At 70.2% G+C, this 52903-nt stretch carries 57 protein-coding genes, 1 other RNA gene, 3 pseudogenes and 1 riboswitch (1 of these 62 cut by a window edge); of the genes and pseudogenes, 28 read left to right on the plus strand and 33 right to left on the minus strand.

Annotated features, from left to right (window positions below; translation table 11 throughout):
* Positions 1-275: 275 nt before the first annotated feature.
* Positions 276-887: an aminoacyl-tRNA hydrolase gene (gene pth, locus DDF62_RS21540; protein WP_116491009.1), complete on the minus strand. Its 612-nt coding sequence runs from the start codon at positions 885-887 to the stop codon at positions 276-278.
* Between the two features lie 9 nt (positions 888-896).
* Between pth and DDF62_RS26775 the strand changes: the two are divergent.
* Positions 897-1002 (plus strand): annotated as a pseudogene (locus DDF62_RS26775) (hypothetical protein); the annotation flags it as partial.
* Positions 1003-1079: 77 nt separating this feature from the next.
* On the opposite strand, the gene DDF62_RS21545 reads toward DDF62_RS26775, so the two are convergent.
* The 6 genes from DDF62_RS21545 to lgt all read right to left on the minus strand — a co-directional run bounded on the left by DDF62_RS21545 (position 1080) and on the right by lgt (position 7322).
* On the minus strand, positions 1080-1679 hold the full coding sequence (locus DDF62_RS21545; RefSeq protein ID WP_116491010.1) for a 50S ribosomal protein L25/general stress protein Ctc: 600 nt from the start codon (positions 1677-1679) through the stop codon (positions 1080-1082).
* 159 nt (positions 1680-1838) lie between these two features.
* A complete protein-coding gene (locus DDF62_RS21550; protein WP_116491011.1) occupies positions 1839-2951 on the minus strand; it encodes a hypothetical protein in 1113 nt (370 codons plus the stop codon).
* Positions 2952-3282: 331 nt separating this feature from the next.
* Positions 3283-4221, minus strand: coding sequence for a ribose-phosphate pyrophosphokinase (locus tag DDF62_RS21555; protein ID WP_101713954.1), 939 nt, complete (start codon positions 4219-4221; stop codon positions 3283-3285).
* A 268-nt stretch (positions 4222-4489) separates the two neighbouring features.
* Entirely contained in the window at positions 4490-5275 is a 786-nt protein-coding gene (pgeF, locus tag DDF62_RS21560; protein ID WP_116491012.1) for a peptidoglycan editing factor PgeF, read from the minus strand.
* Positions 5272-6459, minus strand: coding sequence for a class I SAM-dependent methyltransferase (locus tag DDF62_RS21565; protein ID WP_244286909.1), 1188 nt, complete (start codon positions 6457-6459; stop codon positions 5272-5274). Before DDF62_RS21565 ends, pgeF begins: the two co-directional genes overlap by 4 nt.
* Positions 6456-7322 carry a prolipoprotein diacylglyceryl transferase gene (gene lgt, locus DDF62_RS21570; protein WP_116491013.1) on the minus strand — a complete coding sequence of 289 codons (867 nt, stop codon included), beginning with the start codon at positions 7320-7322 and terminating at the stop codon, positions 6456-6458. Before lgt ends, DDF62_RS21565 begins: the two co-directional genes overlap by 4 nt.
* Before the next feature lie 116 nt (positions 7323-7438).
* Here lgt and DDF62_RS21575 point away from each other — a divergent pair, with 116 nt between their 5' ends.
* The 4 genes and pseudogenes from DDF62_RS21575 (at position 7439) to proC (ending at position 9454) form a co-directional block, all read left to right on the plus strand.
* Positions 7439-7741 (plus strand): accessory factor UbiK family protein, encoded by a 303-nt coding sequence (locus DDF62_RS21575; RefSeq protein ID WP_116491014.1) that lies wholly within the window; start codon positions 7439-7441, stop codon positions 7739-7741.
* Between the two features lie 130 nt (positions 7742-7871).
* On the plus strand, positions 7872-8375 hold the full coding sequence (locus tag DDF62_RS21580) for a type III secretion system chaperone family protein (RefSeq protein WP_101718564.1): 504 nt from the start codon (positions 7872-7874) through the stop codon (positions 8373-8375).
* Positions 8376-8378: 3 nt separating this feature from the next.
* Positions 8379-8552: pseudogene (locus DDF62_RS26780) on the plus strand (TPM domain-containing protein); the annotation flags it as partial.
* Positions 8553-8671: 119 nt separating this feature from the next.
* Positions 8672-9454, plus strand: a complete 783-nt coding sequence (gene proC, locus DDF62_RS21590) for a pyrroline-5-carboxylate reductase (protein ID WP_116491015.1) — start codon at positions 8672-8674, stop codon at positions 9452-9454.
* A gap of 146 nt (positions 9455-9600) precedes the next feature.
* Here proC and DDF62_RS21595 read toward each other — a convergent pair whose 3' ends face one another.
* Positions 9601-10596: an alpha/beta hydrolase gene (locus tag DDF62_RS21595; RefSeq protein WP_116491016.1), complete on the minus strand. Its 996-nt coding sequence runs from the start codon at positions 10594-10596 to the stop codon at positions 9601-9603.
* A 97-nt stretch (positions 10597-10693) separates the two neighbouring features.
* Here DDF62_RS21595 and DDF62_RS21600 point away from each other — a divergent pair, with 97 nt between their 5' ends.
* The 4 genes from DDF62_RS21600 (at position 10694) to DDF62_RS21615 (ending at position 14153) form a co-directional block, all read left to right on the plus strand.
* On the plus strand, positions 10694-10999 hold the full coding sequence (locus DDF62_RS21600) for a hypothetical protein (protein ID WP_116491017.1): 306 nt from the start codon (positions 10694-10696) through the stop codon (positions 10997-10999).
* A gap of 230 nt (positions 11000-11229) precedes the next feature.
* Entirely contained in the window at positions 11230-11871 is a 642-nt protein-coding gene (locus tag DDF62_RS21605; protein ID WP_101713963.1) for a TetR/AcrR family transcriptional regulator, read from the plus strand.
* Positions 11872-12001: 130 nt separating this feature from the next.
* A complete protein-coding gene (locus DDF62_RS21610; protein ID WP_116491018.1) occupies positions 12002-13033 on the plus strand; it encodes an alpha/beta hydrolase in 1032 nt (343 codons plus the stop codon).
* Positions 13034-13175: 142 nt separating this feature from the next.
* Positions 13176-14153: an NADPH:quinone oxidoreductase family protein gene (locus DDF62_RS21615; RefSeq protein WP_116491019.1), complete on the plus strand. Its 978-nt coding sequence runs from the start codon at positions 13176-13178 to the stop codon at positions 14151-14153.
* A gap of 45 nt (positions 14154-14198) precedes the next feature.
* On the opposite strand, the gene recR is transcribed toward DDF62_RS21615, so the two are convergent.
* From recR to ffs, 5 genes are all read right to left on the minus strand, one after another.
* Entirely contained in the window at positions 14199-14801 is a 603-nt protein-coding gene (gene recR, locus DDF62_RS21620; protein WP_116491020.1) for a recombination mediator RecR, read from the minus strand.
* The gene (locus DDF62_RS21625) at positions 14801-15145 is read right to left on the minus strand and encodes a CPCC family cysteine-rich protein (protein ID WP_341871582.1); all 345 of its coding nucleotides are present in this window, start codon (positions 15143-15145) and stop codon (positions 14801-14803) included. Before DDF62_RS21625 ends, recR begins: the two co-directional genes overlap by 1 nt.
* Positions 15142-15471: a YbaB/EbfC family nucleoid-associated protein gene (locus tag DDF62_RS21630; protein ID WP_116491022.1), complete on the minus strand. Its 330-nt coding sequence runs from the start codon at positions 15469-15471 to the stop codon at positions 15142-15144. The genes DDF62_RS21625 and DDF62_RS21630 overlap by 4 nt, the downstream gene beginning before the upstream one ends.
* Before the next feature lie 158 nt (positions 15472-15629).
* The gene (locus DDF62_RS21635) at positions 15630-17477 is read right to left on the minus strand and encodes a DNA polymerase III subunit gamma/tau (RefSeq protein WP_116491023.1); all 1848 of its coding nucleotides are present in this window, start codon (positions 17475-17477) and stop codon (positions 15630-15632) included.
* Positions 17478-17559: 82 nt separating this feature from the next.
* Positions 17560-17658: signal recognition particle sRNA small type (ffs, locus tag DDF62_RS21640), an RNA gene on the minus strand.
* A gap of 145 nt (positions 17659-17803) precedes the next feature.
* On the opposite strand from ffs, the gene nudC reads away from it, so the two are divergent.
* Complete coding sequence (gene nudC, locus DDF62_RS21645) at positions 17804-18748, plus strand: NAD(+) diphosphatase (RefSeq protein WP_116491024.1); 945 nt, start codon at positions 17804-17806, stop codon at positions 18746-18748.
* 55 nt (positions 18749-18803) lie between these two features.
* On the opposite strand, the gene DDF62_RS21650 is transcribed toward nudC, so the two are convergent.
* Positions 18804-19220 carry an MAPEG family protein gene (locus tag DDF62_RS21650; RefSeq protein ID WP_116491025.1) on the minus strand — a complete coding sequence of 139 codons (417 nt, stop codon included), beginning with the start codon at positions 19218-19220 and terminating at the stop codon, positions 18804-18806.
* A gap of 138 nt (positions 19221-19358) precedes the next feature.
* Between DDF62_RS21650 and DDF62_RS21655 the strand changes: the two genes are divergently transcribed.
* Positions 19359-19739, plus strand: coding sequence for a hypothetical protein (locus tag DDF62_RS21655; RefSeq protein ID WP_116491026.1), 381 nt, complete (start codon positions 19359-19361; stop codon positions 19737-19739).
* A 7-nt stretch (positions 19740-19746) separates the two neighbouring features.
* On the opposite strand, the gene rnhA is transcribed toward DDF62_RS21655, so the two are convergent.
* The 3 genes from rnhA to ispH form a co-directional block, all read right to left on the minus strand.
* Positions 19747-20193: a ribonuclease HI gene (gene rnhA / locus DDF62_RS21660; protein WP_116491027.1), complete on the minus strand. Its 447-nt coding sequence runs from the start codon at positions 20191-20193 to the stop codon at positions 19747-19749.
* Between the two features lie 14 nt (positions 20194-20207).
* Entirely contained in the window at positions 20208-21167 is a 960-nt protein-coding gene (thrB, locus tag DDF62_RS21665) for a homoserine kinase (RefSeq protein ID WP_116491028.1), read from the minus strand.
* A 253-nt stretch (positions 21168-21420) separates the two neighbouring features.
* Positions 21421-22395 carry a 4-hydroxy-3-methylbut-2-enyl diphosphate reductase gene (gene ispH / locus DDF62_RS21670; RefSeq protein WP_116491029.1) on the minus strand — a complete coding sequence of 325 codons (975 nt, stop codon included), beginning with the start codon at positions 22393-22395 and terminating at the stop codon, positions 21421-21423.
* Between the two features lie 174 nt (positions 22396-22569).
* On the opposite strand from ispH, the gene DDF62_RS25895 reads away from it, so the two are divergent.
* Both DDF62_RS25895 and DDF62_RS21680 read left to right on the plus strand, forming a co-directional pair.
* Positions 22570-23271, plus strand: coding sequence for a Tat pathway signal sequence domain protein (locus tag DDF62_RS25895; protein WP_116491030.1), 702 nt, complete (start codon positions 22570-22572; stop codon positions 23269-23271).
* Positions 23268-25109, plus strand: a complete 1842-nt coding sequence (locus DDF62_RS21680) for an arginine--tRNA ligase (protein WP_116491031.1) — start codon at positions 23268-23270, stop codon at positions 25107-25109. Before DDF62_RS25895 ends, DDF62_RS21680 begins: the two co-directional genes overlap by 4 nt.
* A 163-nt stretch (positions 25110-25272) precedes the next feature.
* Here the strand turns inward: DDF62_RS21680 and DDF62_RS21685 are convergent, their stop codons facing one another.
* Together DDF62_RS21685 and mutY are read right to left on the minus strand one after the other, a co-directional pair.
* Complete coding sequence (locus DDF62_RS21685) at positions 25273-26673, minus strand: glycoside hydrolase family 28 protein (RefSeq protein WP_116491032.1); 1401 nt, start codon at positions 26671-26673, stop codon at positions 25273-25275.
* A gap of 237 nt (positions 26674-26910) precedes the next feature.
* On the minus strand, positions 26911-27963 hold the full coding sequence (gene mutY / locus DDF62_RS21690; RefSeq protein WP_116491033.1) for an A/G-specific adenine glycosylase: 1053 nt from the start codon (positions 27961-27963) through the stop codon (positions 26911-26913).
* 64 nt (positions 27964-28027) lie between these two features.
* On the opposite strand from mutY, the gene DDF62_RS21695 reads away from it, so the two are divergent.
* The 4 genes from DDF62_RS21695 (at position 28028) to smc (ending at position 33384) form a co-directional block, all read left to right on the plus strand.
* Positions 28028-28573 carry a DUF721 domain-containing protein gene (locus tag DDF62_RS21695; RefSeq protein WP_116491034.1) on the plus strand — a complete coding sequence of 182 codons (546 nt, stop codon included), beginning with the start codon at positions 28028-28030 and terminating at the stop codon, positions 28571-28573.
* Between the two features lie 108 nt (positions 28574-28681).
* Positions 28682-29305: a DsbA family protein gene (locus DDF62_RS21700; protein ID WP_116491035.1), complete on the plus strand. Its 624-nt coding sequence runs from the start codon at positions 28682-28684 to the stop codon at positions 29303-29305.
* Positions 29306-29307: 2 nt separating this feature from the next.
* Complete coding sequence (locus tag DDF62_RS21705; protein ID WP_116491036.1) at positions 29308-29922, plus strand: thioredoxin domain-containing protein; 615 nt, start codon at positions 29308-29310, stop codon at positions 29920-29922.
* Positions 29923-29937: 15 nt separating this feature from the next.
* Positions 29938-33384, plus strand: coding sequence for a chromosome segregation protein SMC (gene smc, locus DDF62_RS21710; RefSeq protein WP_116491037.1), 3447 nt, complete (start codon positions 29938-29940; stop codon positions 33382-33384).
* A gap of 137 nt (positions 33385-33521) precedes the next feature.
* On the opposite strand, the gene DDF62_RS21715 is transcribed toward smc, so the two are convergent.
* Positions 33522-34319 (minus strand): TSUP family transporter, encoded by a 798-nt coding sequence (locus tag DDF62_RS21715; protein ID WP_116491038.1) that lies wholly within the window; start codon positions 34317-34319, stop codon positions 33522-33524.
* Between the two features lie 102 nt (positions 34320-34421).
* Positions 34422-34805, minus strand: a complete 384-nt coding sequence (locus DDF62_RS21720) for a DUF6481 family protein (RefSeq protein WP_116491039.1) — start codon at positions 34803-34805, stop codon at positions 34422-34424.
* Positions 34806-35119: 314 nt separating this feature from the next.
* Between DDF62_RS21720 and DDF62_RS21725 the strand changes: the two genes are divergently transcribed.
* The 5 genes from DDF62_RS21725 (at position 35120) to DDF62_RS21745 (ending at position 37698) form a co-directional block, all read left to right on the plus strand.
* Positions 35120-35491 carry an AtpZ/AtpI family protein gene (locus DDF62_RS21725; protein WP_116491040.1) on the plus strand — a complete coding sequence of 124 codons (372 nt, stop codon included), beginning with the start codon at positions 35120-35122 and terminating at the stop codon, positions 35489-35491.
* Between the two features lie 5 nt (positions 35492-35496).
* Positions 35497-36258, plus strand: coding sequence for a F0F1 ATP synthase subunit A (locus DDF62_RS21730; protein WP_116491041.1), 762 nt, complete (start codon positions 35497-35499; stop codon positions 36256-36258).
* A 48-nt stretch (positions 36259-36306) separates the two neighbouring features.
* Positions 36307-36531, plus strand: coding sequence for a F0F1 ATP synthase subunit C (locus tag DDF62_RS21735; RefSeq protein ID WP_101713756.1), 225 nt, complete (start codon positions 36307-36309; stop codon positions 36529-36531).
* 113 nt (positions 36532-36644) lie between these two features.
* Positions 36645-37178 (plus strand): F0F1 ATP synthase subunit B family protein, encoded by a 534-nt coding sequence (locus DDF62_RS21740; RefSeq protein WP_116491042.1) that lies wholly within the window; start codon positions 36645-36647, stop codon positions 37176-37178.
* Between the two features lie 13 nt (positions 37179-37191).
* Positions 37192-37698, plus strand: coding sequence for a F0F1 ATP synthase subunit B (locus tag DDF62_RS21745; protein WP_116491043.1), 507 nt, complete (start codon positions 37192-37194; stop codon positions 37696-37698).
* A 309-nt stretch (positions 37699-38007) separates the two neighbouring features.
* Here the strand turns inward: DDF62_RS21745 and DDF62_RS21750 are convergent, their stop codons facing one another.
* The 6 genes from DDF62_RS21750 to gcvT form a co-directional block, all read right to left on the minus strand.
* Positions 38008-38448: a hypothetical protein gene (locus DDF62_RS21750; protein ID WP_116491044.1), complete on the minus strand. Its 441-nt coding sequence runs from the start codon at positions 38446-38448 to the stop codon at positions 38008-38010.
* A gap of 21 nt (positions 38449-38469) precedes the next feature.
* Positions 38470-38883, minus strand: coding sequence for a hypothetical protein (locus DDF62_RS21755; RefSeq protein ID WP_101713760.1), 414 nt, complete (start codon positions 38881-38883; stop codon positions 38470-38472).
* A gap of 132 nt (positions 38884-39015) precedes the next feature.
* The gene (gene gcvPB / locus DDF62_RS21760; RefSeq protein ID WP_116491045.1) at positions 39016-40587 is read right to left on the minus strand and encodes an aminomethyl-transferring glycine dehydrogenase subunit GcvPB; all 1572 of its coding nucleotides are present in this window, start codon (positions 40585-40587) and stop codon (positions 39016-39018) included.
* The gene (gcvPA, locus tag DDF62_RS21765; RefSeq protein WP_116491046.1) at positions 40584-41927 is read right to left on the minus strand and encodes an aminomethyl-transferring glycine dehydrogenase subunit GcvPA; all 1344 of its coding nucleotides are present in this window, start codon (positions 41925-41927) and stop codon (positions 40584-40586) included. Before gcvPA ends, gcvPB begins: the two co-directional genes overlap by 4 nt.
* Positions 41928-42103: 176 nt before the next feature.
* Complete coding sequence (gene gcvH, locus DDF62_RS21770) at positions 42104-42469, minus strand: glycine cleavage system protein GcvH (RefSeq protein WP_116491047.1); 366 nt, start codon at positions 42467-42469, stop codon at positions 42104-42106.
* 73 nt (positions 42470-42542) lie between these two features.
* Entirely contained in the window at positions 42543-43655 is a 1113-nt protein-coding gene (gene gcvT, locus DDF62_RS21775) for a glycine cleavage system aminomethyltransferase GcvT (protein WP_116491048.1), read from the minus strand.
* A 166-nt stretch (positions 43656-43821) separates the two neighbouring features.
* Positions 43822-43913: riboswitch (glycine riboswitch) on the minus strand.
* 134 nt (positions 43914-44047) lie between these two features.
* Between gcvT and DDF62_RS26785 the strand changes: the two are divergent.
* Positions 44048-44137, plus strand: a pseudogene (locus DDF62_RS26785) (hypothetical protein); the annotation flags it as partial.
* Positions 44138-44162: 25 nt separating this feature from the next.
* On the opposite strand, the gene DDF62_RS21780 reads toward DDF62_RS26785, so the two are convergent.
* Positions 44163-44555 carry a hypothetical protein gene (locus DDF62_RS21780; protein WP_116491049.1) on the minus strand — a complete coding sequence of 131 codons (393 nt, stop codon included), beginning with the start codon at positions 44553-44555 and terminating at the stop codon, positions 44163-44165.
* A 10-nt stretch (positions 44556-44565) separates the two neighbouring features.
* A complete protein-coding gene (locus DDF62_RS21785; RefSeq protein ID WP_116491050.1) occupies positions 44566-45648 on the minus strand; it encodes a site-specific DNA-methyltransferase in 1083 nt (360 codons plus the stop codon).
* A 201-nt stretch (positions 45649-45849) separates the two neighbouring features.
* Between DDF62_RS21785 and DDF62_RS21790 the strand changes: the two genes are divergently transcribed.
* Entirely contained in the window at positions 45850-46437 is a 588-nt protein-coding gene (locus DDF62_RS21790; protein WP_116491051.1) for a dihydrofolate reductase family protein, read from the plus strand.
* Positions 46438-46480: 43 nt separating this feature from the next.
* Here DDF62_RS21790 and DDF62_RS21795 read toward each other — a convergent pair whose 3' ends face one another.
* Positions 46481-47554, minus strand: coding sequence for an alkene reductase (locus DDF62_RS21795; protein WP_116491052.1), 1074 nt, complete (start codon positions 47552-47554; stop codon positions 46481-46483).
* Between the two features lie 100 nt (positions 47555-47654).
* Between DDF62_RS21795 and DDF62_RS21800 the strand changes: the two genes are divergently transcribed.
* Entirely contained in the window at positions 47655-48539 is an 885-nt protein-coding gene (locus DDF62_RS21800; RefSeq protein ID WP_244286910.1) for a LysR family transcriptional regulator, read from the plus strand.
* Here DDF62_RS21800 and DDF62_RS21805 read toward each other — a convergent pair.
* Positions 48530-49231 carry a class I SAM-dependent methyltransferase gene (locus tag DDF62_RS21805; RefSeq protein ID WP_116491053.1) on the minus strand — a complete coding sequence of 234 codons (702 nt, stop codon included), beginning with the start codon at positions 49229-49231 and terminating at the stop codon, positions 48530-48532. The genes DDF62_RS21800 and DDF62_RS21805 overlap by 10 nt on opposite strands.
* A 135-nt stretch (positions 49232-49366) precedes the next feature.
* On the opposite strand from DDF62_RS21805, the gene DDF62_RS21810 reads away from it, so the two are divergent.
* Complete coding sequence (locus DDF62_RS21810; RefSeq protein ID WP_116491054.1) at positions 49367-50224, plus strand: SDR family oxidoreductase; 858 nt, start codon at positions 49367-49369, stop codon at positions 50222-50224.
* A gap of 192 nt (positions 50225-50416) precedes the next feature.
* Here the strand turns inward: DDF62_RS21810 and DDF62_RS21815 are convergent, their stop codons facing one another.
* Positions 50417-50743, minus strand: coding sequence for a TfoX/Sxy family protein (locus tag DDF62_RS21815; protein WP_116491055.1), 327 nt, complete (start codon positions 50741-50743; stop codon positions 50417-50419).
* On the opposite strand from DDF62_RS21815, the gene DDF62_RS21820 reads away from it, so the two are divergent.
* Complete coding sequence (locus tag DDF62_RS21820) at positions 50742-51221, plus strand: GNAT family N-acetyltransferase (RefSeq protein WP_116491056.1); 480 nt, start codon at positions 50742-50744, stop codon at positions 51219-51221. The two genes, DDF62_RS21815 and DDF62_RS21820, sit on opposite strands and share 2 nt — an antisense overlap.
* Positions 51222-51327: 106 nt before the next feature.
* Here the strand turns inward: DDF62_RS21820 and DDF62_RS21825 are convergent, their stop codons facing one another.
* Positions 51328-52590: an MFS transporter gene (locus tag DDF62_RS21825; protein WP_116491057.1), complete on the minus strand. Its 1263-nt coding sequence runs from the start codon at positions 52588-52590 to the stop codon at positions 51328-51330.
* A gap of 264 nt (positions 52591-52854) precedes the next feature.
* Between DDF62_RS21825 and DDF62_RS21830 the strand changes: the two genes are divergently transcribed.
* On the plus strand, positions 52855-52903 hold the 5' portion of the coding sequence (locus DDF62_RS21830) for a GNAT family N-acetyltransferase (protein WP_116491058.1). Its footprint extends 473 nt past the window's final position; only the first 49 of its 522 coding nucleotides appear in the window; its start codon is at positions 52855-52857; its stop codon lies beyond the right edge, outside the window.

The raw sequence follows: 52903 nt of genomic DNA on the forward strand, positions 1-52903 counted from the left end.
GAAGCGTCGGCTGCCGGCGATCAACACCTTCAACGAAGCGGCTCATGCGCACCTCCCGACTGCTCGTCAGGAGTCTAGCTGATCCGCCGAGTTTTCACACAGCCTCGGTCGTAAGCGGGAAGCGGCGGCCGCTCCGAAAGGGGATATCCGGCGTGCCCAAGAGCTTGGCGCGGACTGACCAATTCGCGTGGCGCCAGCTTGGGCCGACGGTGAAACCTCTCACCCTCCCGCGCCTCTGGCGCGGGCCCCGCCCTCTCTCTCGGAGAGAGGGATTTTCAGTCGCGCGGCTTCTTCGGGTCGGCCTTGGGGGAGGGGGCCAGGCGCAGCACCTCGGCCTGGTAGCGCTCGTCGTCGCCGGCGGCGGCGAAGGGCAGGGCGTCCGTCACCGCGTCCAGCAGCGGGTCCAGCCACTGGTGCTCGACCTTGTGGAAGTCGCCCAGCACGTAGTGCATGACCATGGCCTTGTCGCCGGGATGGCCCACCCCAATCCGACCTCGGCGGAAGGCGTCGCCGATCTGGCTGGTCACCGAGCGGATGCCGTTGTTGCCCGCCGCCCCGCCGCCGGCCTTCATCCGGAAGCGGCCGGGCGCCATGTCGATCTCGTCGTGGAAGACAATGACGTCGGCCGGCGACAGCTTGAAGAACTTCATGGCCTCGCCCACGGCGCGGCCAGCCTCGTTGTAGTAGGTCTTGGGCTTGAGCAGCAGCAGCTTGACCACGCCGTCCGGCGTCGTGACCTGCCCCTCACAGGCCAGGCCCTGGAAGCGCGCGCGCCAGGGCGCCGTGCCCCACTTCCGCGCGATGGCGTCCACGGCCATGAAGCCGACGTTGTGGCGGTTCTTCTCGTACTTGGGCTCGGGGTTGCCGAGGCCGGCAAGGATCAGCATGGCGCGGTCCTGAAATGGTGGAGCGAAACCCTCGTCCTTCGACAAGCTCAGGATGAGGATTTCGAGCGGGCCTTCCAGTAGTCCTCACCCTGAGCCTGTCGAAGGGCGAGGGCGGAGCCCCCAAACGAAAACGGGCGGACCCGAAGGCCCGCCCGCTTCCTAGATCAGTTCGGTCGGAAGACCGAGCCTGGATCAGCCTTCGGTCGTGGTGTCGCCGGCGTCCGACTGGGCCGAGGCCGAGGCCTTCAGGGTCGCGATCACGAAGTCGCGGTCCACGGCCGGCTTCACGCCTTCCGGCAGCTTCACTTCCGAGATGCGGATGGTGTCGCCGATGTCGTGCGAGGCCAGGTCGATGACCAGCTCTTCGGGGATCTGGTCGGCCGGGCAGGCCAGCTCGACGGTGTGACGGATCACTTCCAGCGAGCCGCCCTTCTTCAGGCCGACCGAGGTTTCGTGGTTCTTGAAGTGCACCGGCACTTCGATCTTGATCAGCTGGTGCTCGCCGACGCGGAACAGGTCGAAGTGGATCGGCTCGTCGGTGACCGGGTGGAACTGCACCGACTTGGCGATGACCGACTGCTTCTCTTCGCCGTGCTGCAGCGTGACCAGGTGGCCGAGCAGCTTGCCGGTGTAGAGGGCCTTGCGGAATTCGTTGGACTTCACCGCGACGTTCACGGGGTCCTTGTCGCCGCCGTACAGGACGCCCGGGACGAGGCCGGCGCGGCGGGTTTCACGGGCGCCGCCGGTGCCGGCGCGCTCGCGGATTTCGACGTTCAGGATGATATCGGCCATGTCAGTTCTCTCTGGAGGGCCCATGCCCTCGGAATGCGAAATCGCCGCACAAGGCCGGATTGCCCCGCTCGGTCGACGTTTTCAGGAGGGCGCCCAATACACGAAGAGGGCCGCCGGTGCAATCCGGCGGCCCTCTCGCTGTCAGCCGGGGAGGCTGGATCAGGCTTTCTTCTTCTTCACGGCCGCCGGCTTGGCGGTCGTCTTCTTCTTGGCGGTCGGCTTTTCCGGCGGCGGGGGCGGCAGGGGCTCGACCGGCATCGGCGCGCCCGAGGCCTTGATGACGCAGGCGCCGGTGTCGATCATGATGTGCTGGCCCAGGCAGAAGATGTCCTCGTAGTGCGGCTTGGAGACGGCCAGGCACTGGTAGAGGTTCAGCTTGGCCATGTTCAGGCACGAGGCGCTGCTGGGCTCGGCCATGATGGCGTCGATGGTGGCCATGTTCTCGTCGCCGGCCGCGCCGAGGGCGGCCAGGGCGGCCACGGCCATGCTGCGGATCACCAGCGGGCGGTAGGGCGGCGGGGCCGAGCGCGGGCCGGCCGGCGCGGCGCTGAGGGCCGCGTCGATGCTGGCCGCGGCCGGCGCCGGAGCCGTCGGGGCGTTGACCGTCACCAGGGTCGCCTGCTGCAACTGGACGACGTCGGCGGTGTCGGCCAGGGCCGGGACGGTCGAGGCGCTCTTGGCGTAGGCTAGGCGGGCGTCGCGGTCGGTGACGAAGCCCTTGGACCAGGCCACGCGCTGCACGTCATAGGCCGACTGCTTCACCTTCTTGCCGGCCTGGTAGACCTTGAGGCCGTCGGCGCCGAGGGTGTCGATGATGCGGGCCGCGGCGGTGTCGGAGCCCTTGAAGCCGACGGCGTAGGCCGGGTCGGCGATCAGCTGGTGGATCACCTGCTGGCGCTGGGCCGGGTCGGCGGCGAAGGCGCGCACCGAGGCCACGAAGGTCGGGTCCTGCAGGGCCAGGACCGCGCCGTACGACATGGCGCCGCTGAGGAAGTGCTTCTGCTCGTAGCCGACGCCGACCTTCAGCGAGGCCTGGATCTGCTCGCCGTTCTGGAAGTTGGCGTCGATCGCGCCGGCGCGCTGCATGTAGCCGCGGAAGGCGCTGGCGCGCTCGACCACTTTGCTCGACAGGGTGATGGGCGGCGGGGCCGGCGGAGCCTGGACGATGGGCGGCGGCGGCGCGGCGGGCGGGGTGGAGCAGCTGGCCAGGATCGAGGCCGCGGCGAGCGCTACGGCCGTGATGGCGGCGTGCGGACGCAGGTTGAAAAGCATGCTGGCGACATCCCCGTATGACTGGAGCCGGCTTAACATCGCCGACGGGCGACATTGTGACAGTCAGTCCGTTAACCAGACTTTGACAAGCGGGACTATGTCGCGATTTCCGCGAGAGCGCGGATTCCGTTGGATATTTCGCCGACGGAAAATGTGGCGCCGATGTGGCGGCGCGGTTCCGGGGGTTAACGGCGAGGCGGGGTGCGGATCTCCCCCAACCGTAAAATCCCCGCGAAAGCGGGGACCCAGGCTTTTTCTGAAACGCGTGGCGCTCGACGATAAAACACCTGGGTCCCCGCTTTCGCGGGGATTGGTCGGAACAAGAAGTCCCTTAGTCGAACAGCTTCGACACCGACTCTTCGTTGGCGATGCGGCGGATGGCCTCGCCGATCAGCGGGGCGCACGAGACGTAGCGGATCTTCGGGCAGGCCTTGGTGGTGTCGGAGGCCTCGATGGAGTCGGTGACCACCAGCTCGGTCAGCACCGAATTGGCCACGCGCTCGGCGGCCGCGCCCGACAGCACGCCGTGGGTGACGTAGGCGCTGACCGAGACGGCGCCGTGGTTGATCAGGGCCTGGGCGGCGTTGCACAGGGTGCCGGCCGAGTCGGCGATGTCGTCGAACAGGATGCAGCGGCGGCCTTGCACGTCGCCGATGATGTTCATCACTTCCGACTGGCCCGGGCCCGAGCGGCGCTTGTCGACGATGGCCAGGTCGGCGTCGTCCAGGCGCTTGGCCAGGGCGCGGGCGCGCACCACGCCGCCGACGTCCGGCGAGACGACCATCAGGTCGTCGCCCAGCGGGTAGTTCTTGATGATGTCGTCGGCCAGCAGGCGCGAGGGCAGCAGGTTGTCGGTCGGGATGTCGAAGAAGCCCTGGATCTGGCCGGCGTGCAGATCCATCGTCAGCACGCGGTCGGCGCCCGAGCGGGTGATCAGGTTGGCCACCAGCTTGGCCGAGATCGGGGTGCGGCCGCCGGTCTTGCGGTCCTGGCGGGCGTAGCCGAAGTAGGGCAGCACCGCGGTGATCCGCTTGCCCGAGGCGCGCTTGAGCGCGTCGATGCAGATCAGCAGTTCCATCAGGTTGTCGTTGGCCGGATAGCTCGTCGACTGGATGACGAACACGTCCTCGCCGCGGACGTTCTCATCGATGGTGACGAACACCTCGAGGTCGGCGAACCGGCGCACCTGGGCGCGGGTCAGCGGCATGTCGAGGTACTCCGCGATGGCCTGGGCCAGCGGACGGTTGGAGTTGCCGGACAGCAGCTTCATTTTGGATTCTCGGTGGGGGTCGCCGTTGCCGGGCCTTCTAGCAGCGATCCGCCCGGGGGCAACCCGCTTATGGCCCCAGGTTGCGCTTCGTGAACGTTTCGTGTCGTTGAGGCCGCAGGGCGGCTTTAAGATCCTCCCCCTGTGGGGGAGGTGGCCCGAAGGGCCGGAGGGGGGCGTTTTCAGCTTTCGAGGTGATGGCCGACTTTCAAGTCGCTTCCCCCTCCGTCGGCTGCGCCGACACCTCCCCCTTCAGGGGGAGGATCTCTTCCTACCCCTCCAGCATGATCGCCGACAGCAGCCGGCCGTAGTCCTTCTGGCCGCTCAGCACCGCGCGGCGGTTGGAGAAGAAGTGGTCGTCCTCGGCGCAGGTGTCACGGCCGACCCATTCGCGCTGCTCGACGCCGGCGGTGGCGATGCGGTCGAGCACGAAGGCGGGCAGGTCGAAATAGCGCTTCTCGTCGGTCTTGCCGGGCTTGAAGAACCGCTTGGAGCCGGGGCAGTCGGCCTCGAACTTGGCGAAGAACTCCAGGCCCACCTCGTACGAGTCCGGGCCGATGCAGGGGCCGACGGCGGCGACCATCCGTTCGGGGCGGCCGCCCAGCTCGACCATGGAATCGACGGCGGCCTGCACCACCCCGTCCAGCGCCCCGCGCCAGCCGGCGTGGGCGGCGGCCACGACACGGGCCTCCGGATCGACGATCAGCACCGGCGCGCAGTCGGCGTGCAGCGCGCCGCAGACCACGCCGGGCGTCTTGCTGACCACGGCGTCGCCCTGCGGCCGGGCGTCGCCCCACGAGCCGTCGGCGACGATGGCGATCGTCGAGTGGATCTGGAAGCAGGTGTTGAGGTCCTCGCGCGCCGCGCCGAACCAGCGGGCGGCGCGGGCGCGGTTCTCGATCACGTCGGCCGGCTCGTCCTGGCTGCCGCGACCGACGTTGAGGCTGTCGTACAGCCCCTGCGAGACGCCGCCGTTGCGGGTGAAGAAGGCGTGGCGCAGGCCCGGCACGGACGCCAGCAGCGAAGACTGGACGGTGGGGAGCGATGCTTTGGTCATGCCTCGTCCTCGAAGAGCGGGGGATTGAGCCCCGGCGCGCTCAGGCACGCGACCTTGAAGAGATCGCCCATCTGCGCCGCTCCGGTCAGGCGATCAAGCTGTCTTGCGACGACCTCGGCGCGATCGGGACGCGCGGCGGCCAGGGCCTGGGCCCGGGCCTCGATCCCGAGGGCGCGCAGGAAGTCGCCCTGGGTGATCACCGGCGGCGCGCTCGCCCCCGCCCGCCGGGCCGCCTCGAGCACCGACGGAAAGTCCGCCCAGACCGTCAGGTCGGCCTGGCCGGGATTGTCCAGCGGGCCTTCCTTCCGGTGGGCGCGGATCGCCTGCAGCGTGTCGCCGGGCTCGCTCGTGGCGCGGCCGTAGTCGATCAGCAGCGCCGCCCCCCCGTCGCGGGCCAGCCGATGACCGAGCTCGGATCCCAGCGCCGCCTGGGCCGGCGAGGACTCGAGGATGGCGCCGACAGCAAGATCCTCCCCCTGTGGGGGAGGTGTCGACGAAGTCGACGGAGGGGGGAGTGACCGCAGAACGTCCGCCGCGGCGGCGGCTGAAAACGCCCCCCCTCCGGCCCTGCGGGCCGCCTCCCCCAGGGGGGGAGGGCCTAGCTTGCGCAGCCCGAACGCCAGCTCGCCGTCCTCGCCCAGGCCCACCACCCGCTCGGCCCAGCCGTCTTGCGTCTTCACGAACTGGCGGGCGGGCAGGCAGTCCAAGAGCTCGTTGGCGACCAGCAGCAGCGGCGCGCCGGCGGGAACCTCTTCCAGCCGCCCAGCCCACTGCACGCTCGCGCCGGCCAGGGTCTTTTCCTGCGCCGCGCGCAGCACCGGCGAGACCTCGACCAGCCACAGGTCGGCGGCCTCCAGGAAGGCGGGCAGCAGGCGGGCGGCGCGCAGGATGTCGCTCATCAGCGTGCCGTCGCCGGGGCCCATCTCGACCAGGCGGAACGGCGCGGGGCGGCCCAGGCGGTCCCAGGTCTCCATCAGCCACAGGCCGACCAGCTCGCCGAACATCTGGCTGACGCCCGGCGCGGTGACGAAGTCGCCGTCCGAACCGAGCGCCGGACGGTTGGCGTAGTAGCCGTCGCGCGGGTCGTGCAGGCAGCGGGTGAAGTATTCCGGGACGCTGATCGGGCCGTCCTGGGCGATCTGGGCCTTCAGGCGGCCCAGCAGGGCGGGTTCTCTCAGGCTCAAGGCTGGACCGGCTCCGAGGCGGGGGCGACCGGTTGCTTCAGCGCCTTCCACACCAGCCAGCCGCCGACCAGCAGCATCGGGGTCGACAGCATCATCCCCATGGTCAGGCCCAGCGGGAAGTTGGGCATGAAGGCGTCGGGCTGGCGCACGTTCTCAAGCGCGGCGCGGAACAGGCCGTAGCAGAGCATGAACAGGCCCGCGAGCCCGCCCCGGCGCTGCAGGAAGCCGAAGCGGTGGGTGGCCAGACGCAGGATCAGGAACAGCAGCACCCCCTCCAGCGCCGCTTCGTAGAGCTGGCTGGGATGGCGGGGCAGTTCGCCGGCGACGCAGGCGCCGCCTTCCAGCTGGCGGATGCGGTCGTTGCAGAACACCACGCCCCAGGGGACGTCGGTGGTGCGGCCCCACAGCTCGCCGTTGACGAAATTGGCCAGGCGGCCGAACAGCAGGCCCAGCGGCGCGACCGGGGCCACCAGGTCGCCGAGCTTCAGCAGGTCGATGCGGTGCTTGCGGGCGAACAGGATGATGGCCAGGCACACGCCCAGGAAGCCGCCGTGGAAGCTCATGCCGCCGTGCCAGACCTGCAGGATCTCCAGCGGCCGGGTCCAGATCGTCGACGGGCTGTAGAACAGGATGTAGCCGAGGCGTCCGCCCAGGATGATGCCGAGCGTGATCCACAGCACCAGGTCGTCGATCTGCTCGGGCGTGGCGGTCGGCGCGCGGCCGCCCCACAGGCGCGGGGTCTTCACCAGGCGCACCGCGTAGCGCCAGCCCAGCAGGATGCCGGCCACATAGGCCAGGGCGTACCAGCGGATGGCGAAGGGGCCGAGCTGGACGAGGACGGGGTCGAATTCCGGAAAGATCACGCCGTTCGGCTCCGTTCGGGACAGATGGTCGCAGGGATAGCTGGTTACCCGTTCGCTTTCATCCCCCGCGCACCATATAAAGAACTGTGGGCGATTTGCGCCCGGCCGGAACGAAGATGCACAGCCAGAACCCCTTCCTCGACGAATTCGCCAAGTTCACCCAGGCCGCCATGGGCATCGCCCAGACCGCCGGCGACGAAGCCAAGACGGCGTTCCGCGCCCAGGCCGACCGCTGGGCCGCCGAGCTGGACCTGGTGCGTCGCGACGATCTCGAGGTCCTGAAGGCCCAGGTGGCCGCCCTGCAGGCCGAGGTCGCGGCCCTGAAGGCCGAAAAGGCAGCCCCTGAAAAGGCCGCCGCCAAGCCCGCCGCGAAGAAGGCGACTCCGAAGGGCGACAAACCCGCGCAAAAGGGCGAATAAATCGTTTACCGCTCGCTCCAAGCGTGAACGCTGTTGTGGCCAAACGCGCGAAGCAGCTTAGACTCTCCTTTCGTGGGCGACACCCGGCGGGTCCCACGCCCGTCATCGCCCCCGGGGGCCAAAGGTTCTGATGGACACCCAACCCGACGACGACGTCCTGCTGGCGCTGGATCCCCTCGAGGTGGTCGAGCACGTGCTGGCCGCCGAAAACCTGACCTTCGACCGGACGGAGGACGGCGATCTCGCCTTCGCCCTGACCGGCGACTGGAAGGATTACGAGCTCTGGTTCGCCTGGCGTCCGGAGGCCGACTGCCTGCAGCTGTGCCTCTCGCTCGATCTGCGGGCGTCCAAGACCAAGCGTCCGGTCGCCTACGAGCTGCTGTCGATGATCAACCAGCGCGTCTGGCTGGGCCACTTCGAGGTCTGGACCGACGACGGCGAGGTGGTGTTCCGCCACGCCCTGGCCCTGCCGTCGGGCGAGCGCCCGACCATGGCCCAGGCCGCCTCGATGATCGACGCGGCGGTGGAAGCCGCCGACCGCTTCTACCCGGCCTTCGACTTCCTGCTGCACGGCGCCAAGACCCCGGACGAGGCCATGGCCGCCTGCATGTTCGAGACGGTCGGCCAGGCTTAAGGCCAGTTCCTCCCCCGTGAAACGGGGGAGGGGGACCACCCCCGGGTCGCGCGAAGCGCGCGCCCGAGGACAGGCTCCGCGGTGGAGGGGGCGAGTTCAAGCTCGGCGCTTCGTCACTCGCCCCCTCCGTCACGGCGCTGATAGCGCCGCGCCACCTCCCCCGCTTCGCGAGGGAGGAGCAGGCGTCTCAAGCTCTCCCGACAATCGCCAAACGGTCGCCGCCTCACCAAACAGGTGACGCCGTCCCCCTGCCGCGCTAAGCGCCCTGCGACACCAGACACGCGGGAGCTTCGCCCATGACCCCCATCCTTCTGCTCGGCGCGGGCCGCATGGGCGGGGCCCTGATCGAGGGCTGGCGCAAGACCGGGGCGTTCGCCCTCTCCGACCTGATCGTCCGCGACCCGGCGGCGACGGCCGAGGCCTTCCCCGGCGCGGTGGTCAATCCATCGCTCGAGGCGCTGTCGGCCGCCAAGGTGGTGCTGCTGGCGGTCAAGCCGCAGATCTGGCGCGAGGCGGTCAAGGACGTGGTCCCGCACCTGGCCAGCGACGCCATCATCGTCTCGATCGCCGCCGGGGTGCGCGCGGCCGACATTTCCGAGGCCTTCGGCGGCCGGCGCGTGGCGCGGGTGATGCCGACGACCGCCGTGGCCATCGGCCAGGGCGCGGCCAGCCTCTATGCCGACACCGCCGAGGCGCTGGAGGCGGCCAAGGCCCTGCTGGCCCCGGTCGCCGCCACGGTCGAGCTGGCCGACGAGCAGCTGATGCACGCGGCCACCGCCGTCTCCGGCTCGGCCCCGGCCTATCTCTACGCCTTCATCGAGGCGCTTGAGGCCGCCGGCGCCGCCCAGGGCCTCTCGCCCGAGGACTCGGCGCGCCTCGCCCGCGCCACCATCGCCGGCGCCTCGGCCCTGCTGGCGGCCGGCGGCGAGGAGCCCGCGGAGCTTCGCAAGCAGGTCACCTCGCCGGGCGGCACCACGGCCGCGGCCCTGTCGGTGCTGATGGGCGAGGGCGGCTTCGGCGACCTCCTGCCGCGCGCCCTGGCGGCGGCGGTGAAGCGCTCGGAAGAACTGGGGGGGTAAGAAAGATCCTCCCCCTGAAGGGGGAGGTGGCCCGAAGGGCCGGTGGGGGAAGTGTCTGATGAGGGCAGTGCAGCCTCAAAGACAGCAGCCCCTTCCCCCTCAGTCGGCTTTGCCGACAGCTCCCCCTTCAGGGGGAGCATCTTTCTTTACGGCGCCGTCACGTCGACCAGCGCCTGGGGCTGGGTCCCCCGCGCCTTCGCCACGAACTCCACGGCCCGCACGATGTGGTCAGCGAACTCGCCGCCGAGCAGGCGGGTGTGGGTGGCGCCGGCCACGTGGTCGACATAGCCGTGCTGCGAGGCCTTGGCCGGGGCGGCCTGCATGTCCTTCCACTGGGCGCGATCGCCGACGCGGGCGCCGGCGGTGACCACGGCCACCGGCCATTCGGGCTTGAACTGCGGCTGGGCGGCGGCCTGGTCTGAGGCCTGCGCCCACAGGGTGACTTCCTGCGCCGAGGTGCGGTTGTGGCGGCCGTTGGCGAAGCCCCAGCGCTTTTCGGCCTTGGCGTCCGGCGGCAGGCCGATCTTGTCGCCCAGGCGCGTATAGACCAGCGGCTTGTAGAGCCCGGTCGAGGCGCCCAGCGCCGCCGCGCGCGAGATGAAGACGAACGACTTGATGAAGCCCTGGGCGCGGCGGATCTTGGCCGCTTCGGGCGTGGCGGCGTCGACCAGGACGAGGCCGGCGACCTGGCTCGGATTGCGGCCGGCGTATTCGCGCAGGCGCAGGCCCGCCATCGAGTGGCCGACCAGGATGTAGGGGCCTTTTTCGCCCGAGGCCGCGACCAGCTTCTCGAAGTCCGACACGATGGCCAGGCCGTCGCGCGGGGCCGGACCCTTGGGCGAATAGCCCATGCCGGCGCGGTCGTAGGCGCAGGTGCGCCAGCCGGCGGCGGCCAGGGCGTCCTGGGTCGCGCCCCAGTCGGCGGCGAAGCCGAAGGCCCCGGCCTCCAGCCAGACGGTCGGTCGGTCGGCGTGGGTGGTCTCGCCTTCGCAGACCATGCGCAGAGAGCGGCCGCCGCCGATGTCGACGAAGGTCCCGCGCGGGGCCTTGTGTCCGACAGCGGCCATCACGCCGCCCGTCGCGACGAAGGAGACGAAGAGCAGGGTGAAGGCGGCAAGGGCGCGTCCGGCGTGCTTGAGCATGGGTCTCAATGTAGGGGCGCAGGGCCGTTCGTCGAGAGCGTCCGCGACGTCCGGGCGCGGTTTCTTTTCGGCGGATCAGTCCCTAGACTCCCAAGCCATGCGTCGCGCCCTGTCCGCCCTGCTGCTGGTCGCCGCCCTGGCCTCGTCGGCCGGGGCCCAGACCCATGCGCGCCGCGCCCTGTCGGTTCCCGCGCCGGAGGCGACGACCGCCCCCAGCGCCCAGGCGGTGATCCCGCCGCCGATCCCGCTGCAGTCGCCCCGGCCCGGCGCCGATCCGGCCGCCTGCAAGGCCGTGTGCGCCAAGACCTACTACTTCTGCCGCGCCAACACCGACGACGACAGCTGCCCGTCCGAATGGGCCCGCTGCGACGCCCGCTGCAAGGCGACGTTCGTTAGGCCATAAGATCCTCCCCCTCTGGGGGAGGTGATCGCGAAGCGATCGGGAGGGGGGGGCCGTTCTCAGCTTTCGGGGCGTCGGCCGTCTCATCAGCCACACCCCCCTCCGTCGCCTTTGGCGACACCTCCCCCAGAGGGGGAGGATCTTGATGCATCTCCTCTTGCTCCGCGCCCGGAACGAGGCTCAAATCCTGACGGGGCGTCACTGACGCCGCCCAACAAAAGAGCCGCGCCTCGATGTCGAACATCGCCTATTTCCCCGCCATGCCGCCGCGCGAGGACAATCGCCCGGGCAAGCGCGAGCGCACCAAGACCGCCAACCGCCAGGCCATTCTCGACGCGGCCCGGCAGGTGTTCGGCGAGCTGGGCTATGACGGGGCCACGGTGCGCGACATCATCCGCCTGACCGGCCTCGCCTCGGGCACCTTCTACAACTACTACAAGTCCAAGGAGGAGGTGTTCGACGCCCTCGCCGACGACGGGGCGCGGCGCTTTCGGCCGTTGCTGCGCGTGGAGTTCGAGAAGGCGACCGACTTCGCCTCGTTCCTGCGCGGGGCCATGCGGGCCTATTTCGACTTCCTGGCCGCCGAGCACGAGACCTGGCGCGTCAACCGCCCGGCCGGCGAGACCCATCCGCAGGTGCGCGCCACCCCCGAGGTCACCGCCGTCTTCGCCGAGGTGCGCGAGGCCTTCGAGCGGGTGCTGGAGCGCGACCACGCTCCCCCCGTGGACCTCGACTACCTGACCGCCGCCTGCATCGCCGTGGCCCGCGAGGTCGGCGACAAGATGCTTGAGCGCCGGCCGATGGACACCCAGGGCGCCACCGCCTTCGCCGTCGGCCTGATCCTCGGCGGCCTGCCGGCGCTGCCCAGGCCGTGAGAACGAAACCTCCTCCTTCGACAGGCTCAGGATGAGGTTTCTACTGCCGCCGACCTGCCTGTAGCCCTCACCCTGAGCCTGTCGAAGGGCGAGGGCGGCCCCACGGAAACCAACCAGAAAGAGCCCCCGAATGGCCGACGTCCAGAAGCTGGTCCTCAAGACGATCCTGTCGCTGCCGACCCCGATCCTGCGGGCGCTGAGCGGCGGGGGCGTCGTCTATCGCGGCGGACGCACCCTGGACCCGCGCTTCCAGTTCTTCGCCAACGCGGCCAAGGGCCTGCCGTCGATGACCACCCTGTCGCCGCAGGAGGCGCGGGCGGGCAGCGCCAAGGGCCTGCTGGCCGTCTCCGGCCCGCCCGAGGTCGGGGTGCGCAACGAGACCCTGACGATAGACGGCCCTGGCGGCCAGATCCCGATCCGCGCTTATCGCCCGGCCGAGCAGGACAGTTCCGCGCCGCTGATCGTCTTCGCCCACTTCGGCGGCGGGGTGATCGGGGATCTGGAGACCTGCCACGCCTTCTGCGGGATCCTGGCGCGCGTCGCCCGGACGGCCGTGCTGTCGGTCGATTATCGCCTGGCGCCGGACCATCGCTTCCCGGCGGGGCTCGACGACGTGCTGGCCGCCTGGCGCTGGGGCCGCGACAACGCCGCCCGCTTCGGCGCGGCGCCGGGGCAGGCCGCGATCGGCGGCGACAGCATGGGCGGCAACTTCGCCGCCGTGCTGGCCCAGGAGGCCAAACGCGCGGGCGAGGCCCAGCCGGCCTTCCAGCTGCTGATCTACCCTGCCGTCGACGTGGCCAGCGAAACGCCGTCGATGGGCGTCTATGCCGACAGCTATCCGCTGAGCCGCCCGATCATGGAGTGGTTCATGGGCCACTACATGGGTCCCGAGGCCGATCCGGCCGACCCGCGCCTGTCGCCCGACAAGACGCAGGACCTGACGGGCCTGGCCCCGGCCATCGTGATCACCGCCGGCTTCGACCCGCTGGTCGACCAGGGCGAGGCCTACGCCAAGCGGCTGATCGCGGCCGGCGTGCCGACCACCTATCGCTGCTACGACAGCCTGGCGCATGGCTTCACGGCGTTCACGGGCGCGGTGCCGGCGGCCGACGCCGCCTGCCGCGAGATCGCCGCGCTGGTGCGGGCGGAGATCGAAAAGTGAAGCCCTTCCCCCTGGATGGGGGAAGGGTTGGGATGGGGGTGGAGCGGCCTGTCCGCTGCTCCGTCCGTTTGGCGTGGGGCGGGGCTGAGCCGCTGTGGTCACCCCCATCCCCGGCCCTTCCCCCATCAAGGGGGAAGGGGGCATGAAAGCATTGGTCGTCGAGCGCCTTGCCCCCGACTTCGCCGGCTGCGCGGTGAGGGACGTTCCGACCCCGACGCCCGGGCCCGGCGAGGTTCTGGTCCGCATCAGGGCGGCCAGCGTCAACTTCCCCGACCTGCTGATGACCCGCGGCGAGTACCAGCTGAAGCCGGACCTGCCGTTCACGCCGGGCCTCGACTTCGCCGGCGAGGCGGCGGCCCTGGGCGAGGGCGTCACGGGTCTGGAGATCGGCGCGGCGGTGGTCGGCGGCGCGCGCACCGGGGCCTTCGCGCAATATATCGCCGTGCCCGCTCGGGCGCTGAAGCCCAAGCCCGCGCGGCTGTCGTTCGCCGAGGCGGCCTCCTATGGCGCGGCCTATCTCACCGCGCGGGTGGCGCTGGCGCGGCGGGCGAACCTTCAGCCCGGCGAGTGGGTGCTGGTGCACGGCGCGGCCGGCGGGGTTGGCCTGGCGGCGGTGGATCTGGCCAAGGCCATGGGCGCGAAGGTGATCGCCGCCTCGGCGTCCGACGACAAGCTGGCGGAGGTCTCGCGGCTCTATGCGCCTGACGCTGTCGTCAACGTCACCGGCGGCTTCCGCGACCGGGTGAAGGAGATCACCGGCGGGCGCGGCGTCGACGTGGTCTATGACCCCGTGGGCGGCGAGGTGTTCGACGAGAGCCTGCGGTGCCTGGCCTTCGACGGGCGGCTGCTGGTTGTCGGCTTCGCCTCGGGGCGGATCCCGACCGTTTCTGCCAATATCCCGCTGATCAAGGGGATCTCGGTGATGGGCGTGCGGGCCGGCGAGTACGGCCGCCAGTTCCCCGACAGGGGCGCCGAAGACCAGGTCGCCGTCTGGACCATGGCCGAGGCCGGAACGGTCCGCCCGCACGTCCACGCCGAGCTTCCGCTGGAGCGCTGGCGCGAGGCGTTCGAGCTCTTGGCGCAACGGCGGGTGATCGGCAAGGCGGTGGTCATTTTTTGAAACCTCTCAGCCCCTTAAGACCCTCTCCCAGAGGGAGGGGGACTATCAGGCCGGCCGTCTCGCCCGCAGCGCCTGGGCGATCGTGCCGTCGTCGAGCCAGTCGAGGTCGCCGCCGACGGGAACGCCCCGCGCCAGCATGGTCACCGGCACATTGGTGTTGGCGAGGCGATCGGCGAGGTAGTGGGCGGTGGTCTGGCCGTCGACCGTGGCCGGCAGGGCCAGGATCACCTCGGCCACCTCGCCGCTGGAGGCCCGCGCCAGCAGTTCGCCGACCCGCAGGGTCTCGGGACCCACGCCATCCAGCGCCGACAGCAGGCCGCCCAGCACGTGGTAGCGACCCTTGAACGAGCCGCCGCGCTCCATGGCCCACACCGAGCCGACCTCCTCGACCACGCACAGCAGGCGCACGTCGCGCGAGCCGTCGCTGCACACGGCGCAGGGGTCGGTGGTGTCCAGCGAGCCGCAGGTGGAGCAGGTCTTCACCTTGGCCTGGGCGTCGGCCATGGCCGCGGCCAGAGGCGCCAGCAGCGCGTCCCGCTTCTTCAGCAGGGCCAGCGCCGCCCGCCGGCCCGAGCGCGGCCCAAGGCCCGGCAGCTTCGACAGCAGGGCGATCAGGCGCTCGATCTCGGGTCCGGCGGAGGCGGCCATCAGCGGTTTCTCATCCAGTAGGGGACCCCGTCGAACTCGGCGAGCGTACCCGTCGATACATGGTCGCCGTCCTCGAACGGCCGCCATGCGCGGTCCTTGCGGTCGGTCCAGCGGACCTTTCGGACGTTCGAGGCGAAGCGCAACTCGCTGACGCCGTGCTCAGCGTACGACCGTTGCGCCTCGACCAGCGATGGCGGGTTGGCGCCACCGCCGGAGGTCGGATCGGCGAACTGAAACGGATCGTCTTCCCAGAAGCAGATCCGGCAGATCTCGTAGTCTCCCCGTCCGGCCAGGCCCACGTAGCCGCAGCAGGCGCAGGCAATGGTCCGCCGGGCCCAGATCAGAACTTCATCCCGGGCATGCCGCCCATCAGGCCGGCCATCGGGCCGGCGGCTTCCTGCATCATCTGGGCCTGCTTGGCTTCCAGCTTCTTCTTGGCGTCGGCGTGGGCGGCGACGATCAGGTCGGAGATCACCTCGCCCTCGCCCGGCTCGATCAGGCTGTCGTCCAGCACGACCTTCTTCAGGTCGCCGCCGCCCGACAGGGTGACGGTGACCATGCCGCCGCCGGCGGTGCCTTCGATCAGGACCTCGGCGAGGCGGGATTGGGCGTCGGCCAGCTTCTGCTGCATGGCCTGGGCCTGCTTCATCAGGCCGCTGAGGTCTTTCATGGTCTGCTCCTCGAAAGGTTCTTTCCCTCCCCCTTGATGGGGGAGGGGCAGGGGTGGGGGTGGAAGCGCCGGCGGGTTCGGGCGCGGCCGGGCCGCATCCTGAAAAGCCGTGTCACCCCCATCCCCGGCCCTTCCCCCATCAAGGGGGAAGGGGGAAATCAATCCTCGGCCTCGTCCGGCTCGATCGGCGCGGGTTCGGGGGCCAGGACCTTGCGGATCTCGACGATCTCGGTGCCCGGGAAGGCCGACAGCACCGAGGCCACGAACGGGTCGGACTTGATGGCGGCCAGGGCTTCGCGCTCCTCGCGCTTCTGGCGTTCCATCAGGCTTTCGGCCCCGCCGCCGCCCTCGGCGGCGATCAGCCAGGGCTGGCCGGTCCATTCCTTCAGCGCGCGGACCAGGCGGCCGGCCAGGTTCCCCGGCGCGCCGGGGGCGGCCTCGAAGGTGATGGCGCCGGGGCGGAAGCTGATCGGGCGGACATATTGCTCGACGTCTAGCCTCAGCCCGATGTCGCGCTTTTCGGCGATCAGCTTCAGCACGTCGTCGAACGAGGCCAGCACGGGGGCGGCCGGGGCGGCGCCGACGGCGGCCATGGCGCGCGGCGCGGCCGAGACCGCTCCGCCCGGCGCCGCGCCGCCTCCGACTGCGACGCCGCCGCCCGGACCACCCGGATTGCCGCCGTCGCGCAGGACCTTCAGCGCATCCTCCGGACCCGGCAGGTCGGCGGCGTAGCACAGGCGGATGATCGCCATCTCGGCGGCGGCCATGGCGTCGGGCGCGCGGCGCACCTCGTCATGGGCCTTGAGCAGCATCTGCCACAGGCGCGCCATGGTCCCGGCGCTGGTCTGGGCGCCGACCGAGGTCAGGCGCGCGGCCTGCTCCTTGGGCATCGACAGGGCCTCCGGGCCCAGCGCCTTGGCCACCGAGGCGGCGTGGCTGTGGTCCAGGAGGTCGAGCATCACCACCACCGGGTCGGCGCCGAAGCCCCACAGCTGGCGGAAGGTGGTCAGGGCCTCGCCCGGCTTGCCGCTCATCACCTGTTCGAAGAGAGCGATGGTCTGGCTGCGGTCGGCCAGGCCCAGCATGTCGCGCACGACGGCGGCGGTGACCGTCTGGCCGCGCTCGGTCTGGACGATGGCCTGGTCGAGCAGCGAAAGGCCGTCACGGGCCGAGCCCTCGGCCGCGCGGGCGATCAGGGCCAGGGCGTCGGGATCGATCCTGGCGCCTTCGCGCTGCGAGATGCGGTCGAAGTGCCTGGCCAGCACGTCCGGCTCGATCCGGCGCAGGTCGAAGCGCTGGGTGCGCGACAGGATCGTCACCGGAACTTTTCGGATCTCGGTGGTGGCGAAGATGAACTTGGCGTGCGGCGGCGGCTCTTCCAGCGTCTTCAGCAGCGCGTTGAACGCGGCCGTCGACAGCATGTGCACTTCGTCGATGATGTAGACCTTGTAGCGCGCCTCGACCGGGGCGTAGCGCACCCCGTCCAGCAGCTCGCGCATCTCGTCGACCTTGGTGCGGCTGGCGGCGTCGAGCTCCAGCACGTCCATGTGCCGGCCCTCGATGATGGCCCGGCAGTGGCGGCCTTCGGTGGAAAGGTCGACCGACGGGCCGTGGACGGTGTCGCTCTCGTAGTTCAGGGCCCGGGCCAGCAGGCGGGCGGTGGTGGTCTTGCCGACCCCGCGAACGCCGGTGAGCATGAAGGCGTGGGCGATGCGGCCGGTCGAGAAGGCGTTGGCCAGGGTGCGGACCATGGCCTCCTGGCCGATCAGGTCCTCGAAGGTGCGCGGGCGGTACTTGCGGGCCAGCACGGTATAGGCCGCGCCGGCCTCTTCCGGTTCGGGCTCGGGCAGGGGCTTGGCCGCGATCGGGGCCGCCATGGGCGCGGGCGCCGGCGCCTCGCCGAAGATGTCGGCCGTGTTCTCGTCTCGCTCGGGCGCTTCCTCGCGATCGAACGCGGGCTCGTCCCAGGGCGGAGCGGAATCGGGCGTGAGGTCGTGGTCGGCCATGGGCGCAGTCTAGAGCGTCGGCGGTCGCGGCAAAAGGCTCGCGCGCGCTTGCTGGCGCGGATGCTGACGGATTTTCGGGGCAAGGTGGAGACCGGCGGGCGACCCGAGGGTGATCTCGTTGTGGCTGCTGCCTTCCGGCCCTGACCAGGTTGGCGAGGCCATCGTCCGTCGCCGATCTCCGAGGGGGTATATCGCGACTCATCGCGCGATATGCAAGCGCCAAGCGCTCCGCGTCATGACGACTCTTCGCCGCGACCCGTCGCTGGGCGGGCGCCGAGCGTCAAAACCCCTTACACTTTCGGCGGTCAGCCTCTACAGAATCAGCCATGCCGCTTTCCGAGATCGTCAACATCTTCGCGGGCAACCCGCTGGACCGCGCCGGCGAGCGCCGAGGCGACGCCAGCTGGATCGCCGAGAAGCTGGAGGACCCCCAGTCCCTGGCCGTGGCCGTGTGGAACGGCAAGGTCCTGATCGAGGACTCGCCTTCAGCCGATGAAGAGCCGACCGGCGTCCAGATCGCCTACCTGCGCGCCGACATGGCCAGGGAACTGGCCGGCACCGACGAGCGCCTGCTGTTCATGGGCCTGTGGAAGGACATCGCCGTCTTCGCCGTCGACCTGGAGGGCGCGGCCGATCCGTCCGAGGGCGCGCTCCAGGGGCTTGGCCGGTTCGAGGACCTGCGCGGCGCGGCCGCGACCCTGCCCGCGCCCGACGCCGGCATCCTGGCCACCGCCAAGTCGATGTTCGAATGGCGGCGCAAGCACCCGTTCTGCGCCAACTGCGGCAACAAGAGCGACATCGCCGACGGCGGCTGGAAGCGCATCTGCCCGTCCTGCCACGCCGAGCACTTCCCGCGCACCGACCCGGTGGCGATCATGCTGGCCGTGCACGGCGGCAAGTGCCTGCTGGGCCGCCAGGCGGCCTGGCCCGCCGGCATGTTCTCGGCCCTGGCCGGCTTCGTCGAGCCTGGCGAGACCATCGAGGAGGCCTGCGCCCGCGAGCTGAAGGAAGAGGCCGGCCTGGTCGCCACCAAGGTCCGCTACCACTCCAGCCAGCCCTGGCCGTTCCCCGCTTCGCTGATGATGGGCATGATCGCCGAGGTCGACAGCGACCAGGCCGCCCCCGACCAGACCGAACTGGAAGCCGTCCGCTGGTTCGACAAGGACGAGGCGAAAGCCCTGATCCGCGGCGAGATCGACGACGCCTTCGCGCCCCCGACCCTGGCCATCGCGCACCAGCTGATCAAGACCTGGTGCGAGAGCGAGGGGTGAGCAGGCCTCCCGAGCCCTCTCTCTCTCGAAGAGAGAGGGCTCAGGTTTGCGTCCCTCACCCCGCCAGCCTCACCCACTCCCGCGCCACCAGCGCCACCAGCACCAGCGTCGACAGGCCAAACGCCAGGAACCGCGCCATCACGATGTTGACGCTCGCCTGCACCAGGCTGTGCACGATCCGCAGGGCGACATAGGTCCAGGCCAGCGCCACGGCCGTCCCGTCGCCGTGGCCGGCGACGAAGATCGTCAGGGCCGCCGCGTAGAAGATCGTCGGCTGCTCCATCAGGTGGTTGTAGTTGTGGGCCGCCTGGCGGGCGGCGTCGGGCAGCACGTCCAGCGCGCCGGGAAAGCGGGCGTCCTGCGGCTTGATCCCGGCCTTGGTCATCGCCGGCAGCCGCTGGGCGTACATCCACGCCCACATCACCAGCGACCAGCTCACCAGCGCCAGCACCGGCGCGATCATCGTGTTCATCGGTCTTGCCTCCCCAGGCGATTGTCATGAAGCCAGGCTATTGGGCGAGCGCGGATATTTGAAGCCTGCCCCTGGGGACGGCGTCGTGGCGCGGCGGCGGCCGCAAGGCTAGGCTTGCAGCCCCTGATGGAGAGACCGATGTTGATCGCCTTCGCTTTCGTCGCGGCCCTGGGCGGGCAGGACGAGCCGCCGGACTTCGCCGGTTCGATCGCCTGCGTCGGCGTCGCCCAGCAGGCGGTCAAGGACATGCGGACGCTCAAGCGCGCGGCCAGGAAGGACCCCGCGGAACTGGCCCAGCTCGAAAGCATCGACGCGGTCTGGAAGCGGGTGGGTGTCGACGCCGCCCGCTCGGCCGAGGCGACGGCGGCGAGCGAAGGCAAGACGCCGGCCGAGCAGCACGTTCTTGGGGTCCAGACCCGAAGGGCCTTCGACACCGCGCCGCCCGAACTCAGGAACGCGATGGCCGAGAGCTGCATCTACAAGTTCGCCCGCGACGAGTGGGACAAGCGCAACAGGTAGGGCCTGGTCAGCGCTTCTTCAGCGTCTCTTCCATGCCGCGGCGGGCCAGTTCGTCGGCGCGTTCGTTGTGCTCGTGGCCGGCGTGACCCTTGACCCAGCGCCAGTCGACCTCGTGGCGCAGGCGCGCCGCATCCAGGCGCTGCCACAGGTCGACGTTCTTCACCGGGCTCTTGTCGGCGGTCTTCCAGCCCTTGGCCTTCCAGCCATGGATCCACTGGGTGACGCCCTTCATCACGTACTGGCTGTCGGTGTGCAGCTCGGCCTTGGTCGGGCGGTTCAGCGCCTCCAGGGCCATGATCGCGCCCATCAGCTCCATGCGGTTGTTGGTCGTCGCCAGCTCGCCGCCGCAGATCTCCTTGCGCTTTTCGCCGTACATCAGCACCGCGCCCCAGCCGCCGGGGCCGGGATTACCGCGGCAGGCGCCGTCGGTGTAGATGATCAGCTTCGGGGTCACGACCCAATCCTCACTTAAACGCGCCCGAACAGCGACAGGCCCTCGCGGTGGACGGCCAGCTTGCGCTCGTATTCCAACGGGTCCTTCGGACGCACCAGGGCGCCGGCCGGCGTGGCGTTCCAGTCGGCCAGGCGGGTCAGGAAGAAGCGCATGGCCGCGCCGCGCGCCAGCATCGGCAGGGCGTCGCGCTCGGCCGGGCTCAGGGGGCGGCGGCGCTCGTAGCCCGCGACCAGGGCCTGGGCTGCGGTGACGTTGAAGCTGCCGTCGGCCTCGAAGCACCACGCGTTCAGGGTCACGGCCACGTCGTAGGCGTAGGCGTCGTCGCAGGCGAAGTAGAAGTCGATGGTCGCCGCGAACTTGCCGTCGGTCCTGAAGAAGACGTTGTCGGGGAAGTAGTCGGCGTGGATCGTGCCCGTGGGCAGATTGCGCGGCCAGGCCAGGGCCATCTCGGCCAGGTCCTTGTCGATCGTCGCGGCCAGGCCCGGCTTCAGGTCCTCGGCGGCCTGGCGGTGCCTGGAGAACAGCGGGGCCCAGTGCGGCTGGCCAAGATCATTGGCGCGGCGGCCGGCATAGCCTTCGCCGGCCAGGTGCAGCCAGGCCAGGCCTTCGCCGGCCTCGCGGCAGTGGGCGGGGCTGGGCTTGCGCACCGACAGGCCCGGCATGAACCCGACGATGGCGGCCGGCTTGCCGCGCAGGGTCTTGAGGGTCTTGCCCGCCTTGTCGGGAACCGGCCGCGCGGACGGGTAGCCGCGATCGGCCAGCCAGCCCAGGAGGTCGAGGAAATAGGGCAGGTCCTCAGGGCGAGCGCGGCGCTCGTAGACCGTCAGGATGTAGCGGCCCGTCTCCGTCTCCAGCAGGAAGTTGGAGTTCTCCACGCCCTCGGCGATGCCCTTGAACGCCAGCGGGGCGCCCAGGTCGTACTCGGCCAGGAAGGCTTCGAGCTCTTGGTCGGTGATGTCGGTGTAGACGGCCATGGTCGCGGGATGCGGCGCCGCGCGCTGGCGGTCAAGCGGGGCGGCCCTAGAAACCCTCTCTCATCGAGAGAGGGAGGGGCCCGCGCCGAAGGCGTGGGAGGGTGAGAGGTTACAGTCTCGCACAACCAGGCGCAGAGGTTCGGCCTGCCCCATGCGGCGGAGCACGCAGGGAAAATTGGGCCAAGGGTGAAACCTCTCACCCTCCCACCGCTTCGCGGCGGGCCCCTCCCTCTCTCTCAGAGAGAGGGGATTTCTAAGCCGTCGTCAGCAGCCGGGGCAGCTTGAACGTCACCGTTTCACGCGCCTCGACCAGTTCTTCGATCTCGATGTCGAAGTGGCCGCTGATGGCGTCGATGACGCCCTGCACCAGGTCTTCAGGGGCGGAGGCGCCGGCCGTCAGGCCGATGGTCGAAACGCCGTCGAACCAGCTCCAGTCCAGGCCCGAGGCGTCGTCGATCAGGTAGGCGGCCTTGGCCCCGGCCTTCAGGCCCACTTCCTTCAGGCGCACCGAGTTGGACGAATTGCGCGAGCCGACCACCAGAATGAGGTCGGAGGCCTCGGCCAGCATCTTCACCGCGTCCTGGCGGTTGGTGGTGGCGTAGCAGATGTCTTCCTTGTGCGGCGCGGCGATGCCCGGGAAGCGCTCCTTGAGCATGGCCACGATGTCGGCGGTGTCGTCGACCGACAGGGTGGTCTGGGTCAGGAAGGCCACGTTCGAGGCGTCCTTGGGCTGCCAGGTCCGCGCGTCGTCGATGTCCTCGATCAGGGCCACCGTGCCCTCGGGCAGCTGGCCCATGGTGCCGACGACCTCGGGGTGGCCGGCGTGGCCGATCAGCACGATCTCGCGGCCGTTGTCGAAGTGCTTCTGGGCCTCGACGTGCACCTTGGAGACCAGCGGGCAGGTGGCGTCGAGATAGATCATCTGCCGCGACTTGGCCTCGGCCGGCACCGATTTCGGCACGCCGTGGGCCGAGAACACCACCGGGCGGTCGTCGGGGGCTTCGTTCAGCTCCTCGATGAAGATCGCGCCCAGGGCTTTGAGCCGATCGACCACGTGGCGGTTGTGGACGATCTCGTGGCGCACATAGACCGGCGCGCCGAACTTCTCGATGGCCCGCTCGACGATCTGGATGGCCCGGTCGACCCCGGCGCAGAAGCCGCGCGGGCTGGCCAGGAACAGGCGGAGCTTCGGGCGGACCGGGGGATGGATCGGGGCGGGCGTGGTCATGGCGCGGAACCTAAGCGTTCGCGCGTCCATGCGCCAGACGTGCCGCGCATGGCGTTTTGACGACCAAGCTGCAACGTGCGCCCGTTGCGAGGTCACGCATATGCCTTTATCAGGCTGCATGACGCCGGGTGGGGCCTTTCCCTTTCTGGCAATCCTTCTCGAACCGGACGTTTCATGCGCCGCACGCTTTCCGTCGCCTTCAGCGCCCTGATGGCCCTGTCGATCGCCGTCACCGCCACCAGCGCCTACGCCCAGGGCGGCGGTCGCGGCGGCCAGGGCGGCGGCCAGGAGGACGACGGCTCCAAGAAGAAGAAGCGCGACGAGGAGTGGAACCAGCCCAAGGCCCCGCTGGCCCAGCTGCGCAACGCCGGTCCGTGCCCCTTCGTGAAGGTGCTGTACGACGCCAGCCGCTATGTCGAGTTCAAGGGCGGCAAGGAAAGCGCCGCCTCCACCGGCTACACCGGCGAGATCCAGGGCGTGTCCTCGGGCTGCGCCTACAAGAGCGACGAGCCGATCAAGATGCAGGTCGAGGTGCTGTTCGCCCTGGGCCGCGGCCCCGAAGCGACCGAGACCCGCAAGACCTACCGCTACTGGGTGGCCGTGACCGAGCGCAACAAGTCGGTGCTGGCCAAGGAATATTTCGACCTGCCGATCACCTTCCCGGCCAGCGGCGACCGCGTCTACGCCACCGAGAAGCTGCAGACCATCACCATCCCGCGCGCCGAAGCCACGACGAGCGGCAGCAATTTCGAAGTCCTGATCGGCTTCGACGTCACCCCGGAAATGGCCGCCTTCAACCGCGACGGCAAGCGCTTCCGCGTCAACGCCGGCCAGGCCGCCCAAGCCCAGCAAGCAGGGACTCCTCCTAAGCAATGAACGATTTGAAGCGGTCCTTGAGCGAGGCGGCCGCGGCCGCTTTCCAGGCCGCCGGACTGTCTCCCGACTTCGGGCGCGTCACGGCGTCCGACCGGCCCGACCTGGCCGACTTCCAGTGCAACGGCGCCCTCGCCGCGGCCAAGAGCGCCAAGCGTAACCCCCGCGAAATCGCCGTCCAGGTGGTCGAGCAGCTGAAGGCCGACCCGCGCCTGGCCTCGGTCGAGATCGCCGGCGTCGGCTTCATCAACATGCGCGTCAGCCCCGCGGCCCTAGCCGCCCGCGCCGACGAGATCGCCGCCGACGAGCGCGCCGGCGCCAGCCTGCTGGCCGATCCGCGCCGCGTGCTGGTCGACTATGCCGGCCCCAACGTCGCCAAGCCGATGCACGTGGGCCACCTGCGCGCCTCGATCATCGGCGAGTCGATCAAGCGCCTGTACCGCTTCCGCGGCGACCAGGTGGTGGGCGACGCCCACTTCGGCGACTGGGGCTTCCAGATGGGCCTGCTCATCACCGCGGTGATGGACGAGGACGCCTTCATCTCCGCCCTGATGGACAAGCTGCCCGACGCCCCGCGCGACTTCTCCGACGCCGACGCCGCCAAGGTGCGCGCCGAGTTCGCCGGCCGGGTGACCCTGGCCGACCTCGACCGCCTGTACCCGGCCGCCGCCGCGCGCGCCAAGGAAGACGCCGAGTATCGCGACCGCGCCCGCAAGGCGACGGCCGACCTGCAGAACGGCCGCTTCGGCTACCGTCTGCTGTGGAAGCACTTCGTCGACGTCAGCCGCGTGGCCCTGGAACGCGAGTTCCACGCCCTGGGCGTCGACTTCGACCTGTGGAAGGGCGAAAGCGACGCCGACCCGCTGATCGCGCCGATGGTGCGCCAGCTGGAGGACAAGGGCCTGCTGGTCGAGGACCAGGGCGCCCGCATCGTCCGCGTGGCCCGTCCTGGCGAGACCAAGAAGAAGAAGCTGCCCGACGGCTCGGTGATCGAGGTCGAAAGCCCCGATCCGCTGCTGGTGGTCTCGTCGGAAGGCTCGGCCATGTACGGCACGACCGATCTGGCCACGATCCTGGATCGCCGCCAGTCGTTCGACCCGCACCTGATCCTCTACTGCGTCGACCAGCGCCAGGCCGACCACTTCGAGCAGGTGTTCCGCGCCGCCTACCTGGCCGGCTACGCCCAGCCGGGCGGCCTGGAGCACATCGGCTTCGGCACCATGAACGGCGCCGACGGCAAGCCGTTCAAGACCCGCGCCGGCGGCGTCCTGAAGCTGCACGACCTGATCGAGATGGCCCGCGAAAAGGCCCGCGAGCGCCTGCGCGAAGCCGGCCTGGGCGCCGAACTGTCGCCGGAAGCCTTCGAGGAGACCGCGCACAAGGTCGGCGTCGCCGCCCTGAAGTTCGCCGACCTGCAGAACTTCCGCGGCACCTCCTACGTCTTCGACCTCGACCGCTTCACCAGCTTCGAGGGCAAGACCGGTCCGTACCTGCTGTACCAGACCGTCCGCATCAAGAGCATCCTGCGCAAGGCCGCCGACCAGGGCGCCCAAGGCGGGGCCGTGATCGTGGCCGAACCGGCCGAACGCGACCTGACCCTGCTGCTGGACGCCTTCGAGGGCGCCCTGTCGGAGGCCTACGACAAGAAGGCCCCCAACTTCGTGGCCGAGCACGCCTACAAGCTGGCCCAGGGCTTCTCGAAGTTCTACGCCGCCTGCCCGATCCTGGGCGCCGACGAGCCGGCCGTGCGCGCCTCGCGCCTGACCCTGGCCCAGACGGCCCTCAAGCAGCTTGAGCTGGCGCTCGACCTGCTGGGCGTCGAGACGCCGGAACGGATGTAAGTCCCTAAGGGAGGGGCGGGCCTTGTCGGCCCGCTCTTCTTCTCCCTTCCCCCTTTGATGGGGGAAGGGCCGGGGATGGGGGTGACAGCGGTTCAAGACCTGGCGCGAGCCTGACCGCCGCACTCACCCCCACCCCTGCCCCTCCCCCATCGAGGGGGAGGGATTAGGTTAAATTGAACCCCGCCACATTCTCCGTCGTCACCGGCCCGGCCACCTTACCGACGCTCACCTTGCGCAGCCGCACGTCGCGCACCGGCAGGTCCTTCTCGCCCTTGATGCTGCACACCGAGCCGGCCTCCTCGACCCGCACGTCGGAAACCCGCAGGCCCTCGATCGTGGTGAGCCGCCGCTCGTAGGTCGGAACCAGGGTGCGCCACTGGTAGAGCACGTCGGTGTCGATCGCGAGCACGCTGCCGGCGATCTTCGTGGCGCTGACATTGCGCATGTGGATGTTGCGCACGAAGCCGCCGCGCCGCTCGTTGGTCTTGACGAACAGCAGGTTGGCGATCGGCACGGCCCAGCCGTCATCGCCTTTCCCGTCGCCGACGAAGTGACAGTTGTCGACGAAGACGTTCTCGATCCCGGCCGACAGCTCGCTGCCCACGGCCATCAATTGGTGGCCGTTGCGGATCTTGCAGTCGCGCATGACGACGTTGCGGGTGGGAACGCCCAGTCGCCAGGCGTCCTGGTCGCGGCCCGACTTCACCGACACCGCATCGTCGCCCTGGTCGAACACGCAGTCCTCGATCAGCACGTTCTGGCTCATCTCCGGATCGACGCCGTCGTTGTTGTGGCCGTGGGCGCGGATCTTCACCCGCCGGATGACCACGTCGGTGCAGAGGAACGGGTGGATCACCCAGAACGGGCTGTCCTCGATGCTGACGTCCTCGACCAGCACGTGGCGGCAGCGGTTGAACTGGATGAACTGCGGGCGAAGATTGGCCTCGCCGGCCGTCATCCGGCGCTCGCTGACCGGCTCGCCCTTGGCGGCCTGGTGATAGAGCGCCACCAGGGCGTCCATGTGCGGCTTGGGCCGCTTGTACCACTCGCGCCAGACGTCCAGCTTGGCCTTCAGCCGGCCAGGGCCGGTGATCGCCACGTTCTCGCAGTCGAAGGCGTAGACCAGCGGCGAGTAGTTCCAGCACTCCAGCCCCTCCCAGGTCGTCTGGACGGGCGGCAGGTAGTCGGCGGGCTTTTCGGAGAACAGCAGGGTGGCGCCCTTGGCCAGGTGCAGGGCGACGTTGCTCTTGAAGTGGATCTTGCCGGTCGGCCAGGTCCCCTCGGGGACCACCACCACCCCCGCGCCGGCGGCGTTGGCCGCCGTGATCGCCGCGGCGATGGCGGCGCTGGTCTTGGCCTGGTCGCCCTGGTCGGCGCCGAAGTCGGTGATGACAAAGCGCCTGGCGCGGGAGAAGTCGGGCACGCCGATCGAGGGCATGTCGAACGGCGCGGTGGGTCGCACCAGCCTGCGGGGAAAGGGCTTGGCGATGGCCAGGCCGGGAATCAGCGGGGCGAGGATCCCGGCGCCCAGCGCGGTCCGCCGGGTGGTCTGAACGATAGCCATGCCGCGTCTCCCGATGCCGGGCGTTCGCCGCCCTTGTCGGGGTGCATTGCTCGCATGATGGGATGCGAAGTCAATATTCGGGATTTGATTAGGCGGGCGCGCAAGGGGACCTCCCCCTGTGGGGGAGGCGATCGCGCAGCGATCGGTGGGGGGAGTTGTTCGAACTTGGCCAATGCGAGGGAAGCTGAAAACGACCCCCCACCGGCCTTCGGCCGCCTCCCCCAGAGGGGGAGGTTCCTAAACGAGCCGCTCCAGCCCGGCCCGCGCCGCCTTCAGGAACACGCTGGGCAGCGCCGACAGCCCCTCGTGCGGGGTCCAGACGAAGTCGCCGGCGACGTCGGCCTCGGCGACCATCACCCGCAGGGTCAGCGAGAAGTGGGTGAAGACGTGCTCCACCGCGCCCAGGTCGCGCCAGGGGGCCAGGATCGGGGCGGCGCGGGCGGCTTCGTCATCCGACCAGGGGCGGTCGCGCCAGTCCGAGGTCGGCAGGCCCAGCATGCCGCCCAGCAGGCCCTTGTCCGGACGCCGCACCAGGGCCGTCTCGCCCCGGCGGCTGACGATATAGGCCACGCCGTGGCGGCGCGGGCGGTCGGCCTTCTTGGTGCGGCGGGGAAAGGTCTCGGGCGCGCCCCTGGCCCCGGCCGCGCAGAACGGCTCGACCGGGCAGCGGTCGCACAGCGGGGCCTTGGGCTTGCAGATGGTGGCGCCCAGGTCCATCAGCGCCTGTGCCCAGTCGCCGGGGCGATCGTCGGTGACCAGGCCGGCGGCCAGGCGCTTGAGTTCCGGCTTGGCGTCGGGCAGCGGCGTCTCCACCGCGAACAGTCGCGCCATCACCCGCTCGACATTGCCGTCGACGACGTTGGCCGCCTGGTCGAAGGCGATCGCCGCCACGGCGGCGGCGGTGTAGGCGCCCACGCCCGGCAGGGCCAGAAGGCCCTCTTCGGTATTGGGGAACTCGCCGCCGTGCTGGTGGGCCACCGCGCGGGCGCAGGCCAGCAGGTTGCGGGCCCGGGCGTAGTAGCCAAGCCCCGCCCAGGCGGCCATCAGCTCGCCGTCCTGCTCGGCCGCCAGGGCCTCGACGGTGGGCCAGCGCTGGGTGAAGGCCAGGAAATAGGGCGTGGCGTGCGGCACCGTGGTCTGTTGCAGCATCACCTCCGACAGCCACACCCGGTAGGGGTCGCTGCGCAGGCCCATGGCGCCGGCGGCGGGGCCGGTTCGCCACGGCAGCACCCGCGCCTCGCGGTCGTACCAGGAAAGCAGGGCTGAGCGGATCGCGGCGACGTCGGTCATTGTCCGCCTCCTATCGCAAATCCACGCGCGCGAGGGGAGGGGGGCGTGCTAGCATTGTGAGGCAATGTATCGCCGCACGCTGCCCACGGCCGACGAGGCCCTGAAGATCCTGTCGCGCCGCCGCACCCGGCCGCCGATGCGCGTGCCGCCGCCGGCCGGCAAGAGCCTGGCCAAGTTCATCCGCGAGCTCGACAAGAAGCACGGCCAGGGTCCCGGCGCGCTGCAGGCCCGCTGGAAGGAGATCGTCGGCGAGAGCCTGGCCCGCCGCACCGAGCCCGTCCGCATCATCAAGAGCCGCACCGGCGAGGGCGGCACGCTGGAACTGCGCGTCGACGGCCCCGTCGCCTCGCTGATCCAGCACCAGGTTCCCCAGATCACCCAGCGCCTGGACCTCTTGCTGGGCAAGGGCGCGGTGACCCGGCTGCGCATCGTCCAAGGGCCCGTGCGCGTCGCCGCGGCCGCCTCGGCCCCGCCGCGTCCGCGCCGCCGGCCGCCGCTCGACGCGGCCCAGGAGCGCGACCTGGCCTCCAGCCTGTCCGACCAGCCCGAAGGCCCGCTGAAAGAGGCGCTGCTGAAGCTGGGGCGCGGCGTGCTGCGCAACGAGCGTTGACAACCTTCGCGGGTTGCCGCTGATGCGCGAAAGCCTCATCGGCGCCATTTTCACGCGGCTAAAGAATCGCGCTTAACTTCACTGTTCACGTTCGAGGAAGACCCGACCATGCGCTCGCCCCTTCGCCGGATCCTGCTCGCCGCGACCCTGGTCGCCAGCGTCGCCGGCCTGTCCGCCTGCAACAAGTCGGGCTCGACCGTCACGGCCGACGACATGAGCCTGGGCAACCCCAACGCCAAGGTCACGGTCATCGAGTACGCCTCGGCCTCCTGCGTCCACTGCGCCAAGTGGAACGAGGAAGTGTTCCCGGACTTCAAGAAGAAGTACATCGACACCGGCAAGGTGAACTACGTCTACCGCGAGTTCCTGACCGCCCCGCCGCAGGTGGCCGCCGCCTCGTTCCTGCTGGCCCGCTGCGCCGGCAAGGACAAGTATTTCTCGGTGCTGGACTCGGTCTATCGCTCGCAGGAAGAGATGTTCACCACCGGCGACTATCGCGGCGTGCTGCTGCGCATCGCCCAGTCGTCGGGCCTGAACGAGCAGCAGTTCGACGCCTGCGTCAGCGACGAGAAGGCCCTGAAGGCCCTCAACGACCGCATTGAGCGCTACTCGAAGGAAACCGACATCAAGGGCACCCCGACCTTCGTCATCAACGGCAAGAAGCTGAACGACGAAGGCGGCGAGGCTCCGATGACCCAGCTGGACGCGGCCATCGAAGCGGCGAGCAAGTAAGCATGATCCTGGACCGGCGCGCGCTGATCGTCTCGGGCCTGGCGGCCGCGACCGCCATGCCGACGCTTGCGTGCGCCGCGCCCTTGCCCGCCCAGCCGGGCGACCACGTCCTGGGTTCGCCCAAGGCCAAGGTGCAGATCGTCGAGTACGCCTCGATGAGCTGCGGCCACTGCGCCCACACGGCCATGGAGGTCATGCCGGCGATCAAGAAGCGCTACATCGACACGGGCAAGGCGCGCCTCGTGTTCCGCGAGTTCCTGACCCCGCCCTACGACCTGGCCGGCGCCGGCTTCCTGCTGGCCAACCGCGTGCCGCCGGCCCGCTATTTCGAGGCGGTCGACGCGATCTTCGCCGCCCAGAAGTCGATGTACCAGACCGGCGACTACTGGGGCGGCCTGCTGGGCGTGGCCAAGCGCTTCGGCCTGACCGAGGCCCAGCTGGAAGCGACCCTCAACGACAAGGCCGCGCTGGCCGCGCTGAACGCCCGCGTCGAGGCTTCGGCAAAGCGCGACAGGATCGAGGGCACCCCGACCTTCTTCGTCAACGGCGCCCAGCTGGTCGGCGACGTCACCGTGGACGACCTGGCCCAAGCCATCGACAAGGCCCTGAAGGGCTAGCGGGCGGGCGCGGCCGTGCAGTTCCAGCGTCTGCGCCTCTCCGGCTTCAAGTCCTTCGTCGAGCCGACGGAGTTCCGGATCGAGCCTGGCCTGACGGGCATCGTCGGGCCCAACGGCTGCGGCAAGTCCAACCTGCTGGAAGCCCTGCGCTGGGTGATGGGCGCCAACTCGGCCAAGGCCATGCGAGCCGGCGGCATGGACGACGTGATCTTCGCCGGATCGGGCAACCGCCCGCCGCGCAACCACGCCGACGTCACCCTGACCATCGACAACGCCGACCGCACCGCGCCGGCCAGCTTCAACGACGATCCGGTGCTGGAGGTCGTGCGCCGCATCGACCGCGGGGCCGGCTCGACCTACCGCATCAACGGCCGCGAGGTGCGCGCCCGCGACGTCCAGCTCCTGTTCGCCGACGCCTCGACCGGGGCCAACTCGCCGGCCCTGGTGCGCCAGGGCCAGATCAGCGAGCTGATCGGCGCCAAGCCGCAGAACCGCCGCCGCATCCTGGAAGAGGCCGCCGGGGTCTCGGGCCTGCACACCCGCCGCCACGAGGCGGAGCTGCGGCTGCGGGCCGCCGAAAGCAACCTGACCCGCCTGGAAGACGTGGCTCGCGAGCTGGAGACGGCGCTGAACCGCCTCAAGCGCGAGGCCCGCCAGGCCGAGAAATACAAGCGCCTGTCGGCCGAGATCCGCGCCGTGCAGGGGGCTGTGCTGTTCGCCCGCTGGGCCGAGGCTCGCGACACGCTGGAGCGCACCCAGTCCGAGGCCACGCAGTCGGCCCGCGAAGTCGAGGAGACGGCCCGCGCCGCCGCCGCCGGCCAGGGCGCGATCGTCACGGCCGAGGCCGCCATGCCGCCGCTGCGCGAAGAGGCGGCGATCGCCCAGGCGGTGCTGGGCCAGCTGGCCATCCAGAAGGACCGCGCCGAACGCGACGCGGCCGCCGCCGCCGCCGAGTTCCAGCGCCTGTCGGCCGACCTGTCCCGCATCGACGACGACCGCGCCCGCGAGCAGCAGACCGCCGAGGACGCGGGCCGCAGCCTGGCCCGCATCGAGCCGGAGCTGGCCGAGGTGCGCGGCCTGATCGCCGCCGCCCCCGAGCGCGGCCCCGAGCTGGAGACCGCCGCCAAGGCCGCCGAGGCCGCGCGGGCCGAGGCCGACAGCGCCGTCGAGCGGCTGGCGGCCCAGTCCGCCGCCGAGGAAGCCCGCGCCCGCGCCGCCGCCCAGCGCCTGGCCGAGGCCGAGAGCCGCCTGGCCCGGACCGTCCGCGCCCTGGACCAGGCCAAGGCCGAGCGCGCCGCCGTCGGTCCGGCCGTCGATCCCGCCGCGGCCGAGGCCCGCCAGCGTTTCGCGAACGCGGAAGCCCAACTGGCCGCCGCCCGCGCCGCCCTGGAAGCCGCCGAGGCCGAGCGCACCACGGCCGCCCAGGCCGAGGGCGCGGCCCGGGATCTGGCCCGCAAGGCCGAGGACCAGCTGGGCCGCCTGCGCACCGAGGCCCGGGGCCTGGCCCAGCTGACCGCCCCGCGCGCCAAGAGCGGCTTCTCGCCCGCCCTCGACGCGGTGACGCCCGACAAGGGCTATGGCGCGGCCCTGGCCGCCGCCCTGGGCGACGACCTGGAAGCCGCGCTCGACGCCCGCGCGCCCTCGCACTGGGCCGGGGCCGACGCGCCCGCGACATCCTGGCCCGAGGGCGTCCAGCCGCTGGCCCCGCTGGTCAAGGCGCCCGCCGAACTGGCCGCGCGCCTGGCCATGGTCGGCCTGGTGGACCGCGCCGACGCCGCGCGCCTGGCCAGGAACCTGCCCGTGGGCGCGCGGCTGGTCTCCAAGGAAGGCGACCTGTGGCGCTGGGACGGCTTCGTCGCCAAGGCCGACGCCCCCAAGCCGGCCGCGGTCCGCTTGGAGCAGCGCACCCGCCTCTCCGAAGTCGAGGCCGAGATCGACGCGGTCGCGCCCCAGGCCGAGGCCGCCACCGCCGCCCTGAAGACCGCCGCCGACCGCCTGCGCGCCGCCGAGGACGCGTTGCGCGACAAGCGCCGGGGTCCGCCCGACGCCGAGCGCCTGCTGAACGGGGCCCGCGAGACCGTGGCCCGCTACGAGCGCGAGGCCGCTCAGCGCGAGGCCCGCGCCCAGTCGCTGGACGACACCATCGCCCGTTTCGAGGCCGAGCGGGCCGAGGCCGACGAGGCCCTGGCGGGTGTCCGCGCCGAGCAGGCGGCGGCTGAAAGCGTCGGCGACCTGGCCCCGCAGCTGGCGGCCGCCCGCCAGGCCGCCGCCGCCGCCCGCGAAGCCGCTTCGGCCGCCCGCTCGGCCCTGGATCTCGAAAACCGCGAGCGCGCCGGCCGCCAGCGCCGGCTGGAGAGCCTGGAGCGTGATCTCGGCGACTGGACCCGCCGCCGCGACGCCGCCGCCAAGCGGGCCGAGGCCCTGGAGGCCGACCGCGCCAAGGCCGCCGCCGCGCTTGAGGCCGCCCGCGCCGCGCCGGCCGAGCTGGAGGAGAAGCTGCTCGTTCTGGTCGATCAGTTCGACGCCGCCGAGCAGCGCCGGGCCAAGGCCAGCGACGCCCTGGAGGCGGCCGAGACCGCCCGCATCACCGCCGACCGCACCGCCCGCGCCGCCGACCAGGCCGCCGGCGAGGCCCGCGAGCGCCGCGCCGCCCTGGTCGCCCGCCTGGACGCCGCCCGCGAACGCTTCGCCGAGATCGCCTCGAACATCCGCGAGAGCGCCCGCATGGAGCCCGAGGCCCTGGGCCGCCACCTGGCCGGCGAGGCCGTGGCTGTCCCGAAGGACGCCGCTGGCGTCGAGGCCCACCTGTTTGCCCTCGAACGCGAGCGCGATGCGATCGGTCCGGTGAACCTGCGCGCGGAAGAAGAGGCCCAGGAATATGCCGGCCGGCTCGAGACCATGCGCATCGAACGCGCCGACCTGTCGGGCGCGGTGGCCAAGCTGCGCGACGGCATCGAGGAGCTGAACGCCGAGGGCCGCGAGCGCCTGCTGGCGGCGTTCGACGTCATCAACAACCACTTCCAGACCCTGTTCCAGGCTCTGTTCGGCGGTGGTCAGGCCGAGCTGCGGCTGATCGAAAGCGATGATCCTCTTGAAGCGGGCCTGGAGATCTTCGCCTGTCCGCCCGGCAAGCGCCTAGCCAGCATGAGCCTGATGAGCGGCGGCGAGCAGGCCCTGACCGCCAGCGCCCTGATCTTCGGCGTGTTCCTGGCCAATCCGGCCCCGATCTGCGTGCTGGACGAAGTCGACGCTCCGCTCGACGACGCCAATGTCGACCGCTACTGCAACATGCTCGACGAGATGCGCCGCCGCACCCTGACGCGCTTCATCGCCATCACCCACAACCCGGTGACCATGAGCCGCATGGACCGCCTGTTCGGCGTGACCATGTCCGAGCGCGGGGTCAGCCAGCTGGTGAGCGTGGACCTGTCGACCGCCGAGGAACTGGTGGCGGCGCAGTAGGGTGATCCTCCCCCTCTGGGGGAGGCGGCCCGAAGGGCCGGAGGGGGGACGTTTTCAGCTTGCGAGGCGTTGGCCGATTTCGCAGCCGCGCCCCTCTCCGTCGGCTTCGCCGACACCTCTCCCACAGGGAGAGGGTCTTAGCCTCCGAACAACCCCGCCGCCATCTGCCGCAGCGGATTGCTCGGATCGGCCAGCAGCTTGACGGCCATGGCGCAGGAGATCGTCACCAGCAGCGGCCGGATCAGCCGTGCGCCGAACCGCACGGCCAGCCGCGAACCGAGCTGGGCCCCGAGAAACGCTCCGACGGCCATCGCCAGGCCGATCGGCCAGATCACCGCGCCCTTGATGATGAACAGCGCCAGCGCCCCGACATTGCTGGCGGCGTTGGCCAGCTTGGTGTGGGCGGTGGCCTTCAGCACGCCGTAGCCGAGCAGGGTGACGATGGCGACCATGTAGAAGGCCCCCGCGCCAGGACCGAAGATCCCGTCATAGAAGCCGACGATCGGGGCGATGAAGCCTGCGAAGGCCGGCAGGGCCAGGCGGGATGGGCCGTCCTCGGCCTTCAGGGCCTTGGACAGGCCGAAATAGACGGCGATGACGATCAGCAGCACCGGCACGAGGCCGGCCAGGAACTTCGGCGACAGCAGGCTGGCGCACAGGGCGCCGGCGATCCCCGCCAGGCCCGCGGCCAGGCCGATCGGCCATGCGGTCTTCCAGTCGATCAGGCCGCGCTTGGCGAAGGCCCGCGTGGCCGAGACCGAACCGAAGGTGCTTTGCAGCTTGCTGGTGCCCAGCGCGGCGATCGGCGGCAGGCCCGACAGCAGCAGCGCCGGCAGGGTGATCAGGCCGCCGCCGCCGGCGATGGCGTCCAGGGTCCCGGCCACGAAGGCCACCCCGAACAGGATGACGAGCAGCTGGACGCTCAGATGTTCCATCGCAGGACCCTACAAACGCGAAAAGCCGCCCGGGAGCCGGGCGGCGGCAGGCGGCGGGTGAAGGAAGGGGAGGCGGCCATGGCGCGTCTCCCCATCGTTCGATCAGCCGATCAGGTGGGCCCACTGGTGGGCGCGCGAGGCCTTGCTGTTGCGGCCCAGGGCCTTCAGCTCTTCGCGGGCCGCGGCCTTTTCTTCCTTGCGGACGCGTTGCTCGGCGACTTCGGCGGCCTTGCGTTCCTTGCGCTCGGCGCGCTTGACGGCCGCGATCTCTTCCTGGCGGGCCAGGGCTTCGAGGCGGGCGATTTCCTTGGCTTCGGCGCGGGCGGTGCGGACGGCTTCCAGTTCGGCGGCGCGCTGCTCGTCGCGCTTGTCGAAATCGGGGTCCTGAACGGTGGCCTTCGGCTTGAACTTGGCCAGCATCGCCTTCTTGGCTTCCTGCTGGGCGGTGATGCGGTCGGCGAATCCGGTGTTCTTCAGATAGGACATGAAACTTCGTGCTGTTGGAGAGGCGCGTCTCTAAACCCCAAAACGGCTGAAAAAGCAATTGGACAGGCCCCGCTTGCCGACGGACGGAATGTCGCGCGCGAGCGACCGGCGAGGGGCGGGGCCGCCTGGGAGACCCGGATTCCGTGGTTCAGCTGACCCTGCGGAAATTCCCCCGCGAAAACAGCGCCTTGCGTAGTTTCTCCACAATCTTGACGCACCGCAGCGCGCCCTATAGGTTCCGCCGCGATCAAGCCGGCCGAAAAAGCGCCTTCTTCAGGCGCGTCTGCAGGCGCTTTCGGACCTGACCGCTTCCCATGCCCAAGGCCGACGAACCGAACGACAAGGCTTTTGACAGCCTCGACGCTCGGCTCGACGCTTTCGAGGCGCGGAAGGCGGCGGAAAAGCCCGTCAAGGCGGCGGGCGAGAAAGCTTCCCAGGACGGCTATCGCCTCCTGGCGGATTTGATCGGGGGCGTTCTGGTGGGGCTCGGCTTCGGCTGGCTGCTCGATCATTATGCCGGCACGGGGCCTTGGGGGATGGTCGGCGGTCTGCTGATCGGCACGGGTCTCGCGATATTCTCCGTCGTCCGCAAGGCGACGAAACTGAGCGCGCAGGCGTCCAAGGCCAAGGCCGAGGATGTAGACAACGGGGACGGGCCAACCGCCCCCAAGCAGAAGAGAGACTAGGGCCGATGGCCGATCCGATGCACCAGTTCCAGATCCAGAAGATCGTGGAACTGCCGACCGTGACCGTTCCGGGCCTGGGCGCTATCGACCTGTCGATCACCAACTCGGTGTTCGCGATGCTGCTGGCCGCGACGCTGATCATCGTCTTCTACGCCGCCGCCGCCCGCAAGGCCGTGGTGCCGGGCCGCCTGCAGACCGTGGGCGAGATGCTCTACGGGCTGGTCGACGGATTGGCCGAGTCGATCATCGGCCACGACGGCAAGAAGTTCCTGCCCTTCGTCTTCACCCTGTTCGCGTTCGTGCTGTTCATGAACCTGCAGGGCATGTTCCTGGTGTTCACCGCCACCTCGCAGCTGGCCGTGACCCTGACGCTGGGCATCATGGTCATCCTGACGGTTGTCGGCGTCGGCTTCGCCAAGAACGGCATCAAGTTCTTCAAGCTGTTCGCCCCGTCGGGCGTGCCGTGGCCGCTGTATTTCCTGCTGGTGCCGATCGAGATCCTGTCGTTCCTGATCCGCCCCATCACCCTGGGCCTTCGTCTGTTCGGCAACATGCTGGGCGGCCACGTGGTCCTGAAGATCTTCGCCGGCTTCGTCGTCGCCCTGGGCGGCCTCGGCGTCCTGGGCTGGGCCGGCGCGGCCCTGGCCCTCTCCTCCGTCATCGCCCTGACGGCGCTCGAGTTCATGGTGGCCTTCCTTCAGGCCTTCGTGTTCGCGGTGCTCACCTGCGTCTATCTCAACGACGTCGTGCACCTCGACAGCCACTGATCACCCTTTTCTCTTCAACCTATCTCTGAATTCTCAAGGAGCCTCACAATGGAAGCGGAAGCCGCTAAGTACATCGGCGCTGGCCTGGCCATGCTCGGCATGATCGGCGCGGGCGTCGGCCTGGGCGTCATGTTCGGCAACTATTTCCAAGGCGCGCTGCGCAACCCGACCGCGGCCGCTCAAGAGCGTCCGATGCTGTTCCTGGGCATGGCGCTGACGGAAGCCCTGGGCATCTTCGCCCTGGTCATCGCCTTCCTGATCCTCTTCTCGTAATCCCCAGAGCGCGGCGGGGCCGGTCACGGCCCAAGCCGCGCTTTGATCTTCTAGAACCGAGCCTGCCCGTCCGTATCCGGATGGCAGGCGTTAGCTGAGAGGCGCCCTCGCCCATGGCGACGGAAAATCACGGCACGGTCGAGTCGACTGAAGCCCCGGGGCACGAGAGCGGCGGTCTTCCGCAGCTCCAGTTCCAGCACTGGGGCGGTCAGATCGTCTGGCTGCTGCTCATCTTCGCCGTTCTCTACGTCGTGCTGTCGAAGGGTCTTCTGCCCCGCGTCAGCGGCGCGATCGACGAACGCGGCGCCAAGATCGCCGGCGACATCGCCGACGCCCGTCGTCTGAAGGACGAAGCCGAAGCCCAGGCCCGCGCGGCCGCGGCCGAGGTCGCCGAGGCTCGCGCCAAGGCCCAGAAGACCGCCGCGGACGCCAAGGCCAAGGCCTCGGCGGAAGCCGCCGAGCGTCAGGCCAAGGAAGAAGCCGTGCTGGCCGAGAAGCTGGCCGCGGCCGAAGCCTCGATCACCACCGCCCGCGACGAGGCCATGAGCCACGTCCGCACGGTGGCCGAGGAGACGGCCGGCGCCATCGTCGAGAAGCTGACGGGCAAGGCGGCTTCGGCCGCCGAGCTCAAAGCGGCTCTGGCCTAAGGAGTAGCCGACCATGGAACACCAATCCCTGTTCAGCTTCTCCAACCCGGAATTCTGGGTTCTGGCGGCCCTGGTGATCTTCTTCGGCCTGCTGGTCGTGCTGAAGGTCCTGCCCGGCGCCCTGTTCGGCGCGCTTGACGGCTACGCCGCCAAGATCCAGGCCGAGCTCGCCGAGGCCCAGCAGCTCCGTGAGGAGGCGCAAGCCCTGCTCGCCGAGGTCAAGGCCCAGCGCGAGGAATCCGAGCGCCAGGCTTCGGCCATGCTCGAGGCGGCCAAGGCGGACGCGATCCGCCTGGAAGCCGAGGCCAAGGAGAAGCTCGAGGAGCAGATCACGCGCCGCGCCGAAATGGCCGAGCGCAAGATCGCCCAGGCCGAGGCCCAGGCCGCCGCGGACGTCAAGGCCGCGGCCGTCGACCTCGCCGCCCAGGCCGCCGAGGCGGTCCTGCTGGCCCGCGTCGCGACCGGCTCGGACCCGCTGGCCGATACGGCCATCGGCCAGATCGGCGGCAAGCTGCAGTAGTCCTTCCAGGACGGCTGAAAGATCGAAGGCGCGGCTCGCAAGGGCCGCGCCTTTTTCTTTTGTCTTTCCGGACCCTCTCTCTTCGAGAGAGGGAGGGGCCCACGCGGAGCGTGGGAGGGTGAGAGGTAACAAACTTTCCAGAAGGGGCGCGGCCGCGCCGCTCGTGACTCGCTCGGAGAATTGCGAGGACCAGTTCCTCGTGGCTGGGGGCGCTAACCACCTCGAAGCCTGTCGGCACGTTGAGCTTACCAGCCAGCGGTGAAACCTCTCACCCTCCCACCGCCTGCGGCGGCGGGCCCCTCCCTCTCTCTAAGAGAGAGGGTTTTTCCTTCGCAGCCACCGCCGCACAGCCTTTCGCCCCCGCTTCAGCACTCGCCAGGCCGGCCGCCTCAACACCACCTTCTCAGACCGCAGAAGCTGCTGCCAGGCGACCAGCAGAATCTCCGGCTCGCGGCGCATCAGGCGGCGGATGGGGAAGATCAGCTTGGGGTGGCGGCGCTGCCAGCGGATGAAGCGGCGCTTGGCCTGGAACGAGTTGCGCAGCACCACCATCAGCCCGATCACCAGCAGCGGCAGGCCCACATGGCCGGGCAGGGGCGTCAGCACCGCGCCGGCCAGCAGGATCAGCACGCCGAGCGCGATCAGCAGGATCCGGGCCACGCGGGCGAAGGTCTCGCGCACGACAAAGGCCAGCCGGCGGCGACGGAGGCTGGAAAGGCGGCGAACGACCCTGGGGTCGCGCCGGGTCACTGGAAGAGGCTCACGGGGCCCCTAGACCGCGCGCTGGCCCCGGCGCTTGAGCGCCTTGCGCCAGCGCTTGGCCACGCGCCAGCGGCGCGGGATGACCAGCTTCTCGATCCGCAGGGCCTGCTGCCAGGCCACCAGCACCACTTCGGGCTCGCGGCGCAGCAGGCGGCGCAGCGGGAAGACCAGCTTGGGGTGAGCGTGCTGGAAGCGGACGAACTGCTTGCGGGCCTTGAACGAGTTGCGCAGCACCAGCATCAGGCCGATGACCGTCAGCGGCACGCCCATGGGGCCGGGCAGGGGCGCGATGAGAAAGCCCGCGGCGATGAACACCAGGCCAAGGGCCACCAGCAGGCCGCGAATGATCCGGCCGAGAAGCTCGCGGGCGAGTTCGTCGGCTGCGGAGAGGCGCACAGGCGGCATGGCGATGGCGAGGTTCATGGGGGGCTGAACGGGGCTTGTGGTCCGCCGGTTTCCGGAAACAGACCGGCCCCCTCGTCTCACAAGCTGCATATGGAAACGGGGCGCCCTTCCGTAAAGGCGCCCCGTTCCGCTTTCGTGCTGCTGTTGCAGCTATTCCGCGGCGAGTGGCGCGGGGGCCACAGGTTTCCACTTCAACTTCGGCTTCCGGGCCGCCAGCGTCTCGTCCAGGCGCTTGAGCGGCGCCAGGTGCGGGGCGTTCTTGAAGCGGTCCGTCTCGCCGGCCTTGGCGGCCTGGGCCAGCAGGCGCAGGGCCTCGATGAAGCGGTCCAGCTCGGCCTTCGACTCCGTCTCGGTCGGCTCGATCAGCATCGCGCCATGCACCACCAGCGGGAAGTACATGGTCATCGGGTGGAAGCCCTCGTCGATCATCGCCTTGGCGAAGTCGAGCGTGGTGACGCCCGTGTCTTCCAGCCAGGCGTCGTCGAACAGCGCCTCGTGCATGCACGGACCCTCGGGGAAGGCCGGGCTCATCAGGTCGCTCAGGCGGGCCTTGATGTAGTTGGCGTTCAGCACCGCGTCCTCGGCCACCTGGCGCAGGCCGTCGGCGCCGTGGCTGAGCATGTAGGCGTAGGCGCGCACGTACATGCCCATCTGGCCGTGGAAGGCGCTCATCCGGCCGAAGGCCTGGGCGGCGACGCCTTCGGCTTCCTCGATCAGCTTGTAGCCGTTTTCGTCATGCACCACCCAAGGGGTGGGGGCGAACGGGGCGAGAGCCTCCGAAAGCACCACCGGACCGGCGCCCGGACCGCCGCCGCCGTGGGGCGTCGAGAAGGTCTTGTGCAGGTTGATGTGCATGGCGTCGACGCCCAGGTCGCCCGGGCGCACCCGGCCGACGATGGCGTTGAAGTTGGCGCCGTCGCAGTAGAAGTACGCGCCCGCCGCGTGGGTCAGGCGGGCGATCTCCACCACGTCGCGCTCGAACAGGCCGCAGGTGTTGGGGTTGGTGACCATGATCGCGGCCACGTGGTCGCCGAGCTTGGCTTCCAGGTCGGCCAGGTCGACGCGGCCGTCGTCGGTCTGGGCGATTTCCACGACCGTGTAGCCGCAGAAGGCCGCCGTGGCCGGGTTGGTGCCGTGGGCGCTGGTCGGGGCCAGCACGGTCTTGCGGTGGCCGTTGCCGGCCGCCTCGTGGGCGGCGCGGATGGCCAGCAGGCCGCACAGCTCGCCGTGGGCGCCGGCCTTGGGCGACAGCGCGACCGCGGGCATGCCCGTCAGCGTCTTCAGCCAGTGGGCCAGGCGGTCCATCAGCTCGATCGCGCCCTGCACCGTCGACTGCGGCTGCAGCGGGTGGATATCCGACAGGCCCGGCAGGCGCGCCATCTTCTCGTTCAGGCGCGGGTTGTGCTTCATCGTGCACGAGCCCAGCGGATAGAGCGCCAGGTCGATGGCGTGGTTCTTTTGGCTCAGGCGCACGTAGTGGCGCACCGCTTCCGGCTCGCTCAGGCCCGGCAGGCCGATGGCGTCGTCGCGGGTCAGGCCGGCCAGGGCGCCGTCGGCGGGGACGGCGTCGGGCAGGTCGACGCCGGTCTTGCTCCAGCCGCCCAGTTCGAAGATCAGCGGCTCGTCCTGCAGCAGGCCGCGGCCGCCCGACAGGGAGGCGAAGCCGGCGTCGTCATTGGAGGCTTCGGGACGGGTGGGACGTCCAACATTGTTCATGCTCATTGGACGGCTCCGGCCAGCAGCTTGGCGAAGAAGGTGATGTCGGTGTCGAGCGTGGTCTCGGTCGTGGCGACCAGCAGCACGTCGTCCAGGCCCGCGCCCGGCTCCAGGCGCGAATAGGGCACGCCGGCGATGACGCCATGGGCGGCCAGGGTCTCGACGACCTCGGCGGCGTCCTTGGGCAGGCGCACGGCGAACTCGTTGAAGAAGCGCGGGGTGAGGATCTCGACGCCCGGGATGGCCGCCAGGGCCTTCGCGGTCGCCAGCGCCTTCTGGTGGTTCAGCGAGGCCAGCTGGCGCAGGCCCTGCTCGCCCAAGAGGCTCATGTGGATCGAGAAGGCCAGGGCGCACAGGCCGCTGTTGGTGCAGATGTTGCTGGTGGCCTTGTCGCGGCGGATGTGCTGCTCGCGGGTCGAAAGCGTCAGCACGAAGCCGCGCTTGCCGTCGGCGTCCACCGTCTCGCCGCAGAGGCGCCCCGGCGCTTGGCGGACGAACTTTTCGCGGCAGGCGAAGAGGCCGACATAGGGGCCGCCGAAGTTCAGGCCGTTGCCGATCGACTGGCCCTCGGCCACGGCGATGTCGGCGCCCATGGCGCCCGGCGACTTCAGGAGGCCGTACGAGACGGCTTCGGTGGTGACGACGATCAGCAGGGCGCCGGCGGCGTGGGCGGCCTCGGCGATCTTGGTGACGTCGGTGGCCGTGCCGAAGACGTTGGGGGTCTGCACGACGACGCAGGCGGTATCCTGGTCGATGGCGGCGATCACCGCGTCCTCGGCGTCGATGGCGGCCGGCAGGCGCTGGGTGGTCACGCCGGCGGCGTGGGCCAGGGTCTCGACCGCGCCGACATACTGCGGGTGGACGCCGCCCGACAGCACGGCCTTGTTCTTGCGGGTGATGCGCTGGGCCATCATCACGGCCTCGGCCGTGGCGGTCGAGCCGTCATAGAGCGACGCGTTGGCCACATCCATGCCGGTCAGGGCGGCGACCTGGCTCTGGAACTCGAACAGCACCTGCAGGGTGCCCTGGGCGATTTCCGGCTGGTAGGGCGTGTAGCTGGTCAGGAACTCCGACCGCTGGATGATGTGGTCCACCGTGGCCGGCACGTGGTGGCGATAGGCCCCGGCCCCGACGAAGAACGGCCCCTCGGCCGCCGAGCGGTTGCGGCGCGACAGGCGCAGGAGCTCGCGCTCGACCTCGATCTCGCCGGCGTGATGGGGCAGGTCCACAGGCTCGCTGCGGCGGGCGACGGCCGGCACGTCGACGAACAGCTCGTCGATCGAGCCCGCGCCGATCACGCCGAGCATGTCGGCGCGGTCTTCGGGGGTCAGGGGGAGGTAGCGCATCAATCAGGTCCTTCTCCCTTCCCCCTTGATGGGGGAAGGGGCGGGGATGGGGGTGTCTCCAGAGCGTGGCAGCCGAAAGTGTCAGCGGTTTCGGCGTCCGCCACGCTCCAAGTCTAGAGTCGGTGGGGTCACCCCCAACCCTGCCCTTCCCCCATCAAGGGGGAAGGGTTCTTCCTTTAAAGCGTCGCCAGGAACGCCTCGTAGGCGTCGCGGTCCATCAGGGCGTCGACCTCGGCCGGGTTGGAGAGCTTCAGCTTGGCGAACCAGCCGCCGGCTTCCGGCGCGGCGTTGACGGTTTCCGGCGCGTCGCCCAGCTCGGCGTTGGCTTCGACCACTTCGCCCGAGACCGGGGCGTAGACGTCCGAGGCGGCCTTGACGCTCTCGACGACGGCCAGGCCTTCGCCCTGGGCCACGGTCTTGCCGACTTCCGGCACCTCGACGAACACCACGTCGCCCAGTTGCTCGGCGGCGTAGGCGGTGATGCCGACGGTGGCGATGTCGCCTTCGACGGCGACCCATTCATGGTCCTTGGTGAAGCGCATGGTCTGGCCCTTTCTCTAAGTTTGCGACGCGACGGACGCCAAAACCGGCGTCCACTTTTGGCTGTCGCGTCGGCTAAAGTTTGCGGACGTAGCGGGTGGGAACGAACGGGGAGGCGACGACCTCTGCGGCCGCCGGCTTGCCCCGGACGATGACTTTCAGCGTCGCGCCGATCACGGCGTAGGCCGGGGGCACGAAACCAATCGCAATGGCGCCGCCGAAGCTGGGGCCGAAGCCGCCGCTGGTGACCTTGCCGATGACGTTTCCGTCAGCGTCGGCGATGTCGGCGCCTTCACGGGCCGGGGCGCCTTCCAGCACCTTCAGGTTCACGCGGACGCGGGCCAGCTCGCCGGCCAGTTCCTTGGTGATGCGCTCAGCGCCCAGGAAGTCGCCGGCCTCGCGGCGGCTCTTGCCGACGGCGAAGTTCAGGCCGGCCTCGATCGGCGAGACGGTCTCGTCCAGGTCGTGGCCGTAGAGCGGCAGGCCCGCTTCCAGGCGCAGGCTGTCGCGGGCGCCCAGGCCGATCGGCCTGACGCGCTCGTCTTCCAGCAGGGTGTTCCAGATGCGGGCGGCGGCGTCGGCCGGGACCGAGATCTCGTAGCCGTCCTCGCCGGTATAGCCCGAGCGGGAGATGATGGCGTCGACGCCGAACGCCGTCAGGGCGCGGGCGTCCATGAACACCATGGTCGCGGCTTCCGGCACGTGGGCGGCCAGGACGGCGGCGGCCTGCGGGCCTTGCAGGGCCAGCAGGGCGCGGTCTTCGAGGCGCTCGACGGTGGCTTCGCCGGCCAGTTCGCGGGCGATGATGGCGTAGTCGTTGTCCTTGCAGGCGCCGTTGACCACGACGAACAGGCCGTCGTCATCGGGACGGGCGGTCATCAGGTCGTCGATGATCCCGCCGTCGGCGTTCAGCAGCACGCCGTAGCGCTGCTTGCCGGCCTTCAGGCCCTGGTAGTCGGCCGAGACCACCTTCTCGAAGCTCTTGGCCGGGTTTTCACCGCGCAGCCGGGCCTGGCCCATGTGCGAGACGTCGAACAGGCCCGCATGCTCGCGGGTCCACAGGTGCTCTTTCAGCACGCCGTCCTTGTACTGCACGGGCATGGAATAGCCCGCGAACGGCACCATGCGGGCGCCGGCCGCCACGTGGGCGTCGAACAGCGGGGTCTTCTTGAGGTCGTCGGTGGACACGCGGCGGGCTCCGAAACGGGGTCGGCGACGGTTCCGGCTCTCGCCGGTTGGTCGCGCCCCCGCTGTCCCTTAGGCCTGAGAGATTCCGGCGCGTTCCGTCCCAGGGGGAGGGGCGCCTTGCTCCTTCGGCGAGCCGCCCTTGCGGGAGGCTTCTTTCCAGCGTTCCTAAACCCGCGCGGTCCTTTTGCCTGAGCGTTTCCGGGGCGGTTGCGCCTTCGGCCTCGGGACACGAATCCCGACGTCTCCCGCGAGGGTCAGGGGCTCAATGAGCGAGCCGGGGGAGGGAGTCAAGCGGGGCCGTCGTCAGGTTGGCGGAGGACCCGGCGACGCCCGGATTCAAGGCGCGCGGCCAACCCTCGATCGTCATCCCGGGCGGAGGCGCGAACGCGCCGCAGACCCGGGACCCAGGGGGAACCGCATTGCGCCGGCCCCTGGGTCCCGGTTCTCCGCTTCGCTGCGGCCGGGATGACGAAGTTTGGAGTGGGCAGGAGAGTTCGGAAGAGCCCCTCAGCCCTTCTTCACCGCGCCGCCCTGGCCGACGAAGCCCAGCACCAGGAACTGCAGTGTCGCGCCCATGGCCACGCCCAGCAGGGTGACGCCCAGCCAGGCGGCCGGTCCGGCCGTCGGGCCCATGCCCGAGCTCGCCGTCCACAGATAGACGCCCCAGACGAGGATCGCGCCGGCCACGGGGCCGATGAAGGCGAGGTTGGCCTTTTCGCCCAGCCGGCGGCGGCCGATGATCACCAGGACGGCGCAGCCGACGATCTGCACCAGCGGCCCCACCAGGTTCAGCGGAAACCCGGCCTTGTCGGGCAGGGCCGAGGTGCACAGCATGGTCAGCACGACGGCCAGGCAGCCGATCGTCCAGTAGCGGCGAACGCCGATGGGGCCTTCTTTCACTTGAAAGCGATCAGGCGTGCGGCATGGCCGCGCGCACCTGGGCGCGCAGCACGTCGATGGGGGCGAGACCCGCGTCGGTCTTGAAGTGCCAGTAGGTCCAGCCGTTGCAGGCCGGGGCCGACTGCACCATGGCGCCGATCTTGTGGATCGAGCCGGTCAGGTCGCCGACCGCGATCGAGCCGTCGGGGCGCACCTTGGCCGCGTGGGCGCCCTTGGCGCAGTAGAGCGTGTCGCCCGGATGCAGCAGGCCGGCCTCGACGATCGTGCCGAACGGCACGCGCGGCTCGGCGCGCTTGGAGCCCATGACCTCGAGGTCCTGCGGGGCGATCGGCGTCACCTGGGCGATGCGGGTCCTGGCGTGCTCGATATATTCGGCCTCGCGCTCGATGCCGACGAACTTGCGGCCCAGGCGCTTGGCGGCCGCGCCAGTGGTGCCAACGCCGAAGAACGGATCCAGGATCACGTCGCCCGGCTTGGTGGTCGACAGGATCACCCGGTAGAGCAGGGCCTCGGGCTTCTGGGTCGGGTGGGCCTTCTGGCCGTCGGCGCCCTTGATGCGCTCCTCGCCGGTGCACAGCGGGATGGTCCAGTCCGAGCGCATCTGCACTTCGTCATTGGCCATCTTCAGGGCGTCGTAGTTGAAGGTGTAGCGCTTGGCGTTCTGGCTCTTGGAGGCCCAGATCAGGGTCTCGTGGGCGTTGGCGAAGCGGGTGCCCTTGAAGTTGGGCATCGGGTTGGTCTTGCGCCAGATGACGTCGTTGAGGATCCAGAAGCCCAGGTCCTGCACCGCCACGCCGACGCGGAAGATGTTGTGGTAGCTGCCGATCACCCAGATCGCGCCGTCGTCCTTGAGCACGCGGCGGGCGGCCTTCAGCCACTCGCGGGTGAACTTGTCGTAGGCGGCGAAGCTCTCGAACTGGTCCCAGTGGTCGTCGACCGCGTCGACCTTGGAATTGTCCGGACGCAGCAGGTCGCCGCCAAGCTGAAGGTTGTAGGGCGGGTCGGCGAAAATCAGGTCGACCGACTTTTCGGGCAAGGCGTTCATCGCCTCGATGCAGTCGCCCTGAATGATGGTTTCCGGCCCGAACGACATGTCCGCTTCCTTGCAAAACACCCAACGGAATCATGGAGTCCCGTGGTTACCCGGGAATGAACGGTCATGGTTAGCCACTGGTTAATCGCGATTCGAAAAGTGGTTAATAGCGGTTGATGTTCCTTAAATGTTCTCTATCGTGGACTCGACCGGGACGCGAAGGGCTCGGCCATCTGGCGACGTTGGGGGACGTGAGGGGGCATGGCGCTGATCCGCGGGTTCATCGCGTCCAGCCTCGACGGCCGCGTCGCCGACGCCGGCGGCGGGGTCGAGTGGCTGGCGCCGTTCCGCAAGGTGGATCCCGGCTACGGCGCCTTCATCGATCTCGTGGGCACGGTGGTCATGGGCCGGGCCACCTATGACCAGATCCCCAGCCTGGGCATGGGCTGGCCCTATGCCGGCAAGCGCGGGTTCGTCGTCACCTCGCGGCGGGGCGATCCGGTGCAGCGCGGGGTGCGGTTCTGGCGCGAGGGGCTGCCGGCCCTGGTCGACCGCCTGCGCGACCTCGACGACGGCGACGCCTGGGTGGTGGGCGGGGCCGGGCTGCTGGCCGCCTTCGCCGAGCAGGGCGCGCTGGATCGCCTGTCGCTGCTGATCGCGCCCGTGCTGCTGGGCGAGGGCCCGCCGCTGTTTCCCGAACGCGCCGGCCCGCCCCGGGGCCTCGTCCTGCGCGGCGCGGCCTCGCTGGCCATGGGGGTGGTGCGGCTGGACTACGAGCTTCTGCCGGTCAAGGCGGGACGCGGAAGGGGCCGGGCGGCGGGCGAGGCCGGCGAGGGCGCGCAGGCTTGAGGATGGCGGGTCCCGCCCGTGTGGACGGGACCCTCGCGCCCGATCAGGCGGGAACCGTCTCGTGCAGGCTCGGATAGTCGGTGTAGCCGCGCGCGTCGCCGCCGAAGAAGGTCATGCGGTCGGCGTCGTTGAAAGGCGCGCCGGTCTTCAGGCGCTCGACGAAGTCGGGATTGGCCAGCACGGCCTGGCCGTAGGCTTCCAGGTCGGCCAGGCCCGAGGCGACGTCGGCGCCGATGTCCTCGCGGGGCCGACCCGGGCGGTTGAGGATCAGCACGCCGCGCCACAGCTTGCGGATGTCGGCCAGCAGGGCCTCGTCGCCCTGGTGCATGACGTGCACATAGGCCAGGCCCAGCTTGTCGAGTTCGGCGACCAGGTGGCGGTAGAGCGCCGGGCCTTCGGCGCCTTCGTCGATGCCCCACAGCGTCGTGCCGGGCGACAGGCGGATGGCGGTGCGGTCCGCGCCGATCTCCTCGGCGATGGCGGTCGCCACCTCGATGGCGAAGCGGGCGCGGTTCTCGATCGAGCCGCCATAGGCGTCGGTGCGGGTGTTGGCGCTGGGGGCGAAGAACTGCTGCACCAGATAGGCGTTGGCGCCGTGGATCTCGACGCCGTCGGCGCCGGCCTCGATCGCCCGGCGCGCCGCCTGGCGGAAGTCGGCCACGGTCTGGCGCACCTCGTCGGTGCTCAGGGCGCGCGGCGTGGGAATGTCCTGCGGGCCCGTGGCGGTGAACATCGGCGCGCCCGGGGCGATGGCCGAGGGCGCGACGCCCTGGCGGTGGTGGGGCGTGTTGTCGGGATGCGACATCCGTCCGGCGTGCATCAGCTGCATGAAGAGGCGCCCGCCCGCGGCGTGGACGGCCTGCGTCACCGTGCGCCAGCCGGCGACATGGGCGTCGGTGTGGATGCCCGGCGTGGTCAGGTAGCCCTGGCCGTCCTGCGACGGCTGCACGCCCTCGGTGACGATCAGGCCAAGGCCGGCGCGCTGGGCGTAGTAGCGGGCGGCCAGGTCGCCGGGCGTCCCGTCGGGCCGGGCGCGCGAGCGGGTCATCGGGGCCATGACCAGGCGGTTGGAAAGATCGATCCGGCCCAGGCGGGCGGGGGTGAAGAGGGGGTTCATCGGGTGGCTTCCTTGTGGTGCGAGGCCACAGATGGCAAAGCGTGTGGTCGGCACAAAGTCGCCGAAATGGAATTGATTGATCCATTCATGGAGCAATGAAGTGAGCCGGCTCGACGACATGGCGCTGTTCGTGGAGGTCATGAAGGCGCGCAGCTTTCGCGGCGCGGCGGCAAGCCTGGGCATGCCCAGCTCGACCCTGTCGCGCCGCATCGCGACGCTGGAGAAGTCGATCGGCCTGCGGCTGCTGAACCGCACCACACGCTCGATCGAGCCCACCGAGGCCGGGCAGGTCTATTTCGAGCGGGCCCTGCGGATCGTCGAGGAGGCGCGCATCGCCCACGAGGAGCTCGGCGAGATGGTCGCCCGGCCGGTCGGGACCCTGCGCGTCTCCCTGCCGGTGGACTTCGCCACCAACTGGCTGGCGCCGCTGCTGCCGCGCTTCGCCGCGAAATATCCCGGCCTCGACTTCGAGCTGGACCTGACGCCCCGCAATGTCGACCTGGTGGCCGAGCCCTTCGACCTGGCCGTGCGCATGGCCCAGCCGGAGGGCGCGGGCCTGATCGCCCGGGTGATCGGCCACCTGACGCCGTTCCTCTACGCCTCGCCGGGCTACCTGGCCGCCCATGGCGAGCCCGCCCATCCCGCCGAGCTTGAGGCCCATGCCTGCCTGGCCATGCCGGGACGGGGCGCCTGGCGCCTGCAGGCGGGGGGCGAGGTCGTCGACATCACCGCCCACGGCCGGTTCCGCGCCAACAGCGTGGCCCTGCTGAAGCGGTTGGCCGTGCAGGACATGGGCGTCCTGCTGATCCCCGAACGCGTGGTCGCCGACGAGGTGGCGGCCGGCCGGCTGGTGCGGATCCTTCCAGGCTGGCAGGGGCCGCCAGCCTCGATCTACGCGGTCACCGCCACGCGCCTGCTGCCGGCCAGGACCCAGCGTTTCATCGATTTCCTCAGGCAGAACCTGCGCGACGACCCTCACGCATAGGCCGCCCAGCCGCGCCAGGTGAAGGCCGCGTAGAACAGGGTCACATCGGTGAAGCCAGCCTCGCGCAGTATGGCCTCGTCCTCTGCCGGGGCGATCATGTTGACGCTGGCGGCCACCGCGTCGCGGGCGCCCCTGGCCTGGACGGGATCGAAGCCCGAGGCGATCGCGAAGGCGGCGTAGCGGTCGAGCCAGGCGTCGCGCTGGCCAGGATCCTGCGGAAAGCTGCCGTGGGCGGCGACGAAGGGCGCGCCGGGCTTCAGGCGCCTGCGGATCTCGCGCTCGGTGCGCAGACGCTCGTCGTGGCCCAGGAAGTGCAGGGTCAGGAGGCAGGTCGCCGCGTCGAAATCGCGCTCGGCCACGTCCTCGACATAGCCCTCGACCAGCTCGATCCGGTCGTTCAGCGGCCCCAGCAGGCGCTGCGCGCCGCGCAGCATCTCGCCCGCCGGGTCGACGCCGACGAAGGTCCAGCCCGGGTGTGCTTGCGCCAGAGCCTTCAGCTCCAGCCCGCCGCCGGCCCCGACCACCAGCACGCGGGCGTTTTCCGGCGCGCGCTCGGCCAGCATCACCCCGCACATCCGGTGCAGGTCGTGGAAGCCCGGCACGAAGCGCGGCGGGCCCTCGGCGTAGCGGGCCACCGCCGCCGGGTCGGAGAAGGCGGCCAGGAAGTGCTTGGATCCGTCTTCGGTGCGCATGGGCAGGGCTCCGCCGTCGTCGACGCCCGCCGGTCGGCCGTCACTCACGTAACTTTATATGTTGCGAGAATCGCGGGGCTGCAAGAGGGGGCTGTTCGGCCTTAGGGTGGCGGCAATCAACAAGGAGGGAGCGCCATGAGCCTCTCGGGCAAGACGCTGTTCATCACCGGGGCCAGCCGGGGCATCGGCCTTTCCATCGCGCTGCGGGCCGCGCGTGACGGGGCCAATGTGGTGGTCGCGGCCAAGACCGCCGATCCGCACCCCAAGCTGCCGGGCACAATCTACACCGCCGCCGACGAGATCGCCGCGGCCGGGGGGCAGGCCCTGCCGCTGGTGGTAGACGTGCGCGACGAGGCCAGCGTGCAGTCGGCCGTCGACCAGGCGGTCGAGCGGTTCGGCGGCATCGACATCCTCGTCAACAACGCCTCGGCCATCTCGCTGACCGGCACGCTGTCGACCGACATGAAGCGCTACGACCTGATGCACCAGGTCAATACGCGCGGCACGTTCCTGACGTCGAAGGCCTGCATCCCGCACCTGAAGAAGGCGGCCAATCCGCATGTGCTGATGCTGTCGCCGCCGCTGGACATGTCGCCCCGTTGGTTCGGCGGCCACGTGGCCTACACCATGGCCAAGTTCGGCATGTCGATGTGCGTGCTGGGCATGGCCAAGGAGTTCGAGGCCGACGGCATCGCGTTCAACGCCCTGTGGCCGCGCACCGGCATCGCCACGGCCGCCATCCAGTTCGCCCTGACCGGCGAGGAGGGACTCAAGCACTGCCGCACCCCCGAGATCATGGCCGACGCCGCCCACGCGATCTTCCAAAAGCCGTCGCGCGAGCTCACCGGCCAGTTCCTGATCGACGACACGTTCCTCTATGGCGAAGGCGTGCGCGAGTTCGACAAGTACCGCGTCGACCCGACCGCCACCCTGATGCCCGACTTCTTCGTGCCGGAGGACAGCGTCCCGCCCCCGGGGGTGGTGATCGGTTAGAGGGCTGCCCCAACACCCGTAAAATCCCCGCGAAAGCGGGGACCCAGGTGTTTTATCGTCGAGCGCGGGCGGTGCAGAAAAAGCCTGGTTCCCCGCTTTCGCGGGGATTGGGCGGATAGATAGTCAACGCTGTAGCCCCTCACCCTCCCACGCCTGCGGCGCGGGCCCCACCCTCTCCCTTTGGGAGAGGTTCTATTTTCGCTTCCGCCCCGCCACGGCCAGCGCCCTGTGCGCCCACTCCACCAGCAGGTCCGCATCGTCCATGGCCTCGGCCGGGGCGCTCCAGTAGGCCATGGGCTTGCCTTCGCCGAAGGGATCGAAGGCATGGCTGCCCGCCGCTTCGAACCGGGGTTTGAGTTCGGCGTCGCCTTTCAGGTAGAGGGTGTCGTCGTCGAGGATCGCGAAGAACAGGCCATTGGCGTAGATCCCGACCCCGCCGAACATCCGCTTGGGCTTCAGCGCTCCCAGGGGCGCCAGCTGCTCGAGCACGAACTCCAGGAAGTCTTCCGAAACCGCCATGCCCGTTACCGTCCGTCCCGCCGCGTCCGAAGACGCCGCCCTGATCCTGTCGTTGATCCGCGACCTGGCGGAATACGAGAAGCTGCTGCACGAGGTGGAGGCCACGCAAGCCCACATCGAGGCGGCGCTGTTCTGCGAGGCCCCCAAGGCCTTCTGCGACATCGCGCTGCTCGACGGCGAGCCGGTGGGGATCGCCCTGTGGTTCTACAACTATTCGACCTTCGTCGGCCGCCACGGGATCTATCTGGAGGACCTGTTCGTGCGGCCGGCCGCGCGCGGCGCGGGCGCGGGCAAGGCGCTGCTGGCCAATCTGGCGCGCCGCTGCGTGGCCGAGAACCTGGGCCGGCTGGAATGGGCCGTGCTCGACTGGAACGCCCCGTCGATCGCCTTCTACGACAGCCTCGGGGCTGCGGCGATGGACGAGTGGACCGTGCGGCGGATGACCGGGGATGCACTGGCGAAGCTGGCCCAGGCCTGAGCACGAAATCCTAGCCCTTCGACAGGCTCAGGGTGAGGATTTCGAATGCCGGCGCCTGCCCTGACCCTCATCCTGAGCTTGTCGAAGGACGAGGGTCACACGCCGCCTATTCCAGCCGGTCGGCCTTCCTCAGCGCCGGGAACAGCCAGGCCCACAGGCCCGTGACGCCGATGGCGCCCAGCCCGCCGAACACCACGCCCCGCACCGGACCCAGCAGCCAGGCGACCGCGCCGCTCTCGACCTCGCCCAGCTCGTTGGAGGCGCTGATGAACACGCCCGAGACGGCCGAGACGCGTCCGCGCATGGCGTCGGGGGTGACCAGCTGCACCAGGGTCTGGCGCACATAGACCGACAGCATGTCGGCCCCGCCCAGCACCGCGAGCGCCGCCACCGACAGCCAGACGAGGTTGGACAGGCCGAAGACGACGGTGGCCGCGCCGAACACCGCCACGCCCGCGAACATGATCCGGCCGGCGTGGCGGCGGATCGGGTTGCTGGCCAGGTAGATCGCCACGAGGGTCGCGCCGATGGCCGGCGAGGCGCGCAGCAGGCCAAAGCCGCTGGGGCCGATGTGCAGCACGTCGCGGGCGAAGACCGGCAGCAGGGCGGTGGCCCCGCCCAGGATCACCGCGAACAGGTCGAGCGAGATCGAGCCGAAGACGATCTTGTTGTTCCACACATAGGCCAGCCCCTCCTTGATCAGTTCGAGGCGCGAGCCGCTCTGGGCCTCGGGCGTGGTGGACTTGCGGATCGCCGACAGCAGCAGCAGGCCGACCACGTACAGCGCCGCCGCCCCGCCGAAGGCCACGCCCGCGGAGAAGTGCAGCAGGGCGCCGCCCAGGGCCGGGCCGGCGATCGAGGCGCCCTGCCAGGCCAGCGAGTTCCAGGCGATGGCGCGCGGCAGCAGCGGCCGCGGCACCAGCATCGGCCCCATGGCGCTGACGGCTGGCGACATGAAGGCCCGGCTGGCGCCGAAGCACGCCGCCATGGTGAAGATCGGCCACAGGGTGTGGAGCCCCCGCACGGCCATGAACAGCAGAACCGACACGCTGACGATGTCGACGCCCAAGGTGAGCATGGCGATGTGCTTGCGGCTGCGGCGGTCGGCCGTCTCGCCGGCGATCAGGGTCAGCAGGAACAGCGGCACGAACTGCGCCAGGCCGATCAGGCTGACCAGCAGCGCCGACTCCCGGATCGAGTGGGTCATGCGGGCGATGTCGTAGACGTACCAGCCGAGGGTCACGGCCTGGACCTGCACGCCCAGGGTGCCGACGAACCGCGCCCCCCAGAACAGCAGGTAGTCGCGCTGGCGCAGCAGGGCGCGGGTCGAGGTGTCGGGATCGGCGGGGAGGGCGGCGGCGTCTGACATTTCGGCGCGGACCCTGCTCCTTGGGACGAAGCGTCGCAATCGCGTTTGTCTCATAAGGCCGTCGATTTCGTTGACGTGGGGGTCATAGCGCCCTATGCCGCGCGCCTCTGCCATGGGGAGAGCGCCGCCGATGCGACGCCAACGACGAACCTGCGCCGCGCGGACCGCCGTCCGCGCCTAACGCCCCCCCGGGAACGGCGGCCGTCGCGGCCGCGTCACGCGCCGGGGATAAATCCCCGTTCGCACCCGGATCCTCGTCGCCTCATGACCGCTTCCTCCGCCGCCCTTCTTCCGCAAGACGCCCCCTCGATCG

It is taken from the genome of Caulobacter radicis, from assembly GCF_003094615.1.
GTDB lineage: Bacteria > Pseudomonadota > Alphaproteobacteria > Caulobacterales > Caulobacteraceae > Caulobacter > Caulobacter radicis.

Excerpts from the sequence above, each read along its gene's own strand:
- DDF62_RS21725 (WP_116491040.1), top strand. The coding sequence starts at position 35,120 with ATGCCCAAGGCCGACGAACCGAACGACAAGGCTTTTGACAGCCTCGAC.
- DDF62_RS21605 (WP_101713963.1), top strand. The coding sequence starts at position 11,230 with ATGTCGAACATCGCCTATTTCCCCGCCATGCCGCCGCGCGAGGACAAT.
- DDF62_RS21575 (WP_116491014.1), top strand. The coding sequence starts at position 7,439 with ATGCACAGCCAGAACCCCTTCCTCGACGAATTCGCCAAGTTCACCCAG.
- DDF62_RS21635 (WP_116491023.1), bottom strand. The coding sequence starts at position 17,477 with ATGGCCGACCACGACCTCACGCCCGATTCCGCTCCGCCCTGGGACGAG.
- DDF62_RS21745 (WP_116491043.1), top strand. The coding sequence starts at position 37,192 with ATGGAACACCAATCCCTGTTCAGCTTCTCCAACCCGGAATTCTGGGTT.
- DDF62_RS25895 (WP_116491030.1), top strand. The coding sequence starts at position 22,570 with ATGCGCCGCACGCTTTCCGTCGCCTTCAGCGCCCTGATGGCCCTGTCG.
- DDF62_RS21790 (WP_116491051.1), top strand. The coding sequence starts at position 45,850 with ATGGCGCTGATCCGCGGGTTCATCGCGTCCAGCCTCGACGGCCGCGTC.
- proC (WP_116491015.1), top strand. The coding sequence starts at position 8,672 with ATGACCCCCATCCTTCTGCTCGGCGCGGGCCGCATGGGCGGGGCCCTG.
- DDF62_RS21700 (WP_116491035.1), top strand. The coding sequence starts at position 28,682 with ATGCGCTCGCCCCTTCGCCGGATCCTGCTCGCCGCGACCCTGGTCGCC.
- pgeF (WP_116491012.1), bottom strand. The coding sequence starts at position 5,275 with ATGACCAAAGCATCGCTCCCCACCGTCCAGTCTTCGCTGCTGGCGTCC.
- DDF62_RS21715 (WP_116491038.1), bottom strand. The coding sequence starts at position 34,319 with ATGGAACATCTGAGCGTCCAGCTGCTCGTCATCCTGTTCGGGGTGGCC.
- gcvH (WP_116491047.1), bottom strand. The coding sequence starts at position 42,469 with ATGCGCTTCACCAAGGACCATGAATGGGTCGCCGTCGAAGGCGACATC.
- DDF62_RS21630 (WP_116491022.1), bottom strand. The coding sequence starts at position 15,471 with ATGAAAGACCTCAGCGGCCTGATGAAGCAGGCCCAGGCCATGCAGCAG.
- DDF62_RS21615 (WP_116491019.1), top strand. The coding sequence starts at position 13,176 with ATGAAAGCATTGGTCGTCGAGCGCCTTGCCCCCGACTTCGCCGGCTGC.
- DDF62_RS21650 (WP_116491025.1), bottom strand. The coding sequence starts at position 19,220 with ATGAACACGATGATCGCGCCGGTGCTGGCGCTGGTGAGCTGGTCGCTG.
- DDF62_RS21805 (WP_116491053.1), bottom strand. The coding sequence starts at position 49,231 with ATGCGCACCGAAGACGGATCCAAGCACTTCCTGGCCGCCTTCTCCGAC.
- DDF62_RS21755 (WP_101713760.1), bottom strand. The coding sequence starts at position 38,883 with ATGAACCTCGCCATCGCCATGCCGCCTGTGCGCCTCTCCGCAGCCGAC.
- DDF62_RS21550 (WP_116491011.1), bottom strand. The coding sequence starts at position 2,951 with ATGCTTTTCAACCTGCGTCCGCACGCCGCCATCACGGCCGTAGCGCTC.
- DDF62_RS21720 (WP_116491039.1), bottom strand. The coding sequence starts at position 34,805 with ATGTCCTATCTGAAGAACACCGGATTCGCCGACCGCATCACCGCCCAG.
- gcvPB (WP_116491045.1), bottom strand. The coding sequence starts at position 40,587 with ATGAGCATGAACAATGTTGGACGTCCCACCCGTCCCGAAGCCTCCAAT.
- DDF62_RS21600 (WP_116491017.1), top strand. The coding sequence starts at position 10,694 with ATGCGTCGCGCCCTGTCCGCCCTGCTGCTGGTCGCCGCCCTGGCCTCG.
- DDF62_RS21810 (WP_116491054.1), top strand. The coding sequence starts at position 49,367 with ATGAGCCTCTCGGGCAAGACGCTGTTCATCACCGGGGCCAGCCGGGGC.
- DDF62_RS21695 (WP_116491034.1), top strand. The coding sequence starts at position 28,028 with ATGTATCGCCGCACGCTGCCCACGGCCGACGAGGCCCTGAAGATCCTG.
- DDF62_RS21555 (WP_101713954.1), bottom strand. The coding sequence starts at position 4,221 with ATGAAGCTGCTGTCCGGCAACTCCAACCGTCCGCTGGCCCAGGCCATC.
- nudC (WP_116491024.1), top strand. The coding sequence starts at position 17,804 with ATGCCGCTTTCCGAGATCGTCAACATCTTCGCGGGCAACCCGCTGGAC.
- mutY (WP_116491033.1), bottom strand. The coding sequence starts at position 27,963 with ATGACCGACGTCGCCGCGATCCGCTCAGCCCTGCTTTCCTGGTACGAC.
- DDF62_RS21545 (WP_116491010.1), bottom strand. The coding sequence starts at position 1,679 with ATGGCCGATATCATCCTGAACGTCGAAATCCGCGAGCGCGCCGGCACC.
- DDF62_RS21785 (WP_116491050.1), bottom strand. The coding sequence starts at position 45,648 with ATGTCGTTCGGGCCGGAAACCATCATTCAGGGCGACTGCATCGAGGCG.
- pth (WP_116491009.1), bottom strand. The coding sequence starts at position 887 with ATGCTGATCCTTGCCGGCCTCGGCAACCCCGAGCCCAAGTACGAGAAG.
- recR (WP_116491020.1), bottom strand. The coding sequence starts at position 14,801 with ATGGCCGCCTCCGCCGGACCCGAGATCGAGCGCCTGATCGCCCTGCTG.
- DDF62_RS21680 (WP_116491031.1), top strand. The coding sequence starts at position 23,268 with ATGAACGATTTGAAGCGGTCCTTGAGCGAGGCGGCCGCGGCCGCTTTC.
- DDF62_RS21730 (WP_116491041.1), top strand. The coding sequence starts at position 35,497 with ATGGCCGATCCGATGCACCAGTTCCAGATCCAGAAGATCGTGGAACTG.
- DDF62_RS21610 (WP_116491018.1), top strand. The coding sequence starts at position 12,002 with ATGGCCGACGTCCAGAAGCTGGTCCTCAAGACGATCCTGTCGCTGCCG.
- gcvPA (WP_116491046.1), bottom strand. The coding sequence starts at position 41,927 with ATGCGCTACCTCCCCCTGACCCCCGAAGACCGCGCCGACATGCTCGGC.
- DDF62_RS21580 (WP_101718564.1), top strand. The coding sequence starts at position 7,872 with ATGGACACCCAACCCGACGACGACGTCCTGCTGGCGCTGGATCCCCTC.
- DDF62_RS21795 (WP_116491052.1), bottom strand. The coding sequence starts at position 47,554 with ATGAACCCCCTCTTCACCCCCGCCCGCCTGGGCCGGATCGATCTTTCC.
- DDF62_RS21740 (WP_116491042.1), top strand. The coding sequence starts at position 36,645 with ATGGCGACGGAAAATCACGGCACGGTCGAGTCGACTGAAGCCCCGGGG.
- DDF62_RS21820 (WP_116491056.1), top strand. The coding sequence starts at position 50,742 with ATGCCCGTTACCGTCCGTCCCGCCGCGTCCGAAGACGCCGCCCTGATC.
- DDF62_RS21705 (WP_116491036.1), top strand. The coding sequence starts at position 29,308 with ATGATCCTGGACCGGCGCGCGCTGATCGTCTCGGGCCTGGCGGCCGCG.
- thrB (WP_116491028.1), bottom strand. The coding sequence starts at position 21,167 with ATGGCCGTCTACACCGACATCACCGACCAAGAGCTCGAAGCCTTCCTG.
- DDF62_RS21685 (WP_116491032.1), bottom strand. The coding sequence starts at position 26,673 with ATGGCTATCGTTCAGACCACCCGGCGGACCGCGCTGGGCGCCGGGATC.
- DDF62_RS21825 (WP_116491057.1), bottom strand. The coding sequence starts at position 52,590 with ATGTCAGACGCCGCCGCCCTCCCCGCCGATCCCGACACCTCGACCCGC.
- DDF62_RS21735 (WP_101713756.1), top strand. The coding sequence starts at position 36,307 with ATGGAAGCGGAAGCCGCTAAGTACATCGGCGCTGGCCTGGCCATGCTC.
- ispH (WP_116491029.1), bottom strand. The coding sequence starts at position 22,395 with ATGACCACGCCCGCCCCGATCCATCCCCCGGTCCGCCCGAAGCTCCGC.
- DDF62_RS21815 (WP_116491055.1), bottom strand. The coding sequence starts at position 50,743 with ATGGCGGTTTCGGAAGACTTCCTGGAGTTCGTGCTCGAGCAGCTGGCG.
- DDF62_RS21595 (WP_116491016.1), bottom strand. The coding sequence starts at position 10,596 with ATGCTCAAGCACGCCGGACGCGCCCTTGCCGCCTTCACCCTGCTCTTC.
- DDF62_RS21655 (WP_116491026.1), top strand. The coding sequence starts at position 19,359 with ATGTTGATCGCCTTCGCTTTCGTCGCGGCCCTGGGCGGGCAGGACGAG.